We start from the raw sequence: 55,266 nt of genomic DNA, 5'->3' as shown, positions 1-55,266 counted from the left end.
CGTTGCCGGCCACGCCGAGATGCGCGGCGCCGAAGGCGACGAAGGTCGCCACGTCGAAGGAGCGGACGCGGATGATGCTGAGGTTCGGCACGTTGGTGGCGAAGCGCAGAAGCCGGCTGTTGTCGTCGTCGAAGGCCGCCTCGGGCTCGATCCCGGCATGCTTCAGCAGCGGGCGCAGCTCCTTCAGGATGCGGCCCTTGGGCAGGGCCAGCACCAGTTGGTCGTCGGCCGGGGACGGGGTGGCCGGATTCGCCGGGGCGCTGGTGTCGGCGGACAAAACTCTCTCCTCGGGTGGACCGCCGGGGCGCGGGCGGGCGCCCCGGGTGAACCGCAGACGCGATAGATAGCACATTCCACGCGCGCGTCACCCTTGTGGTGACCTTTGTGGTGACGGGGAGGGACGGAAGGCTGGGGTCCCGCTATGAACCCGTTGTTTGTGTGGAATATGTTATTTCACATCTACGGTGAAAAATGTGGATTGACACAATCCTGACTCGTGGCGTAGATAAAGCTCATCGGCGGCCCAATGGTGGGCAGCCCGCGGCAATTTGATCCTCGCAGCTTGCGCCGCGTCACCAAACGCTAAAGCGCCACGATGCCGGTCGTGGACCTCTGATGAAGGAGAGACCGGAATGACCCAGCGGACCGCCGCTCCTCCCCACTCCCGGAACAGGTTCCCGGTTGCCGTGTTCTCCGTCGCCCGAATGTGTTGCCGCTGACCCCAGCGCAGCCTTCCGCCGATTCGAGACAACACCGCCCGCGCCGCCGACCGCGACAGACCGCCGGTCGCCACGGGCCGAGGGGAGCCTTCCGTCATGACCCACGCCAACGCCTACGCCATCGAGGTCCAGGGCCGTTCCGCCGGCATCGTCGTCGCCGAGCGCGGCGGCTTCACCTTCTTCGTGTCTGACTGGGCCTTCCGCGACCTCGACCGCCGGGTCTTCCGCAACGTCGGGCAGGCCCAGCGCGCCGCCCACCAGCATCTCAGCCGCCTGCCGGACAACCGCCGCCGCTGAGCGGCCCGCCCGGATCCGCGACGACCTCCAGTCCCACGCATCATCCCCAAGAAGAACGAAGGACATCTGCCGTGAAGCGTTTCCTGACGTCGGCGGTTCTGGCCGCCGGCCTTCTCACCGCCGCCGCCACCGCCCTTGCCGCCCCGCTGAAGGTCGGCGTCTCCGCCGGTCCCTACGGCGAAATCCTCGACTTCACCGCCAAGATCGCCGCCAAGGAGGGCATCGAGGCCCAGGTGATCGAGTTCACCGACTGGAACATGCTGAACGCGGCGCTCCAGGACGGCAGCATCGACGCCAACAACTTCCAGCACCAGCCCTTCCTCGACAACCAGATCAAGCAGCGCAACTACGACATCGTCTCGGTCGCCAAGAGCGTCGTCGTGCCGATGGGCATCTACGCTAGGAAGGCGCAGAAGCTGGAGGACCTGAAGTCCGGCGCCACCGTGTCGATCCCCAACGACCCGACCAACGCCGCCCGCGCCCTGTTCCTGCTGGCCAAGGCAGGGCTGATCGGCCTGAAGCCGGACGCCGGCATCAACACCAGCATCGTCGACATCGCCAGCAACCCGAAGAACATCAAGTTCGTCGAGCTGGACGCCGCCCAGCTGCCGCGCTCGCTCGACGACGTCGACGCCTCGGTCATCACGCTGAACTACGCCGTGCTGGCCAAGCTGGACCCGAAGCAGGCGCTGCTGCTGGAGGACGACCAGTCCAAGTGGCACCTCGTCTGGGCCGTCCGCAAGGACCGCGCCGAGGATCCGGCGATCAAGCGCTTCATCGCGCTGTATCGTTCGCCCGAAGTGCGGCAGTTTATCGAGACGCGCTTCAACGGCTCCATCATCCCGACGTGGTGAGACGGCCGGGGGAGTTGCGGCTCCCCCTTTCGCCGACCAGAAAATGATTACGCTAACAAACCTTCAGAAGACCTTCCCCGCCCGTGGTTCGGGCGTGCCGGTCCAGGCGCTCGCCGACATCGACCTGACCATCGGGCGCGGCGAGATCTTCGGAATCATCGGTCGCTCCGGGGCCGGGAAATCCACCCTGCTGCGCACGATCAACCTGCTGGAAAAGCCGACGACGGGCAGCGTGCGCGTCGACGACGTCGAGATGACCGCCCTGTCGGCGGCCGAGCTGCGGCAGGCCCGCCACTCGATCGGCATGATCTTCCAGCATTTCAACCTGCTGTCCTCGCGCACCGTCTTCGACAACGTGGCGCTGCCGCTGGAGCTGGCGGGGATGCCCAAGGCGGAGATCAAGACGGCGGTGGAGCCGCTGCTCGACCTCGTCGGGCTGGCCGAGAAGCGCGACCGCTACCCGGCCGAGCTGTCGGGCGGGCAGAAGCAGCGCGTCGGCATCGCCCGCGCGCTGGCCAGCAAGCCCAAGGTGCTGCTGTCGGACGAGGCGACCTCGGCGCTCGACCCGGAGACGACGACCCAGATCCTGCATCTGCTGGCCGACATCAACCGGCGGCTCGGCCTGACCATCGTCCTGATCACCCACGAGATCGCCGTCATCAAGGAGATCTGCCACAAGGTGGCGGTGATGGAGGGCGGCCGCATCATCGAGCAGGGGCCGGTCTTCGACATCTTCGCCCACCCGTCGCACCCGACCACGCGCAGCTTCGTCGATCCGGTGATCAACCGGGGCATCCCGGACAGCCTGAAGGACCGTCTGTCGCCGACCCCGCAGCCCGGCGCCAACCCGGTCCTGCGCATCACCTTCACCGGCGAGAAGGCGACCAGCCCGGTCATCAGCGCCATCAGCCGCAAGCTGAACCTTGACCTGAACATCTGGCACGGGCAGATCGACGAAATCCAGGGCGCCCCCTTCGGCACGCTGGTGGTCGAGGCGCTGGGCGACTCCACCTCCGTCGAGGCGGCGGTCAGCCTGCTGAAAGTCAACCATCTGGGTGTCGAGGTCCTGGGCCATGCTGTCCCCGCAAATCATTGACCTGCTCATCAAGGGGCTGATCGACACGCTGCACATGGTGGCGGTGTCGGGCGCAATCGGCACGCTGATCGGGCTGCCGCTCGGCGTGCTGCTGGCGGTGACGGGACGCGGCGAGCTGTTGCAGAACCTCGTCTTCAACCGGATCATCGGCGCGGTCGTCAACATGACCCGCTCGACCCCCTTCATCATCCTGGTGGTGGCGATCATCCCCTTCACCCGGCTGGTCGCCGGCACCTCCATCGGCACCTCGGCGGCCATCGTGCCGCTGACCGTCGCGGCGGCTCCCTTCATCGCCCGCGTGGTCGAGAACGCCATCCGCGAGGTCGATCGCGGGTTGATCGAGGCGGCGCAGGCGATGGGCGCCACGCCGTTCCAGATCGTCCGCAAGGTGCTGCTGCCGGAGGCGCTGCCGGCCATCGCCATGGGCCTGACCCTGTCGGCCGTCAGCCTGATCGGCTATTCGGCCATGGTCGGCGCCGTCGGCGGCGGCGGCTTGGGCGATCTCGGCATCCGCTACGGCTACCAGCGCTTCCTGCCGGAGGTGATGCTGGCGGTGGTCGTCGTGCTGATCGTGCTGGTGCAGGTCGTGCAATCGACGGGCGACTGGATCGCCCGCCGCGTCAACAAGCGAAATCTGAAAGTCTGAGGAGTGTTCGAGATGCCGCGTATCCGTCTCCGTCCGCTGGCCGCCCTGCTGGCCGGTGCCGCCACCGTCGCCATGGCCTTCGGCGCTTCGGCGGAAGCCCTCAAGGTCGGCGTCACCCCCGGTCCGCACGCCCAGATCTTCGAGGCGGTGAAGCCGCTCGCCGCCAAGGAAGGGCTGGATCTCGAGGTCCTGGAATTCTCCGACTACGTGATCCCCAACCAGGCGCTGTCGCAGGGCGATCTGGACATCAACTCGTTCCAGCACCAGCCCTATCTGGACAACCAGATCAAGGACCGTGGCTATGATCTGGTCACCGTCGGCAAGACGGTGGTCTTCCCCATCGGTCTCTTCTCCAAGAAGATCAAGAACCTGGACGAGCTGGCCCCCGGCTCCAAGGTCGCCATCCCCAACGACCCGACCAACGGCGGCCGCGTGCTGCTGCTGCTCCAGGCCAAGGGGCTGATCAAGCTGAAGGACGGCGGCACGCTGAAGGCCTCGCCGATCGACATCGTCGAGAACCCGAAGAAGCTCCAGATCGTCGAGCTGGACGCCGCGCAGCTGCCGCGCTCGCTGGACGACGTGACGGTGGCGGCGATCAACGGCAACTACGCCATCGAGGCCGGCATGGATCCGGTGAAGGACGCCATCGCCCGCGAGGCGGCCGAGAGCCCCTACGCCAACATCCTCGTCGTCCGCAAGGCCGACAAGGACAAGCCCTGGGTCGCCAAGCTGGTGAAGATCTACCAGAGCCCCGAGGTCAAGCAGTTCGTCCTGACCAAGTTCAAGGACGCGGTGGTTCCGGCCTGGTAAGGTCCCGCAACGCACGCCCGGCGGCGCCCAGCGCGTCGTCGAGCGTGCCGCCGGGCGGCGGGCCGAACAGCCGCATCGACGGGAACCACGGGCGGCAGCCGGTGCCGAGCGCCGTCCATTCCCCGGCGTGGCCGATGCGCCAGACCGGCACGCCGAGCGCCCCGGCCATCTCCGCCACCGAGGTTCCGGCGGAGATCACGAGGTCGAGCGCGGCGGTGAGCGCGGCGGCGCCGTCGAGGTCGTTCAACAGGTCGAGGTCCGGGCGCAGGATGCGGATGCCGAAGCGCGCCTCGGCCCCGGCGAGTTCGGCCTCGCACTCGTCGTATTGAAGAGTGACGAAGCGCAGGCCGGGCAGGGTGAGGATCGCTCCCCAGCGGTCGAGCGTGGCGTAATTGGCGGACCGCGCGGCGCTCATGAAGCGGCTGCGCCAGCAGAGTCCGACGAGCAGCTTTCCATCGGCCACCGCTCGCCACCGCGCCACCGCCGCCGGATCCGCCCTCAGCCATCCGGCATTGCCCGTCGGAAAATCCGCCAGCCGGCCGCGCAGCCGCAGCGGCAGCGACCCCGCCGCGACCTGGACGTCGGCATCCACCGGATCCGCGCTTTCCGCCCGCACCAGGGCGGTCGGGAAGGAGCGGGCGAACAGCGCCACCAGCCGTGCCTCGCATTCGATGACCACCCGTCCGGCCCGCGCGATCAGGTCGGCGTAGCAGGAGCTGTGCATCAGCTCGTCGCCGATCCCCTGCTCCCGCCAGACCAGCACGGTCCGTCCCGCCAGATCGCCGCCGTCCCAACCCGGAATGCGGAAGCGCCGGTCCGGCAACGCCTGTCCCGAGGCGAAACGCGCCTCCAGCCCGGCCCAGCCCGCCGCCAGCTCGCCGCGCGCCAGCGCCGCGTAGCCCCGGTTGAAGGCCGCCAGGGTCATGGACGGATCCGTTTCCACCGCGAGGCGGTAGGCGGCGTCGGCCTCCGCCGGCCGGCCGGCGGCGTGCAGCGCGTTGCCCAGGTTGTAGCGCCAGTCCGCCCGCCCCGGCGCCGCCGTCAGCGCCCGTCCCCAGGCCTTCAGCGCCGCGTCCAGCCGGGCCTGCCGCTGCCGCAGATCCGCCAGCCCGGCCCAGCCCTCGCCGCCGCCGGGCGCGAGCAGGATCAGCCGCCACCAGACCAGCCCGGCCGCGTTGCCGTCGCCGCCGCGCTCCAGCGCCAGGGCCAGATTGGCGAGGGTGCCGCCATCCTCCGGCCGGACGCGCAGGGCGGCGCGCAGGCTCGCCACCGCCTCGTCGGCGCGGTCCAGCGCCAGAAGCGCCACGCCGAGGTTGCCCATCGCCTCGGGATAGCCGGGGCGCAGCCGCAGGGCCCGGCGCGCGGCGCGCTCCGCCGCCGTGCCGGCTTCCCCGGCGGCCAACCCGTTCCACGCCTCCGCCAGCGCCGGGTCGAGGGCGAGCGCGCGGCGCAGGGAGGCCGTGCCGCCGCCCGCCGCCGCCTGGAGCGCCAGCCCGAAATTGGCGTGCAGGCCGGCGTGATCGGGAGCGTGACGCAGCGCCGCCCGCGTCGCCTCGGCCGACCCCGCCGCGTCGCCCCGGCTCAACCGCAGGGCACCCAGGCTGCCGAGCGCCTCCACGTCGTCGGGGGCGAGGGCGGCGGCGTCGCTCCAGTCGGCTTCGGCGGCGGCGAGGTCGCCCAGGGTCTGGTGGGCGAGCGCCCGCCGCCGGTGGCGGCCGGCCGTCGGCTTGGCCGCGATGGCGCGGGTCAGCAGCGTGACGGCGATGTCCGGCCGCCCGGCCTGCCAGCCGAGCCAGCCATAGCCCTCCAGGGCGTCCGCGTTGTTCGAATCGAGGTCGAGGAGGCGCTGGTAGGCCTTCTCGGCATCGGGCCAGCGGCCGGCGTCGTGAAGGTGGCGGGCCTCGGCGAGCAGGGCGGTCGCCCGGTTTGCCGGCTCCCGCGCCATCCGCCGCAACGCGTCCGCGATCCGCCCGAGCACGTCGCCCAGCCCCTCGCCGGGCCGCGCGCTCCACAGCCGCATGGCTGGAAACCAGGGGCGCACCGCCGTGCCCAGAGCGGTCCAGTCACCAGCTTGGCCGAAGCGCCAGACCGGCACGCCGAGCGCTCCCGCCATCTCGCCGACCGAGGTCGCCACCGTCACCACGAGGTCGAGACCGGCCGTCAGCGCCGCCGCCGTCTCCAGATCCTCCGTCAGGTCGGCGTCGGCCCAGCGGTGCAGCCTCACGCCGAAGCGCGCCTCGGCCTCCACGATCTCCGCCTCGGCCCCGTCATATTGCAGGCTGACCAGCGTCAGGCCGGGCACGGCGAACAGCGGCGCCCAATCGGCGAGCGCCGTGTAGGATTTCTTGCGTTCCCCGGCCCGCAGCCGGCTTCGCCAGCAGATTCCCACCCGCAGCCCCGGCCCGAGCGCGTCCAGCCTTTCGCGCCATCGCGCGGCCAAGCCCGGATCGGCCTTCAGCCAGCCCGCCGCTCCTGAATCTGCCGTCCCCGAATCCGCCGCCGCCGGAAAATCGGCCAGCCGCCGCCGCATCAGGCCGGGCAGCGACCCCATGGCGACGTGCCGGTCGGCGTCGGCCGGTCCCGCCGTCGGCGCCCGCACCGTGGCGCCGGGAAGCGAGCGGGCCAGCAACCCGACCAGCCGCGCGTCGCATTCGACCACGAGATGCCCGGACGAGGCGGCGAGCCGCGCCGCCAGATCGGGAAGGATGGAGCCGAACAGCAGCTCGTCGCCCAGCCCCTGCTCGCGCCACGCCAGGATGCGCCGGCCGGCCGGATCGTCGCCGTCCCAGCGCGGCATGGCGAGGTCGTCGCGCCCACCCTGCACCCGGCGGGAGGCGAATCGCGCCTCGTAGAGCGCCTGCCCCTCCGCCAGCCGCCCCTGGCCGAGCAGCAGCAGGGCGAGGTTCCAGCGCGCCAGCGGAAAGTCCGGGTCGGTCGCCAGCGCCTGCCGGTGCAGCGCCTCGGCGTCGGCCGGGCGGCCCTGCGCCTCGCGCAGCAGGGCCATGTTGACCAGCGTCTCCGGGTCGCCGGGGGCGTGGCGCAGCGCCCCGGCATGGGCGGCCTCGGCTTCCGCGAGCCGGCCGGCCTCCTTCAGCAGGACGCCCAGGTTGGTCAGCGCCACCGGGTTTTCCGGATCGAGCCGCAAGGCCCGGCGCAGGGCGTCCTCCGCCTCGCCGGTCCGGTCGGCGGCGCGCAGCGCGGTGCCGAGGTTGGTCCAGGCCTCCGCGTAGTCGCCGCGCAGATCCAGCGCGCGGCGGTAATGGGCGGCCGCCTCCTCCAGCCGGCCGCGCTCCTGAAGGGCGCTGCCCAGGCTGTTGTGCGCCTCCGGATAAGCCTCCCGCCGGTCGAGCGCCCGGCGGTAGGCGGCCTCCGCCTCCGCCGTCCGGCCGAGCGCGTGCAGCGCCAGCCCGAGGTTGGCGTGATACTCGGCGATGCCGTTCCGCCGGGCCAGCGCCTCGCCGATCAGCCGGACCGCCTCCCCGTGATGGCCGCACTGGTGGGCCAGCACGCCGAGCAGATGCAGGGCGTCCGGCTGGCCGGAGTCGGCGGCGAGGATGGCGCGGTAGCCCTCTTCCGCCCCGGCGAGGTCGCCGGCACGGTGCCGGGCCAGCGCGTCGGCGAGGGAGGGGGGAGGCGGAAGGGTCATCAAGGTTGCGGCGTTGCGGTCCCGGCACCTCTTGATAGCACGCTTCGACCATGATGACGCGCCGGGAAAACCGTGGGTGGCCGTTCGTCGGGAACTTCAAGTCTTCGACGGCATTGAGAGGGGCTGGTGCCCCGATAAACAAACTGTATAATCGGGGAAAATTGCCGAACCTCTCGCCTAAGGGCATATAACGTGAGTAAGACAGCGATCATTGTCGATGACAGCAAACTGTCCCGCATGCACGTGCGGGCGATGATTTTGCGTCATAAGCCCGATTGGTCGGTGGTGGAGGCCGCGAACGGCGACGAACTCTTCCGGAAACTGGACGAGGCTGCCGTGGACGTCGCGATCATCGACTACAACATGCCCGGCGACAACGGGGTCGAGGCCGCGGCCAAGCTGCGCGCGGCCAAGCCGGACATTCACATCGCCATCATCACCGCCAACGCCCAGGACGCCGTGGTGTCGGGCATCCGCGCGGTCGGCGCCGCCTTCATGCCGAAACCGCTGGACGAGGAACAGGTGGGCCGCTTCCTGGCCTCCACCGCCCTGCCGCGCCGCCGCGCGGCGTCGGAGTGACCGCCGCGGCCGGGGAGCTCGATGGACCGCCCGGCGGGCCGGCGGGCGGCTTGGCAGGCGAGGCATGGGACCGGCGGCTGACCGATCTGGAGCGCGACGCGCTGGCCGAGCTCGGCAACATGGGGATCGGCCGGGCGTCGACCGCGCTCGGCCGCATGGTCGGCGAGCTGGTGCGGCTGTCGGTCCCCTCGGTGGAGGTCATGGACCCCGACGCCGCCATCCGGTCGCTGGGCGAGGCGCTGCCCGGCCCGCTGATCGGCGTGTCGGAGTCGCTGGGCGGGGTCTTCGACGGCACCGCGCTGTTCCTGTTTCCGGAGACCGACAGCCTTCCGCTGGTGCGCGCGGCCCTGCCGCCCGACGTGCCGCCGGAAGAGGCCGGTCCGATGGAGGAGGAGGCGCTGGCCGAACTGGGCAACATCGTGCTGAACAGCGCGCTGGCCCTGGTGGCCAACCTGTTGGGCGGCGGGATCGACACCAGCCTTCCGGCGGTGCGCCGGGGAACCGCCGCCGCGATCCTGGCGGATTGCCGCAAGGCGGGCTTCCCCGGAGGCGGCCAGGCGGGTGGGGCTGCGGGTGCGGAGGCGGACGACACGGTGGTGCTGTTCCGCATCGATCTGCGCGCCACCGCCCAGACGCTCGGCGGCCGGGTCGTGCTGATGCTCGATCCCGGCTCGATGGGGCGCTTGCGGGGGACGCTCGGCCGCTTCATCGGGCGTGTGTCGGGCGGCTGAACGCGGGAACGCGGAGACGTGGGTGACGAGGGCGCGCGGGCGCGCCGGTTTGGGGAACCGAGGGACATGGCACTCATCAAGAAGAAGCAGATCGACACGTCCCGCAGGACGCCGGGCGTCGGAACGGCCGACCAGGGCCCCGCCGCCTCCGTTCCGCCGCCCGCCCCGGCGCCGTCGCCGTCGCTGTCCGGCGGAGCGGCGGCCGTGCAGCAGCGCAAGGCCCGGGCCAACTCGCGCCGCCGTCAGGCCGCCGCCGGGATCGCCACGGCGGCGGGCGAGCTGGCCAGCGGCGTCGCCCAGGCGGCCTCGGCGTCGGAGGAACTGCGCAAGGCGATGGAGCAGATCGCCGCCGGGGCCGAGCAGGCGGCGGGGTCCACCCAGCAGTCGCAGCGCATGATCGGGCGCGCCGGCGAGCTGGTCGGCGCGTCGCGCGGCAACGCCGAGCAGGCCGTCGTCCGGATCGAGGCCCTTCAGGCCACCGTCAAGGCGGTGAGCGTCCAGATCCTCGCCTCCATCGACGCCATCGTCCGCTCGTCGGAGCGGCAGGAGGCGTCGGTCCGGCTGGTGCGCGACCTGGAGAGCCACGCGTCGGAGATCGGGACCATCGTCCAGGGCGTCGCCGCCATCGCCGAGCAGACCAACCTGCTGGCGCTCAACGCCGCCATCGAGGCGGCCCGCGCCGGGGACAGCGGGCGCGGCTTCGCCGTGGTCGCCGACGAGGTGCAGGCGCTGGCCGACCGGTCGGAGCGCAGCGCCAACGACGTCCAGGCGATGGTCGCCTCGATCCAGGAGTCCGTCACCGCCATCGCCGGCGGCATCGTCGCCTCGTCGGAGGCCGCCAAGACCGAGGTCGGGCGCGGCCGGCGGATCGTCGAGCGGCTGGAGACGATGCGCGTCGACATGGCGACCGTCGCCCAGGGCGCGCAGGAAACCATCCGCGCCGCCGCCGAGGCCGACCAGGCCGCCCGCGAGGCGCAGAAGGGGGCGGAGACCATCGCCGCCAGCGCCGAGGAGCAGTCCGCCGCCGCCGAGGAGGCGTTGAAGACGGTCGGCGAGCAGGCGCAGGCCCTGGCCCAGAGCGAACGCGCCGCCAGCCTGCTGGCGGAGGTTTCCGAGGAGCTGGAGGGGGCGGCCAACCTCGCCTCGACCGCCGACGACCTGGCCTCCTCCGCCGACGAGCTGTCGGCCGCCATCGAGGAGATCAACCGCGCCGCCGCCCAGATCATGACCGCCATCGGCCAGATCGCCGGCGGCGCCCAGACGCAGAGCGCCGCGACCCACCAGCTCGCCTCCGCGATCACCGAGATCGACGCCGCCGCCAAGCTGGGGGGCGACCGGGCGCGGGAGGCGCTCGACCGCTCCGCCGCGATGGAGGATCTGCTGGGCGAGATGCGCGGGATGCTGGGGGAACTGGCCGACGGCGTGACCGGCGCGGTCGAGTCGGCGCGCGCCGCCATCGCGCGGATGGACGGGCTGGACCGGCTGGGGCGCCGGATCGACAAGGTGGTGGACGCCATCACCATGGTGTCGATCCAGACCGGGATGCTGGCGGTCAGCGGCTCCATCGAGGCGGCGCGGGCCGGCGACTACGGGCGCGGCTTCACCGTGGTCAGCAACGACATCCGCAACCTGTCCCAGGACAGCGCGCGGAACGCCGAGCGCGTCAAGGACATCGTGCGCGACATCCAGGACCAGGTTCTCCACGTCCGCCGCGACATCGAGGAGATCGCCGCCGCCGCCGCCGCCGAGACCGTGCGCCACCGCGCCTTCGCCGCGACCCTGGCCACCGCCGCGGAGGAGTTGCGGACGGTGACGGCCGGCAGCCGGGACATCGTCGCCGCGTCCAGCGAGGTGTCGGTCGCGCTGCGGGAAACCCGCGTCGGCGTCGATCAGGTGGCGACCGCCGCCGCCGCCGCCAACATCGCGGCGTCCGAAGCCGCCAAGGCCGCGCGCGAGCAGGCCAAGGGGGCCGAGGAGCTGGCCGCCGCCATCGAGGAGATCGCCGCGATGGCCGACAGCCTGCTGGGCGCCGCGTGAGCGCCGCCGCGACCGACCGGGAAGCGGCCGGGGCAGGGACAGGTACCGGGGGCGGGGCCGCCGGGGCGCTGGCCTTCGTTACGGTCCGGGCCGCCGGGCTGGGCTTCGCCCTGCCGCTGGCCGAGGTGCTGGAGGTCGTCCGGCCGCCGGAGGTGGTCCGTGTTCCGCTGGGGCCGCCCGGCCTGGACGGGTTGGCGCAATGGCATGGCGCCGCGATGCCGGTGCTCGATCTGGGCCGCGCGCTCGGCCAGGAGTCCGGGAGCGGAGACGGGAGCGGAGACGGAGCCGGCGGAGAGGGCGGGACGGGCGGACGCGTCGTGGTGGTGCGGCACCAGGGGCAGCCGGTCGGGCTGCGGGTCGACGGCATGGCCGGCATGGTCCGCGCGGCTCCCGACCGCATCGATCCGATCGACGACGCGGAGGCTCCGGTGGTCGACGCCGCCCTGCTCGCCGGCGTGCTGCGCGACGGGGCCGTGGCCATTCTCGACAGCGGCGCGCTGATCGACCGCCAGTTCGGCGCGGGGTGGGCCGCCGCGGCGCCGCGGAGCGCGCTGGCGGGCGGGATCGGTCCCGCGTCTCCGGCCATCCACCCGGCAACGGCGGCGCCCGTGGATCGCGCGCGGCTGCTGGTGTTCGGGGGTGCCGGACAGGAGTTCGCCCTGCCGGTCGAACAGGTCCGGGAGGTCCTGCCGGCGCCGGCCGGCGTCACCCGCATGGCCAGGGCCAAGGCGCATCTGCTGGGGGTCGTGCCGCTGCGCGACCGGCTGCTGCCGCTGATCGGGCTGCGCGCCCTGTTCGGCCTCGGCGCCGCCGGCGAGGGCTCCGGGGGCCGGGTCGTGGTGGTCCAGGCCGGGGGCGGCGACGCGCTGGTCGGGGTGGTGGTGGACGAGGTGCGGGAGATCCTGGGCATCGATCGCGCGCTGATCGACCCGGTGCCGCCGCTGCTGGCCCGCGAGGCGGAATTCGAGGATCTCGACGGCATCGCCCGCGCCGGGGACGGCGGCCGTCTGGTGTCGGTGCTGTCGGCGGCGCGCATGTTCCGCCACGGCCTGTCGCTGGGCGGTGAGGGGGAGGCGGCGATGGAGCGGTCAGGGACGCGTGGGAATGCCGCCATCGGCGCCACCATCGGCGCCACCGTCGACGCCGACGAGCGTTTCGTGGTGTTCCGGCTGGCCGGAGCGGAGTACGGCCTGCCGGTCGCCGCCGTGCAGGAGGTGCTGCGCCGGCCCGACGCGCCGGTTCCGCTGCCCAACGCGCCGGACTTCGTGGCGGGGGTCCTGACGCTGCGCGGAGCCGTTCTGCCGCTGGTCGATCTGCGCCGGCTGCTGGGCCTGCCGGCGGATGGCGGCGGTCGGGGTGGCGCCCCAGGCGGGAGCGACCGGGGCCGCGTGGTGGTGATCGCCCAGGGCGAGGCGCGAGTCGGGCTGCTGGTGGACGGGACGGCCGGGCTGCTGGCGGTGCCGGCCGACCGGATCGGTCCGGCGCCGTCGGTGTCCGACGCCCAGCGCCGGCTGATCCGCCGGGTCGCCACGTTGGCGGGCGAAGCGGGGAGTGCGCGTCTGATCCTGCTGATGGAGTCCGACGGGCTGCTCGACATGGACCGCCTGTCCGCCCTGCTGCCTTCGGCCCCGCTGCTTTCGGCCTGACCGGCGGGGATGGAGCGGGAATGACCAAGGTTCTGGTGGTGGATGATTCCGCGCTGATGCGCCGCCGGATCGGCGAGCTGCTGAGCGGGGCGGGATTCGTCGTCGAGACGGCGGTGAACGGCAGCGACGCGCTGGCGCTGCTGCCGGTCTTCGACCCCGACGTGGTGACGCTGGACGTCACCATGCCCGGCATGGACGGCCTGACCTGCCTCGCCCGCATCATGGTCGAGCATCCCAAGCCGGTGGTGATGGTGTCCGCCCTGACCGCCGCCGGGGCGGAGGCGACGCTGGAGGCCCTGCGGCTCGGCGCGGTCGAGGCGGTGCGCAAGCCGTCGGCCGGCGCGCTCGGCCTCATCGCCGAGACTCTGGTCGACACCGTGGCCGCCGCCGCCCATGCCCGGCCGCGCCGGGCGCGCAATCTGCGCGAGCGGCTGCGGCTGACCCGCGCCCGCATCGCCGGAGAGGATTTCGCGGCTCCGCCGGACCCGGACAGCGCGGTGCCGGAGGCTGAGGGGATGGGGGCCGTGCTGGTCGGCGTCTCCACCGGCGGGCCGAGCACGCTGGAGGAGATCCTGTCGGCCCTGCCCGCCGGATTTCCCTGGCCGATGATCGTCGCCCAGCACATGCCGGTGGCCTTCACGGGCCCCCTGGCCCGCCGGCTCGACGAACTCTGCGCCCTGCGCGTGGTCGAGGCCGCCGCGCCGATGGCGCTGGAGCCGGGCTGCGTCTGCATCGCGCGGGGCGGGGCCGACGTCGAGCTGGTCCGGCGCGGCGGGCGCCTGATGGTGACGCCCGTGCCGCCGGGGGGCGAGAAACCCTGGCACCCCAGCGCCGACCGTCTGGTGCGCAGCGCCATGCGGCTGCTGCCGCCCGAGCGTCTGGTCGGCGTGCTGCTGACCGGCATGGGCAACGACGGCGCCGAGGCGATGACCGAGCTGCGCAAGGCGGGAGGCCGCACCGTCGCGGAGTCGGAGGAGAGCGCCGTCGTCTTCGGCATGCCGCAGGATCTGATCCGGCGCGGCGGCGCCAGCATCGTCCTTCCGTCCGAACGGATCGCCGGGCATCTGGCGCGGCTGCTGGCCCCGCCCGGCCGGCGGACGGGGTGAGGGGTGGACACACCGGGTTTCGCACGCTTGAAACCCGCAAGGGGAGGACATGGGATGGCGCTGGTCAAGGCCAAGAAGAACGCGGCCCCGGTTCCGGCGGCCGAGGCGCCCGGCGCCGATCCGCGCGCCGGGCTGTCGGATTCCGACGCCGCCGTGCGGCGGCAGGCGGCGCACCGGCTGGCGCAGGACCCCGGCGCGGTGTCCCCGCTGGCCGACCGGCTGGCGATCGAGACCGAGCCCGGTGTCCGCGAGGCGATCCTGACCGCGCTGGTCCGCATCGGCACGGGCGAGGCGGTGGAGGCGCTGCTGCCGCTGCTCGCCCGCGAGGACGCCGGACTGCGCAACGCCGTTCTGGAAAGCGTTCAGCAGATGCCGGGCGAGTCCGTTGCCCCGTCGGTCGTGCCGCTGCTCGGCCATGCCGATTCCGACCTGCGGATCTTCGCGGTCCAACTCGTCGGCAAGCTGCGCCATCCCGAGCGTCCGGCCTGGCTGGCCGGAGTCCTGGAGCAGGATCCCCACGTCAACGTCTGCCTCGCCGCCGTCGAGGCGCTGGGCGAGATCGGCGACCCGGCGGCGCTGCCCGCCCTGGAGCGGCTGCTCCTGCGCTTTCCGGAGGACCCGATGGTCGGCTTCTCGGTCGACGCGGCGCGGCGCCGCTTCCGGGGCGGATGACCGCCGGAATGAACGCTCCTCCCGACGAGTCGTCCCCCGGCCTGCCGCCGGCCGACTATGAGATGCTCTGCGATTTCCTGCGGGAGAGGACCGGCCTGTCCTTCACCGAGGCCAAGCGCTATTTCGTCGACCGCCGCGTCGCCGCCCGCATGGCGGCGGTGGGCGCCGCCACCGTGCGCGAGTACATGCGGCTTCTGCGATTCCAGGCCTCGGGCGAGGAATTGCAGCTTCTCGTGAACCTGATGACGGTGAACGAGACCTATTTCTTCCGCGAGAAGTACCAGTTCGACTGCCTCGTCAATTCGGCCCTGGACGAGGTGGTGCGCGGGCGTCCGCCGGGCGCGCGGGTGCGCATCTGGTCGGCCGGCTGCTCGACCGGCGAGGAGCCCTACTCCATCGCCATCATGCTGCTGGAGCATTGGCGGCGGGTGGACGAGTTCGAGATCGAGCTGTACGCCTCCGACATCGATTCGTCGGTCCTTGCCCGCGCCCAGGAGGGGATTTACGAGGAACGGTCGCTCCAGGGGCTGCCGGCGCATCTGCGGGCCAAATATTTCCGGCGGGTCGGTTCCGACCCCGACCGCTGGCGGATCATCGAGGAGCTGCGCGAGTCCATCGATTTCTCGCACGTCAACATCGTCGATCCCGAACAGCTGCGCGCCTTTCGCGGCATCGACGTCATCTTCTGCCGGAACCTGCTGATCTATTTCGACGACCTTGGCCGAAGGGAGGCCGCATCGATGTTCTATGACGCTCTGGCGCCCAACGGGTTCGTGTGCCTCGGCCATTCGGAGAGCATGAGCCGCATCTCCTCGCTTTTCGTTCCCCGGCGCTTCCCGGACGCCATCCTCTACCAGAAGCCGGTGCAGGGGGGGCTGCCATGAGCGCGCATCCGGCCGCGGGCCGGTCTCCCCGCGTCCTGGTGGTGGACGACGCCGCCACCGTCCGCGCCTACAGCCGGCAGGTGCTGGAGGGCGACGGCTTCACGGTGGACGAGGCGGTGAACGGCATCGAGGGGCTGGAGCGCGCCCTGGCCGAGCCGCCCGACCTGCTGGTCGTCGACGTGAACATGGTCAAGATGGACGGCTACACCATGCTGCGCGTGCTGCGCCGCGACCCGGCCCTGCGCGACGTGCCGGCGATCATGGTCAGCACCGAGGCCAAGGACAGCGACCGCGAGCAGGCCTTCCTCGCCGGGGCGAACTGGTACATCGTCAAGCCGGCGCGGCCCGACGCGCTGACCGCCGCCGCCCGCCTGCTGACCGGCCGCCCGCCAGCCGGCCGCCCCGACGCGGAGGGAACCCCATGAGCGCGCTGTTCGACCAGTTCATCCTGGAATCGCGCGACCTGCTGACCGAGGCCGGCGACAGCCTGCTGGCGCTGGAGCGCGATCCCGCCGACCGGGCCGCCGTCGACGCCCTGTTCCGCGCCTTCCACACGCTGAAGGGGGCCACCGGCCTGTTCGATCTGGCGCCCTTCACCCGTCTGGTCCATGCCGGGGAGGATGCGCTGGCCGCCGTGCGCGACGGGCGGCGCGTCCTGACGCCGGAGCTGGCCGACCGGCTGTTCCGCGCGCTGGACCAGAGCGCCCGCTGGATCGACGCGCTGGAGGCTGCCGGAACCCTGCCGGACGACGCCACCGAGGCGGCGCGGCGGCTGGGCGCCGCGCTTGGCGATGATCCGGGCGATGATCCGGGCGTCGGCCCGGGCGGCGATCCGGGGGCCGGACCGGCCCCCGGTTTCGAATGGGTGGAGACGCTGGACGGGAGCCGGCGCGAGGCGGCCGGCCTGACCGGCGGGCAAACGCTGACGGCGCTGGCCTACGATCCCGATCCCGAATGCTTCTTCAACGGGGACGATCCGCTGGCCCTGTGCCGGCGGATCCCCGACCTGCGCCTGCTGCTCGTCGAGCCGGCGGAGCCGCTGCCGCCGCTCGGCGCGCTGGACCCCTACCGTTGCCTGCTGCGCTTCCGCGCGCTCAGCGGCGCGTCGGTGGCCGAGGTGACGGCGGTGTTCCGCACGGTCCCCGATCAGGTGCGGGTCGCCCCGGTGACGCCGCCGCCGCCGGCCCCCGGCCCGGAGGGGGCGGGCAGCCTGGCCGACGCGATGCTGCGCGCGCAGGAGCGCATCCTCGACCTGCCCGGCGAGCCGGAGGAACGCGAGGCCCGCCGCGCCGCCGTGGCGCGCTCGGCCGGCAACATCCTGGCGGCGCAGGGGGTGACGGTGGACCGCGCCGCCCTGCTGGCGGCCTGCGCCGACGCCGGATCGCTGCGCCGCTTCGTCGAGACCGCGCGGGCTCCGGCCGCCGGCGGGGGAACGCCGCCCACGGTCGGGCGCCGCGCCCTGCGGGTCGATCCGGAGCGCCTGGACCGGCTGATGACCCTGGTCGGCGAGTTGACCGTTGCCAAGAGCCAGTTGCCGCCGCTGGTCCGGCAGGCCGGCGACGACGCGCTGGGGCAGGGGCTGAAGGCGGTGTCGGCGCAATTCGACGCGCTGGTCGGCGAGTTGCAGCACGCCGCCCTGCGTCTGCGCCTGCTGCCGCTGTCTCGGGTGTTCGAACCGCTGCCCCGGCTGGTCCGCGACACCGCGCGGCGGCTCGGCAAGACGGTCGCGCTGGAACTCGACGGTGGCGAGACCGAGGCCGACCGGGACATCCTCGACGCGCTGGGCGAGCCGCTCCTGCATCTGGTGCGCAACAGCCTGGACCACGGCATCGAATCGCCGGACCGCCGCGCCGCCGCCGGCAAGCCGGACAGCGGCACCATCCGCGTCCGCGCCTTCCAGGAGAAGGACGGCGTGGTCGTCGAGGTGGTGGACGACGGCGCCGGCATCGACCCGGCGGCGATGCGCGCCGCCGCCTGCCGCAAGGGGCTGCTCGACGAGGCCGCCGCCGCGGCGCTGGACGACGGGGAGGCGGTGCGTCTGGTCTTCGCCCCCGGCTTCAGCACGGCGGCCGGCGTGTCCGAGCTGTCGGGGCGCGGTGTCGGCATGGACGCCGTGCGCGCTGCCGTCGAGCGGGCCGGCGGGCGTGTCGAGATCGCCTCCACCCCCGGCGCCGGCACGCGGGTGCGGCTGGCGCTGCCGCTGACGCTCAGCATCACCCGCGTGGTGGTGGTCGAGGCGGCGGGCGAGCTGTTCGGCGTGCCCGTCGCCCTGGTCGAGGGCATGCGGCGGGTTCCCCGCGCCGACATCCGCGCGCTGAAGACGGCGGAAAGCGTCGTGCTGGGCGGCCGCGTCGTGCCGCTGCTCCGCCTGCGCCGCCTGCTTGGCTTTCCCGAGGACCCGCGCGGGCGCGCGGCGGAACGGGTGCTGGTCGCTGGGCTCGGCGGCGCCGGGGGAACCGTGGCGCTGGTGGTGGACGACGTGCGCGAACGGGCCGACGTGATGCTGCGGCCGATGCACGGCGTCTTGCGGGGGCTGCGCGGCTACAGCGGCACGGCGGTCCTGGGCGACGGGCGTTTGCTGCTGGTGCTCGACCTGCGGGAGCTTTTGTGATGCCGATCCGTTACGATCCGGAGGCCGGAGCCGGCGGAACCGCCCGCTTCGAGGGCGTGTGCGCGGTGGACGAGGCGCTGCCGCTCGCCGAATGGCTGGAGGCGGCGGCCGGGCCGCGCGTCGATCTCGGCGCCTGCACGGAACTGCACACCGCCCTGCTGCAACTGCTGCTGGCCGCAGGTCCGGCGGTGGCGGTGCCGCCGGAGGACGCGTTCCTGCGCCGCTGGGTGGCGCCCCTGCTGGTCAAGCCCGGCTTCACACCGCCTTCAGACGTTCGGTGAAATCGTCGAGATCGGTTTGCAGGGTGCGGGCGTGGACGGTCAGCCCCTGGGCGGCGTCGAGCATGCGGGCGGCGGCGTCGCCGGTGCGGCTGGCGGCCTCCGACACGCCGCCGATCGTCTGCGACACCTCGCGGGTGCCCGACGCCGCGTCGTGGACGTTGCGGGTGATCTCGCGCGTCGCCGCCCCCTGCTGCTCGACGGCGGCGGACACGCCGGCGCTGATGCCGTTGATCCGCTCGATGGTGCCGACGATGCCGCTGATGGCGGCGACGGCGCTGTGCGTCTCGCCCTGGATGGCGACGATCTGGGCGGAGATGTCCTCCGTCGCCTTCGCCGTCTGGTTGGCGAGGTTCTTCACCTCGCCGGCCACCACGGCGAATCCCTTGCCGGCCTCGCCGGCGCGGGCCGCCTCGATGGTCGCGTTCAGCGCCAGCAGGTTGGTCTGGGACGCGATGGAGTTGATCAGTCCCACCACCTCGCCGATGCGGTTGGCGGCGTCGGCCAGCCCGCGCACGGTCTCGTTGGTGCGCTGGGCCTCGCTCTCGGCCTCGCTGGCGATGCGGGCGGCCTCGTGCATGCGGGCGCTGATCTCGGTGATCGAGGCGACCATCTGCTCGGTGGCGGCGGCGACGGTGTGGACGTTGCCGGTCGCCTGTTCGGCCGCCGTGGCGACGCTGGCCGAGCGCTGCGAGGCGTCACGGGCCGAATCCGACAGCCCCTCGGCGCTGCCCCGGATCTGGTCGGCCTCGCCGTTCAGGGTGCGGCACAGCCCCTCGACCTTCTGCGCGAAGCCGCGGGTCAGCGATTCCAGCGCCTCCTGGCGCTGCTGGCGGGCGGCCAGCGCCACCCGCTCCTGCTCGGCCAGCTCCTGGTTGCGGCGCAGGGCGTCGCGGAAGACCAGCACGGCGCGGGCCATGTCGCCGATCTCGTCGGCGCCGTCGGTGTTGGGCACGGCGGCGTTGGTGTCGCCGGCGGCGATGCCGGTCATCGCCGCCGTCATCCGCTGGAGCGGCCGGGCGATCTGGCCGCGCGCCACCGCCACCGCCAGCAGCAGCGCCAGGACGATGCCGGCGACCGCCGTCGCCGCGACGATCAGGGTCCAGCGCGCCTCGGCGGCGACGAGTTCGGCGCGCAGCTGGTCGACCTCGCGGTCGATCGCGCCGACCAGCGTCTCCAGCGCGGCGTTCAGCGCCTGACGGCTCTTGCGGTTGGCGTCGTTGTCGCCGTAGACCCGCGCCGGTGCCGCCCCCTGCTCGCGCCCGATGCGCACCAGCTCGGTCCGGAAGCTCACGAACTCGGCGAGCTTGGCCGAGGAGTCCGCGACATGCCCGCGCTCCGCCGCCGGGGTCAGCGTCTTCAGCTCGGCCATGCGCTCGTCGAGGGATTTGAGCGCGGCGAGCAGCGGGGTGGCGAACTTGTCGGTTTCGGCGCGGTCGCGGGCCATGTAGACGCCCCGGCTGTCCATCACCACCGACAGCACCAGCCCGTTCAGCCGTTCGCCCAGCGCCTGCCGGTGCGAGGCGTTCTCCATCCGGGTCGAAAGCTCCGACAGATCGTTCATGGCGATCAGGGCGAGAAGACCGAGCAGCGCGGCGGCCATCGCCTGGATGCCGGCGATCGAATAAATCTTGGAACCGATTCTTAGCTTTCTAAGCGCTGACATTATCGCTTCCGCCCTTTCCCACTGCGCGCCTCGGTTTTTCTCTTCGAAACCCGCTCCGGCATCAGCATGGTCTAGGGGGACAATATTTCGAGATCCTTAAACCAGCATGCGACCGGCTGTCGCGGTTTCCCCTGAATGGTCACCCCTGGCCGGATGGCAGAGACTTGCGTGGGCCTACCCCTTCCAGCATAGTCGGGATGGCAAGGCCGGCGAACCGTTGGCAAGGTGTTTGGACCGTGGTGATTCAGCCTCTGCACAGCCTGTCCGAGGAGACGCCGGCCCAGGAGACGGCGGCCGGGGAAACGCCGGAGGACACGATCCGCCGGCTGAGGAGGCGCGTCGCCGAGCTGGAGCTGTGCCAGCGCGGGACCGATCGCATGCAGGGCATCGCCGCCGGCATCGACGAGCTGAGGAGGCGCGAGGCGAAGCTGCGCGCCAGCGAGGCGCGTTTCCGGTCCCTGGTGCAGACGGCCGCCAGCATCATTTTGGTGCTGGGCGAGGACGGGCGGGTCCACGAGGCCAACCGCGAGGCGGAGCGCGCCTTCGGGCTGGAGCCCGGCACCACCGTCGGCCGGGCCTGGACCGAGGTGGTCGGCGAGCATCCGGTCAGCGCCTTCGCCGCCCAGCTCGCCATCGCCGCCGAAGGCCACGAGATCCGCAACTTCGAGCAGGTCCAGCACGACCGCGCCGGGATCGGCGAGCGGGTGCTGCTGTGGAACATGAACCGGCTGCCCGAGGTGGAGGGGGTGGCGCCCGGCATCCTCTGCGTCGGCCAGGACATCACCCGGCGCAAGCGCGCCGAGCTGGCCCTGCGTCAGGCCCGCGACGAGCTGGAGATGCGCGTCGCCGAGCGCACCCGCGCCCTGATGCAGGAGGTGCAGGAGCGCCGCCGCGCCGAACAGGCGCTGATCCAGGCCAAGGAGCAGGCGGAACTCGCCAACCGCGCCAAGAGCGAGTTCCTGGCCAACATGAGCCACGAGCTGCGCACCCCGCTGAACGCCATCATCGGCTTCTCGGCGATGATGGAGGGGGAGATCGTCGGGCCGCTCGGCCATCCCAAATACCTCGACTACGCCAGGGTGATCGGCACGTCGGGCCAGCATCTGCTGGCGGTGATCAGCGACATCCTCGACATCGCCAAGATCGAGGCCGGCAAGCTCGACCTCCACCCGCAGCCGATGGACGTGCGCGACGCGGTGGAAAGCTCGCTGCTGCTGATCGCCGAGCGGGCGTCGGAAGGCGGGCTGACCCTGACGGACGCGGTGGCGGACGACACGCCGCTGCTGCTCGGCGACCCGGTGCGGGTCAAGCAGATCCTGCTGAACCTGCTGTCGAACGCGGTCAAGTTCACCGGCCCCGGCGGAACGGTGTCGCTCCAGGTCCGCCGCGACCGCGACCGCATCCTGATCGAGGTCGCCGACACCGGCATCGGCATGAGCGCCGAGGGCATCGCCGTCGCCCTGCAACCCTTCGGCCAGGTCGACAGCCAGCTGTCGCGGCGGTCGGGCGGCACCGGGCTCGGGCTGCCGCTGGTGCGCTCCTTCGTGGAGATGCTGAACGGCACGCTCGACATCCGCAGCCGCGAGGGGGAGGGCACGACGGTCAGCGTGCGCCTGCCGGTCGCCCGCTACTTCGACGGGGAATAGGCCCGCGCTTGCGGATCGGCCCCGCCCGAGCCATGTTCCGATTTCGACGGCACACGAAGGAAGAGGCGGGCATGGCGATCGGGCGGGACGCGCTGAAGACGCGCATCGGGCAGGCGCTCGGCGAGAGCCGGGCCGATCTGGTCATCAAGAACACGCGCTTCCTCAACGTCGTGACCGGCGAGATCGCCGAGGGCGACATCGCCGTCTGCGGCGACGTCATCGTCGGTACCTATGAATCCTACGACGGGGCCGAGGAGATCGACGGGCGCGGGCTGACCGTGGTCCCCGGCTTCATCGACACCCACGTCCATTGCGAATCCACCTGCGTCACCCCGCAGGAGTTCGACCGCTGCGTGCTGCCGCGCGGCACCACCACGGCGATCTGCGACCCGCACGAGATCTGCAACGTGCTGGGCGAGGCGGGGCTGCGCTATTTCCTCGACAGCGCCGGCGGCACGGCGATCGACCTGTTCGTGCAGCTCTCCTCCTGCGTGCCGGCGACCGAGCTGGAGACCTCCGGCGCCCGGCTGGAGGCGCCCGACCTGATCCGCCACATGGATCATCCGCGGGTGCTCGGGCTGGCCGAGTTCATGAACTTCCCCGGTGTCTTCCACAAGGTCGACGGGGTGCTCGACAAGCTGGCCGCCTTCGACGGGCGCCACATCGACGGTCACGCGCCGCTGGTGACGGGGCGGGAGCTGAACGCCTACCTGTCCTGCGGCATCCGCAACTGCCACGAGACGACCAGCGCCGACGAGGCGATGGAGAAGCTGCGCAAGGGCATGCAGGTGCTGATCCGCGACGGGTCGGTGTCGAAGGACGTCCACGCCCTGGCCGAAGTCATCACCCCGGAGACCTCGCCCTTCCTCGGATTCTGCACCGACGACCGCAACCCGCTGGACATCGCGGAGGAGGGGCACATGGACCACCTCATCCGCAGCGCCATCCGGCTCGGCGCGCCGGTGGCCCATGTCTACCGGGCGGCCACCTGGTCGGCCGCGCGCGGATTCCGCCTGTTCGACCGGGGGCTGGTGGCGCCGGGGCACCGGGCCGATCTGGTGCTGCTCGACGATCTGGAGGAATGCGCCGTCAACCGCGTGATCCGGGGTGGCCGCGTGGTGACGGCCGAGAGCTTCGCGGGCCGTCCGGCGGTGACTCCGGTCGGGCTGGATTCGGTCCGGCTCGACCCGGTGACGGTGGAGGATTTCGCGGTGCCGGCCGGCGGCTCGGTGCAATCAGTGATCGGGCTGGAACCGGGCAGGATCCTGACGGAGCACCGGCGAATCGAGGTGCCGGCGGCCGGCGGGCGGATGGTCGCCGACCCGGCGCGCGACCTGCTGAAGATCTGTGTCTTCGCCCGCCACGGCAGCAACCGCAACGTCGGACGCGGCTTCGTCCAGGGCTTCGGCTTCGCGGAGGGGGCGCTGGCCTCCTCGGTCGGCCATGACAGCCACAACATCTGCGTCGTCGGGGCGAGCGACGCCGACATGGCCGTCGCGGTCAACCGGCTGATCGAGCTTCAGGGCGGCTTCGTCGCCGTGCGCGGCGGCCGGGTCGTCGGCGAACTCGCCCTGCCGCTGGCCGGGCTGATGAGCCTGGAGCCCTTCGAGACGGTGGAGGCGCAACTGCGCGGCCTGCGCGCCGCGGTGCGGGCGATGGGCTGTCCGCTGGCCGAGCCCTTCCTGCAACTGGCCTTCCTGCCGCTGCCGGTGATCCCGCATCTGAAGATCACCGACCGTGGCATGGTGGATGTCGACCGTTTCGAGCTGATCGCCGCCTGAGCGGGCGGCGTGGCGGTTTTTTGGGCGGTTGGCTGTTGTTTGGGCAATGAGGAGCCCTCGCCCCCGCCCCGCCCTTCCTCCGCCGGGCGGGGTAGGGAGTTCCGCCGCGCCCCGGCAAGGCTCCCGTCCCCCATTCCCCGCCCAATGGAGAAAGGGGCAAGTGGGGGCAAGTGGTCGCACCCCCGGCCCAATGGGGGCGGTTGCCATGCCCTGGCACGCGCCTTGCCACAGGATCCGGCGGAATCCACACACGACGCCGTTGCCGCATGACCCACCTCGCTCCGCTGCTCGTCGAAACCTCCCCCCTGCTGCCGGTCCGGCCGCCGGAAACCGTGTCGATGCGCACGCGCGACGGGGCGCGGCTGGACGCCGATCTCTACCGGCCCGACGCCGCCGGGACCTGGCCGGTGCTGCTGCTGCGCCTGCCCTGTGGCCGGCGGACGGCGCTGACCAGCCACTACGCCCACCCGCGCTGGTACGCCGCGCGCGGCTATGTGGTGGTGGTGCAGGACATGCGGGGCTGCGGCACCTCGGACGGCCGCTTCCGCCCCTTCGAGGCCGAGCGCGAGGACGGCGCCGACGCCGTCGCCTGGGCGGCCTCGCTTCCCGGTTCGTCGGGGGCGGTGGCCCTTTATGGCTGCGGCTATGCCGGCATCGCCCAGCTTCTCACCCTGGCGGCGGCCCCGCCGGCCCTGCGCGCGGTGGCGCCGTCCTTCGCCGGCTGGGACGTCTTCTCCGACTGGGCCTACGAGGGCGGCGCCTTCCGGCTGGCCGACGCCATGGAATGGGCCCTGCGCTCCGCCGCCGAGGCCGCCCGGCGGGTCGAGGACGGCACCGCCCACCGCATCCTGTCCGACGCCGCCCGCCGCCTGCCGCTCGACGAGGAGATCCCCTCGCGGCCGCAGGCGCTGCGCGATTACGCGCGCTACACCCATTACGACGACTGGCTGAGCCTGCCGGCGCCGGACCGGAGCTGGGACGCCCTGTCGCCGCGCGCCATGCTGGCCGACATGCCGGACGACGTGGCGGTGATGCAGATCGGCGGCTGGTACGACCCCCGCCTCGCCGGCACGCTCGACGCCCACGAGGCGCTGGCCGGACGGAGGGAGGGACGGTCGCGGGCGCCGGTGCGGCTGGTCGTCGGTCCCTGGACGGCGGCCGGGCCGCAGGACGGCCCGTCGCTCGACAGCCTGCAACTGGCGTGGTTCGACCGGGTGCTGAAGGGCGAGGGCGCCGACGGCGGCCGTGGCGGAGCCGTGCGCCTGCACGACGTCGAGGCCGGGCGCTGGCACGATCTGCCGGCCGTTCCGCCGGCCGGCGCCGCCTTCCACCTGTCGAGCGACGGGTTGGCCAACCGCCAGGGCGGGCGGCTCGGGCTGGAGATGGCGGAAAGCGCGGCGCTCGACGTTGTGGTGCACGACCCGCGCGGGCCGGTGCCGGCGGTCGGCGGCCACGCGGTGCCCGACGCCGGCTGCCGCGACCGCGCCGCCGTGGACCGGCGGCCGGATGTCGCCGTCTACACCACCCCGCCGCTGGGCGAGCCGCTGACGCTGGCCGGGCGGGTGGCGCTCGACCTGTGGGTGGAGGCCGACGCGCCGTCCTTCGACGTCAGCGCGGTGCTGTCGGTGGTGCGCCCCGACGGGCGGGTGCTGCCGCTGACCCAGGGGCACGCGCGGGTCGAGCCGGGCGACCCGACCCGGCCGCTCGCGATCGCCATGCGCGGGGTCTGCGCGACTCTGGCGCCGGGCTCGGCGCTGCGGCTGAGCCTCGCCGGGGCCTGCTTCCCGGCCTACCCGGTCAACCCCGGCACCGGGGCCGAGCCGGGCGAGACGCGGCGGGTCGACGCCCAGCCGATCACCCTGCTGATCCACAGCGGGCCGGACCGCCCGTCGCGGCTGCGCCTTCCGCTGCCGGGGGCGGCGGACGCGCCGTTCGGTCAGCCGGCGCCGGGCCCGTCCTTCCCGGCCTCGGGAACGGCCAGCCCCTTCGCCGCGGCGACGAGGCAGACGTCGAGGCTCTGATCGAGGAAGCGCATCATCAGGTCGCGGAACGGCGTCTTGTCGCCGACCGCCCAGGCGCGCTCGACCAGATCGGTGTAGAGCGCGCGGTCCTCGGCCCGCACCACCACCGGCGGGTAGCCGGCGCGGTTCAGCATCAGGTTGCACATCAGCAGCGCCGTCGCCGCGTTGCCGGCGCGGAAGGGGCGGATCGCCATCAGCCGGTGGTGCGTCTCGAAGGCGGTGTCGGGCCCGGCCTCGGCGCGGCGCAGCCAGCCCGACAGGGCCGACATCGACACCCGCAGCTTGGCCGGGTCGGGGGCGGCGCCGGCCGGATCGTCCTTGGGCGGGCCGTTGCGGTACTTGCCGGCCTCCTCGTCGATGCCCTGCTCCAGCACCGTGTGGAAGGCTGTGACGGTGCGCTCGCCGATCACGCCGTTCGGCTCGTAGGACAGCCGGGCCATCAGCTCCAGCGCGCCGCGGTGGTTGAGGACGAAGCGCTGCTCGTCGACCGGGCGGTGGCGCAGCACGGTGCCGCGCTCCAGGATCGCCTTGACGTCGGCCCGCTTCAGCACGACGCCCTCGATCCCCAGCGCCGCGATGGTCAGCTCCATCTCGAACCAGTCGGCGAGGTCGTGGACGGTGTCCTGGGGCAGCGGGCGGGCGCTGTCGAGCGCCTGTTTCTTGTCGGCGATCACGTCGAGCAGGGGCATGCGCCGCAGTCTCCGGAAAACGAAGCCAGGATACCGGAGAGGGAAACTGGCGGGGGAGGGAGGGGGAAGCGCGCCCCATGCGGCGCCCTCCGCGGCACCCCCCTGCGGGGATTTGCCGCTTGAGCCGGCACCGTTGCCGGTTTTAGGATCCCTGTCAAGATTCCACAACTCGATCGGTCGGCCGGTTGCCGCCCCGGAGAATCCGGGGGGCGCGCAGGGGAGGATTGGGGCCATGACGCATGTCGCCTGGGACGAAACGATGAGCGTCGGCGTCGCCGTGCTCGACGACGAACACAAACGCCTGCTCGATCTGTTCAACGGGCTGCTCGACAGCGGCATCACCCCGGCGAACCGGGAGGAGCTGTCGGCCCTGCTGGTCAGCCTGCGCGATTATGTCGCGGTCCATTTCGCGCGGGAGGAGGCGTTGATGGAGCGACGCCATTATCCCGATCTCGACGCCCACATCGCCGCCCACCGCTACTTTGCCGGAGAGGTGGAGAAGCTCCACGACGACTTCGGCGGCGACAACACCACCATGCTGCGGATGGACCTGATCCTGCTGCTGAAGGACTGGTTCGTCGAGCACATCCAGGAAACCGACGCCCTCTACCGGCCCTATGTGGCGGGAGAACCGGCGGCGGCGACGGCGGAGTAGGCTGCCCAGGCACCCGTCATGCCCATGCCAGCCACGGGCATGACGGACGGGGCTGCCCCTACGGCTTGGCCGCCGCCGCCTGCTTGTCGGGCAGCCCCTTGTCGAGCTTGGCCTGGATGGCCTCCTTCTGGGTGTCCTCGTCGGCGTTGCGCAGCGCGCGGGTCCATTGGAAGCGCGCCTCGTTGCGGCGGCCGACGCGCCAGTAGGCGTCGCCGAGATGGTCGTTGATCGTCGGGTCGACCGGCTTCAGCTCCACCGCCCGCTCCAGCTTGGCGACGGCCCCCTCGTAGTCGCCCAGGCTGTAGAGCGCCCAGCCCAGGCTGTCGACGATGTAGCCGTCGCGCGGCTTCAGCTCCACCGCCCGCTCGACCATCGCCTTGGCCTTGTCGAGGTTGAGGCCACGGTCGATCCAGCTGTAGCCGAGATAGTTCAGCAGCGTCGCCTCGTTCGGCTTCAGGTTCAGCGCCGCCTTCAGGTCGGCCTCGGCCTCCGGCCAGCGGTTGGTCTTCTCGAAGGCCATGGCGCGGGCGTAGAGCACCGGCCAATGCTGCTCCTGCGGCGTGCCGATGCGGGCCAGGGCCGCGCTGTAGGCCTCGGCTGACTCGGCGAACTTCCGGGCGTAGCGGTAGAGGTCGCCGAGCCGGATCGTCGCGTCGGTGCGCTCCGGCCGCTCGGCCGACAAGGCCTTCAAAGCGGCGATGGCGTCGTCGTTGCGCTCCAGCCGGGCGAGCGCGTCGACCGCGCGCATCCGCGCCGTCCAGCCCAGCACCGGGTTGCCTTCGAGCTGCCTGTATTCGGCCAGCGCGTCCTCGAAATGGTCGCGCGATTCCATGACGTCGCCGATCATCAGGCGGGCGAGCGGCAGATCCCCGCGCAGATGCAGGGCGATGCGGCCGAACAACAGGGCGGTCTCCGCCGCCCCCTCGTGCTGCAACGCGCTGCCCAGGTCGAACAGGGCCTCCGCCATGCCGTGGCGGGCGTCGTTCACCATGCGGACCGGCACCGTGCCGGTGGCGAGCGCCTTCAGCGCCGGCTCGACGAGCTGGCGGTCGGGGCTGCCGGCCTGGAAGGCCTCGTAGAGCTTGCGCGCTTCCGCCGGGCGGCCGGTGCGCTCCAGGAAATTGCCGACGATCTGCACGACGCGCAGCGGGGCCTCGGTTTCCGCCACCTTGGCGTAGCGGGCCGCCGCGTCCTCGTTGCGGCCGCCGAGGTCGAGGATCAGGCCGGCGTGCAGGTTGTACAGCGCCCCGAAGCCGGCGACCCCGGCCAGCGGCTCCAGCGCCTCCAGCGCGCGGTCGGTCTGGCCGCGCCCGGCGGCGAGCCACGCCCGGGTCAGCGGGGCGACGAACTTGCCCAGCCCCTCGGCCGGCATCCGCGCGGCCATCGCCTCCGCCTCGGCCTGCCGGCCGGCGGCGAGGTGGTCGGCGGCGATCAGCGTGATCGCCATCTGCGGCTCCTTGTCCTCCTCCAGCAGCCGGTTGGCGAGGCCGAGCGCGGCGGGGATCTGCCCCTCGCCGAGCTTCAGCAGGAAGGTTCGGCGCAGCAGGGCGAGGTCGTCGGGGTCGGCGGCCAGCGCCTGGGCGGTGTAGAGCGCGGCGGCGGTCCAGTCGTCCTGATGCTGGGCGAAGCGGCCGGCGAGATAGCTGCCGGTCGCCGATCCCGGCGTGCCCGCCGCCTGCGCACCCGCGAGGGCGAGCGAGGAAAGCACCAGGGCGGCACCCAGCCGCAATCCAATCCGGAACGTCGTCATACCTTGTCCACCTTGCGGGAGCGGGTTTGAACTCGTGAGCCTAAGCAGCAAATCGCCGGCTGTCACACACTTGATGGCCTGATCGCACGATGATCATCCGCGGGGATCATCCGCAGGGATCATTCGCGGCGATCATCCGCAGGGAAATGGGGATGGCTGGCCCGCATCTCCAGCCGGCGGCCGGTCGTCGGCAACGGACGGCGGGGAAATCGCGTCGCAGGCGATCGGTTCGCAAACATATTCCCCTTCCCGCTTCATCCCGGCGTTATAAAATTGAACATGTTTCGATACCATGTCTTTTCGAGGGATTGTCATGGCGGATATGAATGTTCTGATTGAGGTCAGGGGCGGCGATCCGCTTTCCCTGTCCGCCGTCGAGGCTGTGACTTTTTCCGCCGGTCCCGCCGAACGGGTGAGAAGGGCGGAGGCGCTGCTGGCCGACCTTCCCGGTCTCGGGGTGGACGTGCTGGACGACATCGGTCCAATCCCGCTCGCGTCGGGGCCCGATGATCCGGTGTTCCTTCAGTCGCCCGGTCTGTTCGGCATGACGTTCGAGGGCACGCTTGCGGATGCCCCGGGCAGCGAGCGGACCTTCGTCGTGTCCGCCCAGGTGAAGCCGGGGGCGTTGGCGCGGCTGGAGGAGCGGGACGACATCATCGTCTGGCCGAACAGCCCCATCACGCTGCTGGGAGACGGGGGGGCGGCCGGCGACGGGTATTTCGGACTGTTCGATCTCGCCGGCAGCGGGGGCGGAACCGATTGCCGTCCCTTCCGGCCGGGGGTGTCGGTCGACGCCATCCGCCAGCTTCTCGGCGTGGAGGCGCTGTGGCGCGACGGCTATCGCGGGCAGAACGTCATCGTCGCGATCCTGGACGAAGGGGTGAACGGCGCCTACCCCGTCGTCGGGGGATTCGAAAAGGATAACCAGAAGCTGTGGGGCATCGCCCCCATTCACAGTCACGGATCGATGTGCGCGGCGGACATCCTGGTCGCCGCCCCGGCGGCGCGGCTGTACGATTTTCCATTCCTCGGCCAGCCGCGATCCGGTGGCGCCCTGGCCATGTTCCAGGCGGTCCTCGAACGCCGGCGCCGGGATGGAACGCCTCACCTGACCAACAACAGCTACGGTTATGTCGCCGTGCCCGATCGGGCGACCCAGCCGCGTCACGAAATCTGGGACATCAACCACCCCCTGCACCGGAAGATCCGGGAGGTGGTCGCCGAAGGCGTGACCTGCTTCTTCGCGGCGGGGAACTGCGGCGGCGAATGCCCCAGCTCCGTCTGCCACAGCAGCGGGACCGGTCCCGGACGGTCGATCCACGCGTCGAACAGCCTGAGTGAGGTGGTCACGGTTGCCGCGGTGAACAGCCGGCACGAGCGCATCGGCTATTCGAGCCAGGGGCCGGGGATGTTCGACCCGGCGAAACCGGACATCGCCGGCTACTCGCACTTCTTCGGAAATTTCGGGCCGGGGCGGCCGGCAGGACTGGCCCAGCCGTTCGACAACGGAACGTCGGCGGCGACGCCCGTGGTCTGCGGCGTGGCGGCGGCCCTGGCCAGCGCGTCTCCCGGCATCAGCCCGCTGGAGATGAAAGCGGTTCTTATGGAGAGCGCTATTGACATCGGAGAACCGGGACCAGACCATCTTACGGGTTCGGGAGTCGTGAACGCCGCCGCCGCCTATCAGCTGTTGAAGAGGCGGAGGGTGCCCACCGCGTAGGACGGGTCGCGTGAGGGCGGGCTGCGCAAGGCGGGAGGGGCCGGGCAGGAGGATGCAGCGGAGCGCATGAACTGCGACAGGAGAGTCCGATGAAATGGTTGATTACGACCGACACGCGGGTCGATGCCACGCTCCTTGAAAAGAAATTGGAAAGGCTTGGCGCCCACCGCGACGACACCCCGCCCGTCCCGCTCGGGGACAGGGAGGTCGTCTGGAGCGTCGACGGTCCGGCCAACCTCGATCGGACCCTTCCGGAAACCAAGGGCATTCTCGAGATATACCCCTCGTCCTCCATGACGCTCTATTGAGCGCCTCCCCGGCTCCCGCCGCGCTTCGACGTGACGGGAGCCGGTCGTGCAAGCGCCCTCCTCTACGACCAATCGCGCCGCACCTGCTCGATCCGCGCGGCGCGCAGGATGTCGGCGGCGTGCCCGTCCATATGGATGCGCAGCGATTCCGGCATGCCGGGCGACAGGGTCGCGCCCTTCACCGACCAGCGGGCCATCCAGGACAGCGTGCGCAGCCAGGTGAGGCGGCGCAGCGGCTTGATCCCCGGCCGCACCATGCCGGCCAGTTCCACGGGCACGGCGGCGGCCCAGGACTCGTGGAAGGCGGCGACCTCGGCGGCGGTCAGCGCGGCGTCGACCGCCGGATCCCACTTGGTCGAGCTGTAGAGGCTGGCGTGGGCCAGATCCATGGCCGGATGGCCGTATTGCAGCTTCTCAAGGTCGGTGAACCACGCCTTGCCGGCGGCGTCGATCAGGAAATTGCCGGGATGCACGTCGACCCCGACCAGGACGACCGGGGCCGGGCCGTCCAGGCGGGCGGCGCGGGCGGCGTCCAGCTCGGCTTCGATCAGGGCCCGCGCCTCGGCGGCCAGGCCGGCGTCGGCGAACCAGTCGGCCTGCCGCTCGACCTGGGCCAGCAGCGCCGCCACCGGGTCGGCCGGGGCCGGCAGCGGCGGGCGCTCCTCCGGCGGGGGAAGCGGCAGCCGGTGCAGGGCGGCGAGCGCCCGGGCGATCGCCGGCATGTCGTCCGGCAGGCGCGGCGTGCGCCCGGCGATCTCGCCGACCAGCAGGGCGCCCAGCGGCAGGCCGTTTTCCGGAGCCAGGGCCGGAGCCAGGGCCGGCGGCAGCACGGCGGCGAGGCGCGGGGTGTGGCCCGACGGTTCGGCGCGGCGGAAGGCGGCCGCCTGATGGTCCAGCGCCGTCAGCGGATCGAGCCCCATCTGGCTCCAGCGCGGGATGCGGGCGACGAGGCCATGCCCGCGCAGCCGGACATGATCGTGGGCCACCCCCTTGAGCGGCAGCGGTTCGAGCGCGTCCATGGGGAGCGCCGCGAAGCCGGGCAGGCGCGCCAGCGCGGCGTGGAGGGCCGGCAGGGAGAAGGGCGGCAAGGCGGCGGCCTACGCCTGATGCTCGCGCTGGGCCTGATGCTCGCGCAGGCGCGGCATCAGCTCGACGAGGTTGCAGGGGCGGTGGCGGTTGTCGAGCTGCCAGACCAGGATGTCGTCCCAGGCGTCGCGGCAGGCGCTGGGCGAGCCGGGCAGGGCGAAGAGGTAGGTGCCGTTCGCCACCCCGCCGGTCGCCCGGCTCTGGATGGTCGAGGTGCCGACCTTGGCGTAGCTGAGGTAACGGAACAGCTCGCCGAAGCCGGGGATCGCCTTGTCGTAGAGCGCCTCGACCGCCTCCGGCGTGACGTCGCGGCCGGTGACGCCGGTGCCGCCGGTGGTCAGCACCACGTCGATCTCCGGATCGGCGATGAAGCCCTGCACCTGCGCCCGGATCGCCGCCACGTCGTCCTTGACGATGACCCGCCGGGCGAGCCGGTGCCCGGCCGCCGTCAAGCGTTCCGCCAGCGCGTCGCCCGACCGGTCGTCGGCGGGCGTGCGGGTGTCGGAGACGGTGACGACGGCGATGTTCACCGGCAGGAAGGGGCGGGTCTCGTCGATCTTCGGCATGGAGGAGGCGCTTTCCGGGGAGGATGTGGCGGTCAGGGCGTGGGACCGGCCACCTCCTTCTCGGCCACGGTCTCGACCGGGGCGTCGGGCTGGATGGCGACCTGCGTCGGGCGGCTGTCCGCCGGGCTGTAGACCGGCCATTTGCCGGCCGCAACGGCGTCCAGTGTGGCGGTTTCCTGGCCCAGCCGCAGCCGGTAGATCCAGAAGTTCGCCATCACCTTCTCCACATAGTCGCGCGTCTCGGCGAAGGGAAGGCTTTCGATGAACAGAAGCGGGTCGGTCACTTCGCTGAGATCGCGACGCCAGCGCCCCAGCGTGCCCGGTCCGGCGTTGTAGGCGGCGGCGGCCAGGAACAGGTTGCCGCCGATGTCGGGCATCGCCAGCAGCTCGGCCAGATAGCGCTGGCCCAGCTCCATGTTGCGGGCGGGGTCGAACAGGGCGGCGCGGTCGGTGTCGGCGCTGCCGATGTCGGCGTTGCGCTCCTGCACATGCTGGGCGGTGCTGGGCAGGATCTGCATCAGCCCGGTGGCGCCGGCCGAGCTGACCAGCCGCGGGTCGAAGCGCGATTCCTGCCGCATCACCGCGAAGACCAGCGCGCGGTCGAGCGCGAAGCCGTCGCGCGGCTTCCAGTAGGGCAGCGGGTAGAGGGCGGCGGCGTAAGGCGCGCCGTCCGGCCCGGCCAGCGCGTTGCCGATTCGCAGCGACAGCGCCGGCAGGCCGGCGCGGTCGGCGAGCCCGACCAGCGCCTGCTCGACCAGCGGGTCGTTCTGCGGGTGGACGCGCTGAAGCTCCATCTCCGCCAGATCGCGCTGGCCGGCCTGGAGCAGGGCGATGGCGCGCTGTCCGGCCGGCTTGCGGGCCAGCGCCGACAGATGCGCCCCGGTCAGCTCGGGCGCCTGCCAGCGGAACTGGTCGACGCGGTTCAGGCTGCGCAGGGCGACCAGCCCATAGAAGGTGTGCGGGTAGCGGGCGGCGGCCGTCATGTGGGCCAGCGCCTCGCGCGAGCGGCCCTTGCGGGCGTGGGCGCGGGCGGCCCAGAAATCGGCGGCGGCGGCCAGCCAGGGGGAGCGCGGCCCCGCCGCCGCCATGCCGTCGAAATGGCGCGACGCGCGGTCGATCTGCTTCAGCCGCCACGCCGCCAGCCCGGCGATCCAGTGGGATTCCGGCAGGGCGTCGCCCGAGCGCGCCGCGCTGGCCGAGGCGAGCGCCAGCGCCTGGGAAACCTCGCCCGCGTAATAGAGCGCGGCGGCGATGCGGGTGCGGGCGGCGTCGTACTGCACCGGGTCGAGGTTGCGCGAGAAATCGTCCTGCCCCAGCAGGGACAGCGCGGCGCCGGCCTTGCCGGAGCGCAGCAGCTCCTCGACGCGGGCGACGGCGGCGCGGTCGGCGCGGGCGCGGCTGACCGTGCGGCTGCGCGGCGCCACGGTGACGCTGTCGGTCCCCTCGGCGGCGTCGGCGGTGGTGCCGGCCGGGTCGTCGGCCGTCTTGCCCTCCCCGGACTCCGGCTTGGCGCCGTCGGACTTGGCCGCGTCGGAGGATTTGACGGACACGGTGCGCAGGCCGCCCAGCCGTTCCAGTGAGCCGTTCAGCCGCACCGTCTCGTCGCCGCGCGGCGGCTTGGGCGCGCGCTGCCCGGCCGGCTGGCGGCGCTGGGCGAGGCTGTGCACGCGCTCCGCCCCGGCGAGGTCGCCGTAGCGTTGCATCCACAGCGCCAGCTCGTCGTAGCTGGCCTTGCGGTCGGGGTGCAGGTAGCGCTGGCGCAGCACGTAGCCGACCAGCCGCTTGTCCGATAACTGGCGGATCTCGCCGTCGGCCGCCTCCCAGTCGCCGCGCTCCTGCAAGGTGAAGATGCGGCGGTAGCGGTCGGCCTCGTCCTCGCTGAGCTGGACGGCGCGGGCCTCCTCGTCCATGGCGAGGAGCAGCGGTTCGGGCGCGGTTTCGGTGCCGGGCGGGACGACGGCCTGGCCGTCCGGCGCGTGGATGATGAGGGCGGCACGGGCTGGGCGCACGGCACCCGGCCCGTCGGGCAGTACGGTGGACACCACCGCGAGACCCAGGACCCCCAGAAGGTTCCGCCGCAGCGGGGCCGCGATCGCGACCCGGTATGCTGCATTGCAAAATATCCGGAGCATGGGATCCGAATAACCCACGCCAGCGCGAACCGCAAGCAATGGATTCGCACCTTTTGTGTCATCGTCGGTAATCGCCAGCGCTAACAACGGGTTAACCGCTCTGGCTAAAACGCCTTAGCCCGACTGTAAGATGCGTTTGGCCGTAGAGCGATGCCGGTTGCGGCCTTGTCGTGCCTCGCTCATCCAAACGATTTGGGAGGATTTGGAAAGCCTGTTTTTTATTTACGAAGACTTGGCGGCGACTTCATTCATCCTTTGCCGCAAACTCAGCATGTCGCGCCACGCCTCGCGCTTGGCGATCGGGTTGCGCAGCAGATAGGCGGGATGGAGCATCGGCAGCAGCGGCACCGGCCCGCCGGCGGCGTCGTAGTCGCGCCACTGCCCGCGCAGCCGGGTGATTCCCTCGGCCCGGTTCAGCAAAGTCTTGGCCGACACGCCGCCGAGCGCAACCAGAAGTTTCGGCTTGACCAGCGCGATGTGGCGTTCCAGGAAGGGCAGGCAGGCGGCGATCTCCGCCTGGGTCGGGCTGCGGTTGCCGGGCGGGCGCCAGGGCAGGATGTTGGTGATGTAGATGGCGCCGCGGTCCAGCCCGATCTGCGCCAGCATGCGGTCGAGCAACCGGCCGCTGACCCCGACGAAGGGCTTGCCCTGACGGTCCTCGTCCTCGCCGGGAGCCTCGCCGACCAGCATGACCGTGGCTTCCGGGTTGCCGTCGGCGAACACGGTGTTCATGGCGGTGGCCTTCAGCGGGCAGCCGTCGAAGGCGCGCAGCGCCGCCTCAAGCTCGGCCAGCGTCCGCGCCTCCCCCGCCCGCGCCCGCGCGCTGACCCCGGCCTCGCTGGCGCCGAGCGGCTGGCCGGGATCGGCGAAGGGCGCGCCGGCGAAGGCGGCGGCCGGTCGCGGCGCCGGCCGGGGAGCCGGCTGCCCCCGAGTCGCACCGCCTCCGGTGGCCGGGACGGAGCCGGCGGCGGACGCGGTGGACGGCGCCCGCGCGGCGGCGCGGGCGGTCAGAGTCGCCCAGTCCAGCGGGGTGTCGCCGATGGCTTCGTCGCAGCCGATGTCCGCATGCCAGCGCAGCGCGTCCAGGATGTCGCTTACGTCAATCATCGTTTGACCTTACCACAAGGCGTGTGGTCTTTCATGGTGCAGATACCCGATTTGGGTGCCCGGCATCCTATGCTAAAAGCACCCACCCGCGGGAGAGGCGGGGGGACCGAGAGAGCAAGAAGCACCAGAACAAGAAGGTGGGGGAGTTTGGTTATGGAACGCGAACCGCGCGAGGTAATGGAGTATGACGTCCTGATCGTCGGCGCCGGCCCGGCCGGTCTCAGCGCGGCGATCCGCCTGAGGCAGCGCGCGGCCGAGAGCGGGCAGGAGGTCAGCGTCTGCGTGATCGAGAAGGGGTCGGAGGTCGGCGCCCACATCCTGTCGGGCAACGTGCTCGACCCCAAGGCGCTGAACGAGCTGATCCCGGACTGGAAGGAGAAGGGCGCTCCGCTCCACACCCCGGTGACCGACGACCGTTTCTACGTCCTGTCCGAAAAGGGCGGGTTCCAGATTCCCAACGCGCTCCTGCCGCCGCTGATGCACAACGACGGCAACTACGCCATCTCGCTCGGCAACCTCTGCCGCTGGCTCGGCACCCAGGCCGAGGAGATGGGCGTCGAGATCTACCCCGGCTTCGCCGGCGCCGAGGTGCTCTACAACGAGGACGGCAGCGTCAAGGGCGTCGCCACCGGCGACATGGGCATCGGCAAGGACGGCGAGCCGACCGGCAACTACACGCCGGGCATGGAGCTGCACGCCAAATACACCTTCTTCGCCGAGGGCGTGCGCGGCAACCTTTCCAAGCAGCTGATGGATAAGTTCAACCTGCGCGCCGACTGCGACGTGCAGAAATACGGCATCGGCATCAAGGAGCTGTGGCAGGTCGACCCGGCCAAGCACAAGCCGGGCCTCGTCGTCCACACCCAGGGCTGGCCGCTCGACGCCAAGACGGCCGGCGGTTCCTGGATGTACCATTTCGAGGACGGCCTCGTCTCGATCGGCTTCGTGGTCAACCTCGACTACTGGAACCCGCATCTGAGCCCGTTCGAGGAGTTCCAGCGCTTCAAGCAGCACCCGAACGTGCGGCCCTACCTGGAGGGCGGCAAGCGCCTGTCCTACGGCGCCCGCGCCATCAACGAGGGCGGTTTGCAGTCGGTCCCGGCGGTCGCCTTCCCCGGCGGCGCGCTGATCGGCTGCTCGGCCGGCTTCGTCAACGTGCCGCGCATCAAGGGCACCCACAACGCCATGAAGACCGGCATGCTGGCCGCCGACGCCGCCTTCGACCGGCTGGCGAACGGGGGCGGCTCCGGCGACACGCTCGACAGCTACGAGAAGAGCTGGAAGGAAAGCTGGGTCCACGAGGACCTGCACAAGGTCCGCAACGTCAAGCCCGGCCTGAAATGGGGTCTGGCGCTGGGCAGCCTGCACGGCGGCTTCCAGATGTGGCTGCACCAGCTCGGGCTCGGCAAGTTCCTGCCCTACACGCTGCACCACAAGAAGGCCGACAACCAGTCGCTGGCCAAGGCCGGCGACGCGCCGAAGATCGCCTACCCCAAGCCGGACGGGGTGATCAGCTTCGACCGCCTGTCGTCGGTCTACCTGTCGAACACGAACCACGAGGAGAACCAGCCGTCGCACCTGACGCTGAAGAACCCCGAGGTTCCGATCAGCGTCAATCTGGCGCTCTACGACGCGCCGGAGCAGCGTTACTGCCCGGCCGGCGTGTACGAGATCGTCCGCAACGACAACGGCACCGATCCGCGTCTCCAGATCAACGCGCAGAACTGCGTGCACTGCAAGACCTGCGACATCAAGGACCCGACCCAGAACATCGTCTGGGTGGTGCCGGAAGGCGGCGGCGGCCCGAACTATCCGGGCGGCATGTAAGGCAAGAGAAACGCGGCGGATGGGCAACCATCCGCCGCTTTCCGTTTCACCATGTCCGGAGACCGTTACGCCTCGACGGCGCCGCGTCCGAGCAGGCGATGGATGGCCAGACCCAGACCGAGGCCGGCGGCGTGCAGACCGATGGTCGAGAGCAGGAAGCCCGCCGCGTAGCCCAGCGCCGCCGCGTCGGCCGGCATCTCGGCGCCGTGGGCGAAGCCGTGGAACAGGCCGAACCAGCCGGCGAAGACCACGCCGATCCAGGCGGTGCGCGACATCGGCATCAGGCAGAGCAGCACCAGAACCACGGTCGAGGCGTAGATCATCGGCTCGACCAGCGGCAGGCCGATCCCGGCCAGCGCCAGCGCGCCGCCCAGCAGCATCATGCCGACGAAGGCGCCGGGCACCGCCAGCAGGGCGCGCCCGCCGATGGTGGCGCCGTAGACGCCCACGGTGATCATGGCGACCAGATGGTCCAGCCCGCCGAGCGGGTGTCCGACCCCGTCGAGGAAGCCGGCCGTGTCGAGATGGCCGGGATGGGCGAGCGCCGGCAGGGCGACGGCCGACAGCGCGGCGGCGAGGGCGAGGAGGCGGGCGGAGGACGGCGTGCTCATCAAGGGCTCTCCTTCGGAGATGTTCTTTGCGGAGGTTGATGGGGGCGGATGTTGGCGGGGGCGGGTGTTGGCGGGCGGGTGCGTCTTGGGAACGGACACTCAGCAGATGCGGGGCAGCGGGTCGCCGACCAGCAGATCGACGATGCGGGTGCCGCCGAAGGGCGTGTCCATGACGACGAGGCCGGGCCGTTCGGCGGTGATCGTGCCGATGGCGGCGGCCATGCCGCCCAGCGGATGGGCGCGCAGCGCGGCCAGCGCGGCGTCCGCCTGCTCGGCCGGGACCACGGCGACCGCCACCCCCTCGTTGCCGAGATAGAGCGGGTCGAGGCCGAGCAGGTCGCACAGGCCGCGCACCTCGTCGCGGATCGGGATGGCGGACTCGTCGACGCGGACGCCGACGGCCGACGCCTCGGCCATCTCGTTCAGCACGGCGGCCAGCCCGCCGCGCGTGGCGTCGCGGATCAGCCGGGTGCAGGGGGCGGCGTCGAGCAGCGCGCCGATCAGCCCGTTCAGCGGCGCGCAGTCGCTCGCCACGCTGGTCTCGACCGCCAGCTCGCCGCGCGCCGCCAGGATCGCCGCGCCATGGTCGCCGAGCGGGCCGTTGACGATCACCACGTCGCCCGGCCTCGCGTGGGCGATGCCCAGCTCGACCCCGGTGCGGATGACGCCGACGCCGCTGGTGGTGATGAACAGCTTGTCGCAGGCGCCGCGCGCCACGACCTTGGTGTCGCCGGTGACGACCCGCACCCCGGCCTCGCGCGCGGTGGCGGCGATGGAGGCGGCGATGCGGCGCAGCGTGGCGACGGCCATCCCCTCCTCGATCACCACGGCGCAGGACAGCGCGACCGGCACGGCGCCGCCGACCGCGAGATCGTTGACCGTGCCGCAGACCGCCAGCCGGCCGATGTCGCCGCCGGCGAACTCCAGCGGATGGACGACGAAGCTGTCGGTGGTGAAGGCCAGCCGGTCGCCGCGCGCCATCAGATCGGCCAGCGGCAGGCGGGCCTGGTCCTCCAGCGGGGCGGCGGCCTGGGCGCCGTCCTGATGCTCGGCGAAGGCGGAGACGAAGACGTCCTCGACCAGATCGCGCATGGCGCTGCCGCCGCCGCCATGGGCCAGCGTCACCGTCTCGTGCCGCACCCGCCGCCGCGAGGGACGGAGGGGAACCGGGGTGGGAGCGGGAGCCTTCGCGGTCATGCCGCACCTTTCCGCAGGCCGCCATACTGGTGGTAGGCGGCGCAGGCCCCCTCGGAGGAGACCATCAGGGCGCCGATCGGGGTTTCCGGCGTGCAGGCGCCGCCGAACAGCGCGCATTGCCAGGGCTTGAGGCCGCCCTTCAGCACGTCGCCGCACTGGCAGCCGGCCGGGTCGGCGACGGCCGGGCTCTCGACCGCGAAGCGGCGCTCGGCGTCGAAGCGGGCGTAGCGCTCGCGGACGGCGACGCCGGACTCGTCGATGCTGCCGAGCCCGCGCCACTCGAAGAAGGCGCGCGTCTCGAACACCGCCTCGATGGCGGCCTGGGCCTGCGGGTTGCCGTCCTCCGGGACGATGCGGGAATACTGGTTCTCGATCGCCGCCGTGCCGCGCCCGATCTGCTCCAGCAGCATCCACACCGATTGCAGCACGTCGAGCGGCTCGAAGCCGGCGACCACCAGCGGACGGTTGTAGTGGCTGGCGATGAAGCGGTAGGGCTTCAGCCCGATCACCATGCTGACATGGCCCGGCCCGATGAAGCCGTCGATCCGCATGCCCGGCGAATCCAGCACCGCCCTGATCGTCGGGATGATGGTGATGTGGTTGCAGAACAGCGAGAAGTTGGCGATCCCCTCGCGCTCGGCCCGCAGGACGGTCAGCGCGGTCGAGGGCATCGTCGTCTCGAAGCCGAGCCCGAAGAACACCACCTCGCGGTCCGGGTTGCGCCGCGCCAGCGCCAGCGCGTCGAGCGGCGAATAGACCATGCGGATGTCGGCGCCGTCGGCCTTGGCCTGCATCAGCGACTTCCTGGACCCCGGCACCCGCATGGCGTCGCCGAAGGTGGCGAGGATGACGCGCGGATCCTCGGCGATGGCGACGCAGTCGTCGATGCGGCCCATCGGCAGCACGCAGACCGGGCAGCCGGGGCCGTGCAGGAACTCGACCCCCGGCGGCAGCACGCCGGCCAGCCCATGCCGGAAGATGGCGTGGGTGTGGCCGCCGCAGATCTCCATCAGGCGGATCGGGTCGCGCTCGGTGGCGCCGAGCGCGCGCAGCTTGTCGCCGATGCGCTCGATCAGGCGGCGGCCGGTGTCGCGGTCGTGGAAGGGGGCGGTGACGGGGCCGCCGGGGGTGAATCGGGTGGTCATGGCGCCGCTCCCGCGTGGTCCTGTTCCTGTCCTTGTCCGGCGAAGGCGGCGATCTCCGCCTCGGCCTCGCCGATCTCGGCGAGGATCGCCAGGGTCGCCTGGGCCTCCGCCTCGTCGATCAGGCTCATGGCGAAGCCGACATGGACCAGCGTCCAGCGGCCCAGCAGATCCTCAAGCGGTTCGCCCGGCGTCGCGACGCAGGTGATGTCGACGTCGCGGCGCACGCCCGACACGTCCACCGTCGCCAGCAGGGCGTCGGCGTCGGAAATGGCGACGATGCGGCCCGGAATGCCCAGACACATCGGTTGGCTCCTTCCTCTCAAAATGCGGCGTCAGTGACGCTGCGCCGTGGCGGCGCGTTCGATGCCGTAGCGTTCCAGTTTGGCGCGCAGGCCCATGCGCGACAGGCCCAGCTCGTCGGCGGCGCGGCTCTTGTTCCAGCGGCAGCGCACCAGCGTCTCCAGCAGGATGCCGGCCTCGACCCGCTCGATGCGCGTCTTCAGCGGGCCGCCCTGCGCCAGCGCCTCCAGCGCCGCGGCGTCGCCGCCAGCGCCGGCGGGCGGCGCGTGCGCGCTCATCGCGGCGCCGCGCAGCACCGTGTCGGACAGCAGCTCGGCGCCCAGCCGGTCGCCCTCGCACAGCACCAGCATCCGCATGATCTCGTTCTGCAACTCGCGCACGTTGCCGGGCCAGCCATAGCCCTCCAGGCAGGCCAGCGTCTCGTCGGTGAAGCCGGCCACCGGCTTGCCGTGGGCGGCCGAGAGCCGTTCCAGAAGGTTGCGGGCGAGCACCGGGATGTCGGCCGGGCGGTCGCGCAGCGGCGGCATGGTCAGCGTCATGGTGGCGAGCCGGTAATAGAGATCCTCGCGGAACCGCCCGGCCCGCACCTCGGCCGGCAGGTCGCGGTGGGTGGCGGCGAGCACGCGGACGTCCACTGTGCGCGTCTCGTTGGAGCCGACCGGGCGGATCTCCCCCTCCTGGAGGAAGCGCAGCAGCTTGACCTGGAAGGCGGGGGAGATGTCGCCGATCTCGTCGAGGAAAATGGTGCCGCCGTCCGCCTGCTCCAGCAGGCCGATACGGGTCGAATGCGCGCCGGTGAAGGCGCCCTTCTTGTGGCCGAACAGCTCGCTTTCCAGCAGCTCGTCGGGGATGGCGCCGCAATTCTCGGCGTAGAAGGGCCGGTCGCTGCGCGGGCTGCCGTAATGGATGGCGCGGGCCAGCAGCTCCTTGCCGGTCCCCGTCTCGCCCAGCACCAGCACCGGCACGTTGAAGCCGGCGACCTGCGCCGCCTTGCGGCAGACCGCGTCCACCGGGCTGCCGGGCGCGCGGACCAGGCTGTCGAAGCGGTAATGCTGGGCGACCCGCTCGCGCCGGGTGACGACGCGGCTCTCGGCGACCGGGGTCAGCAGCTTCAGTTCGCCCGACAGCCGGTCGTGCTCGCGCTGAAGCTGATACAGCCGGGCGGCGTTGCGGGCGGTCAGCAGCAGATGGTCGGGGTGCCAGGGCTTGGTGATGAACTGGTGGATGCCGGCGGTGTTGATGGCGCCGATGATGTCCTCGGGGTCGATGTAGCCGGTGATGACGATGCGCACCACCTCCGGCCAGCGCTCGCGCACCTCGGTCAGGAACTCCACCCCGCTGACCTCGGGCATCCGCTGGTCGGAGAAGACGATCTGGATCCATTCCGTTTCCAGCAGCCGCAGGGCCTCCTCGGCCGACAGCGCGGTGTGGACGTCGAAATCCTCGTCGAGCACGCGGGCGATGACCTCGACCGAGCGCGGCTCGTCGTCGACCACCAGGATGCCGGGGCGGGGGGAGGCGGTCATGGATGCGGCTTCGGGCCGGCGGCGGCGCGCAGGCTGGCGGCGCGGGCCTCCGCCTCGGTGGCGAGCGCGCCCAGGAAGGCGCCGCGCTCGGCCTCCAGCCAGCCGAGCCATCCGTCCATGCCCTGGCCGTCGCGCGACGACACGCGCAGGATCGCGGCCCCCGGATTGACGCGGGCGAGCGCCCGGTCGATGGCCTCGTCGTCGATGTCGAGATGCGGCGCCAGATCGGCCTTGGTCACCAGAACGAGATCGGCGCCGGCGAAGATGTCGGGGTATTTCAGGGGCTTGTCCTCCCCCTCGGTCAGCGACAGCAGGACGACCCGCTTGGCCTCGCCCAGGTCGAAGGCGGCGGGGCAGACGAGGTTGCCGACATTCTCGACGAACAGCAGGCCGCCGTCCAGGCCCGGAAGCTGCTCCAGCGCGTGCCCGACCATGTGGGCGTCGAGGTGGCAGCCCTTGCCGGTGTTGATCTGCACGGCCGGCGCCCCGGTGGCGCGGATGCGCTCGGCGTCGTTGGAGGTCTGCTGGTCGCCCTCGACGACCGCGACCGGCCAGCGGCCGGCCAGGGCCTTCAGCGTGGCGACCAGCAGGGTCGTCTTTCCGGCGCCGGGGCTGGACAGCAGGTTGACCGCGAAGGTGCCGGCGCGGGCCAGCCGCGCCCGGTTGGCGGCGGCGTAGCCGTCGTTCTTCGACAGGATGCCGCGCTCGATCTCCACCATGCGGGTCTGCGACAGGCCGGGCGCGTGGGCGCGGGCCGGCCCGGCGCCGTAGTCGAGCAGCCCGGCAGCCCCGTGATGGTGATGCCCGTCGTCGCCATGATCGTGGGAATGGCCATGATCGTGATCGTGATCGTGATCGTGGGAATGGTCATGGGAATGGCCGTGCGCGTGGTCATGCCCATGGTCATGATGATGGTGATCGTGATCGCCGTGATGATGATGGTGGTCGGCCCCGCCGACCGTGGCGCCCGAACAACCGCAAACCGTGCACATCACTCGACCTCCAGATCCTTGATCGTCATCTCGGTGCCGCCGTTGGGCTGGAGCCGGTCGCCGCCGCAGCGCGGGCAGGAGGCCAGCCGATGCTCCAGCGGCACCGTCTCGCTGCAATCGAAACACCAGCCCTGGCCCGGCACGTCGAGGATGACCAGTTCGGCCCCCTCGGCCAGCGTGCCGCGCGTCACCACGTCGAAGCCGAAGCGCAAGGCCTCGGGCTCCACCCCGGCGAAGCGGCCGATCGCCAGCCGCACCCGGCGCACGCGGGTGAAGCCGTTGCTCCGCCCGGCCTCCTCCATCGCCTGGAGCAGGCTTTCGCACAGCGCCATCTCATGCATGGCGGCAAGCCCCGCTCATGGCGCCGGCTCCGCGCCCGGTCCCATCAGAAGGACGCGGCGCGACGGGCGGCGCGGCGGGGGGGGCGGCTCGTCCACCGGGGCTGCCTCGGCCTCCGCCGGTTCCATGGCCCCGGCGGGCGGGGCGAGTTCGGCTTCGCGCAAGCGGCGGATCTCGGCGGTGCGGGCGCCGTCCTCGCGGATCTCCGGATCGAACAGGGCGACCAGCGCGGCGGCGGCGGTTTCGCTGGCGTGCAGCATGCTGGTGAATTCGAACATCGGCGAGAACAGCGAGCAGGCCTTGTAGGGGCCGACGTCCTTGCGCAGGGCGTGGACGAACTCGTAGCGGCCCGACGGGAACTCCACCAGCTCCTTGGCGCCGGGGACGAGGCCCGACCAGTCGTCGGCCCCGCCGGGCAGCAACACCAGATTCATGAACCAGGGCGTGATCAGGGCGCCGAGCCAGCGCCCGTCCCAGGGGCGGAAGCCGACCGCCTTCACCGCCAGCGCGTCGTTGACGATGGGAATGCCGCGCATCTGCGCGGTGTGGATCTCGCGGAAGGCGCGCTCCAGCCCCTGGATGACGGCGGCCGGCGGCTCCGGCGCGGCGACCATCGGACGCGGCGGAGCGGCGATGGCTGCGGGCGGCGGGGCGGCCGTGTCGGTGCCGGCGTCGAGCGTCATGAACTGGTCGCGGTCGCCGTCGCACACCGGGCAGCGCCATTCGCCGGGCAGCGCCGCGAAGGGGGTTCCGGCGGGAACCTGCCAGACGTCGCAGCCCTCGGCCGGGTCGTAGACGTGCCAGCAGATCTTGCATTCCATCCGCGCCGTCGCGGACAGGCGCGAGGCGTCGCCGAGGTAGGAGCCCTCGAACCGCCCCGGCACGGCGAAGGCGGTCATGCCGAGGCTCCGTTCGCGCCGGACCCGCCGAGGGCGTCGAGGATTTCCGCCAGCCGCTCGGCGCTGTCGGCGATGTCCTCCGCCGCCGCGCAGACGACGGCGGGCACCTGGGTGACCTCGACCGTGTTGAGGATCAGCGTGTCCATGGAGTTGTAATAGCGCACCCACCAGACATTGGGGGTGGCCGTTGCGGTGACCCGGCAATTGCCGTAGCCGCGCGACAGGATGGTGGTGGCGCCGACCCCGAGCCGCCGCTCGACGAAGGCGAGATCCTCCGGGCTGTGGGGCAGCAGGCTGAAATTCACCGCGTGGGCGGCGTCGCCGCGCTGCCAGCGGGCGCTGTGGTCAAGCAGCTCGGTCAGGATGGGCAGGCCGTTCATCAGCCCGGCGGGCGCTTCGGCTTGCGGTTCGGCCGGGGGCGCCGCCGGAAAGGCGCGGGTCAGGGCGACGCGCGGGAAGGCGCCGACCAGCACCGTCTCGCGTGGGGCGGCGGTTCCGGTCTCGTAGGAGCGAACACGCCAGACGCCGGCCAGCGCCGCCTCCTGGATCTCCAGCCGGTCGCCCGGCCGCTCGACCAGGACGGAGACCTCGCCCTCGCCCAGCGCCTCGTCGATCAAGGACAGGACCGGGGCGTCGAGCCGCTCCACCGGGATGCGGATTTCCTCGCCCTCGCTCCAGCCGGCCAGCGCGGCGTGCAGCCGTTCCAGCAGGGTGCGGGCGGCGGCGGCGCGGGCGGGGTCCGTGACGTCCGGCAGATGGGGGTGGTAGACGCGCATGCCCGACGGCATGGGCAGATACTCCAGCCCCTCCGCGTCCGCCTCGGGCTGGCTGCCGGGGCCGAAGCCGATCGGCGGGTGGGTCAGGCCGTACAGGGAGGTCATCGCGGAATCCTTCACTGCAAGCGGGCGGAGGGGGCGTGGGGGCCGAGCAGGATGGCGGCGATCCGCTCCAGGTAGTCGTCCCAGTCGCGGACGCGGGGGATGCTGCCCAGCAGATCGTCGCCGCGCAGGAAGACCAGCGCCGGCAGGCTCATCATCCCGGCGCGCGCCAGCAGGGCCTGTTCGGCGGCCGGCCCGGCGACGGCGGGTTTCAGATGGGGCGACAGGACGCGCACCAGCTCGGGCAGGATCACCGCGACATCGGCCGTCTCGGCGTTGCCCTTGCCGTGGCCGGGGAGGAAGACGACCCAGCTCTCGGTCCCGCCGCGCCAGGGCTGGTCGTCGGCGCTCTCCAGCCGGGGGTAGCCGAGCGCGTCGGTCAGCCGGTCGACCAGCGGCGGCAGCGGCAGCAGGGGTTTCGCCGGCTTCGGGGCGGGTGTCGTGGCCGGCTCGGCAACGGGCGTGTCGGTCATGCGGGGTCAGCCCTCGGAACGGCCGGCGGCGCGGGCCGCCTCCAGATGGGGGGGAAGGGTGGGGGTGCGGTCGGTCAGGTCGGCGAAGCCGTCATGCTCCTCGCCGCGCATCGCGGCGGCGACCGCCGCCAGCGCGTCGCGGATCAGCGCCGCCTCGTCGGCGTCGATGCGGCGGCGGGCGGCGCCGAGGAAGTCGAGCACCCAGTCGCCGGGCCGCGTGTCGGGCAGCAGCGACAGATCGACGGCGACGGGCGTGCCCGAGCCGTCGTCGCCGGTGGCGGCGATGCCGTCCACCGTCAGGATCCGCACGGGCGTGCCGATGCACATGGGCGGATCCTCAGAGCGCGCCGGCGGCGGCGAGCACGCGGGGATCGCCGATGCGGCAGGCCTCCTCCGCGCTGGGACGCCCGGTCTCGTAGGCCTGGCGGGACACGGCGGCGGATGCGGTGGAGGTCGCCGCCCGCGCCGGGCGGGGCTCGCCGCCCGCGCCGAACTCGTCGCGCAGGATCTCCCGCACGCGGTCGAGAACCGGCTCCAGCTGAGCGGCGACGGTGTCGGTCAGGCCGCCGCCGTAATCCTCCAGGCATTCCGGCTGGACGCCGACCAGGATCATCCGTTCCGGGCAGCGGCCCAGCAGGGTGGCGCTGCCCAGAACCTCCTGGAAGCCGGTCTGGTGCAGGCTCATCTTCTTGGCGCCGAGGAAGGCGGGGACATCGCCGTCGCGGAACTCGCGCCGGGTGCCGGGGGGCAGGCCGTAGTCGATGGCGTCGATCAGGATCAGCGTGTCGGCGCTCTCCAGATGCGGCAGCAGGTACAGGCCCTGGGTGCCGCCATCCATCAGCGTGACGTTGGGGGGGAAGCTCCAGCCCTCGGCCAGACGTTCCACGGCGCGGACGCCGAACCCTTCGTCGGCCCACAGGATGTTGCCGATTCCCAGCACCAGGATGCGGTTGCCCCGGTTCATGCCCTCTGTCCCTCCCCGTCGCGGCCGCCTTGCCGGGCGGTCCGTCCTGCCGATGCGGCGCTCCCGCCGCAGCCCGCCTCGATACTCAAGTTCCATGCCAAAGGTAGTAATTGCTCCAAGCAACTGAAATTGCGGGCGTTTTCCGGCTATTTGATTTGGTCCTGAAGCTGTTGTGGACATGAACGTTACAGAGTGGCGCCAAACTGGCAAGTTGGTTGCCGGTTTGGCTGGAGACTTGCCGTTCGGCGCGGGGGCGTTTCCGCGAGGTCCAGTCGGCAGCGGGCGTGCCCGTGCGTCCCTTGGATAGGACGGAGTGGCGCTGATCGAGCCGCTGATCGAGCCGCTGGCCGGGCGCGGGTTGCGTCCATGTCTTCGGGCTGCGCTCCACCTCCCCGCCACGCCCGCCCACCGATCCCTTCGGCGTTCACGGGTCGCTGGCGTCGCCGGGCCGGTGGAGGCCTGCTTCCGTTGCGTTGTCGCGGGTTTCCGCCGCCGCTTCATCCGGAGACGGTTCCGTCGGACTCCGATACCGTGCGATCCATTCGCGGTTGGCCACGTCCGCGAGTTTGGCAACGCCAGGAACGCTGACGTCGGGCTTCGCCGCGGATGAGCGGGGCAAGCGGTGATGATCGCGGTCGGGGATGGAGCGCTTGGTCTTGGGGAAACCCTCAGGACACCGCTGTCGCCGTCTGTTCGGCCGCCGGCCTCAGCGTCGGCGGGCCGCCGGCCGCCGTCACCAGACGGTCGCTGGCGGCCTCCAGCCGCTCCTCCAGGTCGCGCATCGCCTCGGCGCGCGGGAGGCCCGGCGGAATCGGCGGCAGGAACTCGACCACCACCGTGCCGGGGCGCTTCAGGAAGCTCTGGCGCGGCCAGTAGACCCCGGCGTTCAGCGCCATCGGCACGATGGGAATCTTCAGGCTCTCGTAGAGTACCCCGACGCCGATCCGGTAAGGCTTGTAGGCGCCGGGCGCCACCCGCGTGCCCTGCGGGAAGATCACGATCGGCCGCCCCTGGTCCCGCACCGGGCGGGAGTTGCGGATCAGCGACTTGATCGCCGCCCCGCCGGCGCCGCGATCCACCGGGATCATCCTCGCCTTGGACGCGTACCAGCCCCAGATCGGGATCCACATCAGCTCGCGCTTCAGGATGATGGCCGGGTCGTCCACCAGCAGGTGGAGCTTCATGGTCTCCCACGCCGACTGGTGCTTGGCGGCCAGCAGGAAGGAGCCCTCGGGCAGATTCTCCCGCCCGCGCACCTCGTAGCGGATGCCGACCAGCACCCGTTCCAGCCAGCCGACGCTGCGCAGGTACCACATGACGACCGCGACCATCCGGCGGCGCGGCAGCAGCAGCATCCACAGAAGGGCGAAACACATCAGCGCGGTCCAGGCGTGGAACGCGATGTTGAAGGCGAGGGAACGGAGCCAGATCATGGCCGGCAACTTGTCAGGAATCGCACGCCTTCTCAAGTGCGGTCGCGGGGGGCCGCCTCCGGCGGACCACGCCCGGCGGACAGCGTCCACGGACTCCATCTGTGGACTCGGGGCCACGCGCCGGTGCATTGTCCGTTGCCGTTGTGTCGGCGAGGCTGTGGTGGGACCGTGATCCGTTTCGAGAATGTCGGACTGCGCTACGGCACCGAATCGGAGGTGCTGCGCGACATCAGCTTCACCCTGCCGCCCGGCTCCTTCCATTTCATGACCGGGGCGAGCGGGGCGGGGAAGTCGTCGCTGCTGAAGCTGATGTATCTGGCGCACCGGCCGTCGCGCGGGCTGATCACCCTGTTCGGCCGCGACATGGCCCGCGTCACCCGCGCCGAGCTGCCGGAGATGCGCCGCCAGATCGGCGTCGTCTTCCAGGACTTCGCGCTGCTCGACCATCTGTCGGCGCTCGACAACGTGGCGCTGCCGCTGCGCATGGGCGGCGCGCCGGAAGCCGACACTGTCGCCCACTGCACCGAGATCCTGCGCTGGGTAGGGCTGGGCAACCATCTGCACGCCAAGCCCTCCACCCTGTCGGGCGGCCAGCAGCAGCGCGTCGCCATCGCCCGTTCGGTCATCAACCGGCCGCGCCTGCTGCTGGCCGACGAGCCGACCGGCAACGTCGACGACGGCATCGGCATGCGGCTGCTCTATCTGTTCGAGGAGCTTCACAAGCTGGGAACCACCGTGGTCATCGCCACCCACAACGAGGCGCTGATCCGCCGCTTCGACCACCCGCACCTGCATCTCGACAACGGCCGCCTCCAGGTCGTGCCGGCCCGCAACCCGCGCTGGGGCTGAGGGCCATGGCGCTGTTCCTCCTGGGCCGTCCGTCCGACCTGCCGCTGGCGAAGGACCCGTCCTCGCGCTTCCTGGCCTGGATCACCGCGCTGATGGTGTTCCTGGCGGCGCTGGCGCTGGCCGGGGCGATGGTGGTGTCGGACATGGCGCGGCGCTGGGACAACGGGCTGGCCGGCGGGCTGACCGTCCAGATCGCCCCGTTGCCCGGCGCCCCGGTGGCGCCGCTCGACGAACGGGTGGAGGCGGCGCTGACCGTGCTGCGCGCCGCCCCCGGCGTCAGGACGGCGACCGCGCTCGACGCCGCCGCCACCGCCCGCCTGCTGGAGCCCTGGCTCGGGCCGGAGGCGGGGGACCCGCTGCTTCCCATGCCGCGCCTCATCGACGTCGCCACCGACGGGCCGGTCGACGTGCCCGGCCTGACGCTGCGCCTGAAATCGGCGGCGCCCGGCGCCACGCTGGACGATCACGCCGTCTGGCTGGCCGACCTGCGGGCCTTCGCCGGCGCCGTGCATCTGGCGGCGCTGGGGGTGGTCGGGCTGATCGGCGGGGCCGGGGTGATGACGGTGGTCTTCTCCGTCCGCGCCGGGCTGGCCATCCACCGGCATGTGGTGGAGCTGCTGCATCTGATGGGCGCCACCGACCGCTATGTCTCCCGCCAGTTCGAGACCCATGTGGTCGGGTTGACGCTGCGCGGCGGGCTGATCGGGCTGCTGCTGGCGGTCGCGGCGCTGGCCGGGACCCTGCGCGCCTCCCAGGAACTGCGCGCCAGCCTGCTGCCCGATCTGGCGCTGGCGCCCTGGCAATGGGCGGCGCTGGCGCTGGTGCCGCTGGCCGCGGCGCTGCTGGCGCGGATGACGGCGCGCTGGACCGTGCTGCGCACCCTGGAGTCGCTGCCGTGACCGGTTCGCGGCGCGGCACGCTGGCGCGGCTGGCCGGGCGGACGCTGGCAGGGCTTCTGCTGCTGGCGGCGGTCTGGGGGCTGGGGCTGTTCTGGTTCGCCGCCGGGGTGCCGCGCCATGCCCCGAATTTGGACGACCCGGTTGCCGGGCGGGCGACCGACGCCATCGTCGTGCTGACCGGCGGCAGCAACCGGCTCGCCACCGGGCTGGAGCTGCTGGCCGCCGGGCGGGCGCGCAAGCTGTTCGTGTCGGGCGTCTATGACGGGGTCGACGTCCAGGAGCTGCTGAAGCTGTCGCGCCGCGCGCCGACCGAGATGGAATGCTGCATCGCGCTCGGCTATTCCGCCGACAGCACCATCGGCAACGCCTATGAGACGGCGGACTGGATGCGCGACCAGGGCTTCCGCTCGCTGCGGGTGGTGACCGCCAACTACCACATGCGCCGCAGCCTGCTGGAGCTGGCCATGGCGATGCCGGACATCGAGCTGGTGCCCCACCCGGTGGTCGCCCCCACGGTGCATCTGGCCGACTGGTGGCTGTGGCCGGGCACCGCCAACCTGCTGGTCAACGAGTACAACAAGCTGTTGATGACCTACGGCCGCTACGGACTCTATCGGGCCGTGGAACGCTGACGCCGCGGAACGTCCGTGCGCATGGCGGCCATGCGGCGTGTCGATTGTCCTCATTTGATTGGCATTGTCCCCATTTTAACGTCCGGTTTCGATTGGGTGCGTGTCGAGTGCGCCGAGGGTGGCATGCTTTCCCACTGAAAACATTGACTATTGAGGGCAAACCGGGTGGCGCGAAGCCCCGCTGTGACCGAAAAGATACATCCGATATCGGAAATGTAATGGTGACAATATTCGATTTGACCCTGTCGTTCGCTTGTCCATAATCCTCATTGTCTCGATTGTTCGAGCCAATGAGCGCCAGATGATGGAGGATCCGATGCGCCCTACCGACATGACCCGCAGCCCCGGCTCGTTCGCGACCGCCGCCAACGGCGACGCCCCTGCCACCCGCGGCACCAGCGTCGGCGGGCGTGCGTTCTGGACGGTGGTGGATCTGCTGTTCACCGTGTTGGAGCGGCGCAAACAGCGGCGCGCGCTGATGGCGCTCGACGAGCATCTGCTGAAGGACATCGGCGTCAGCCGCAGCGAGGTCGAGCAGGAAGTCACCAAGCCGTTCTGGCGGGGATGAGACGATGGCCGACCAACCCCTTCCCACCATCCAATACGCCCCCATCCAGTACGCCGTCGAACCGGATCTGACCGCCGACGCCTTCATCGACCTTCTGCACCGCTCCGGGCTGGCCGAACGCCGGCCCGTGGCGGAGGTTGAGCGGGTCGAGGCGATGCTGCGCAACGCCGGCCTGATCATCACCGCCCGGCTGGACGGTGCCCTGGTCGGCGTCGCCCGCTCCGTCACCGACTTCGTCTATTGCTGCTACCTGTCCGACCTCGCGGTCGACCGCGCCATCCAGGGGCGGGGCATCGGCAAGGAGCTGATGCGCCGCACCCGCGACGCGGTGGGGCCGGGCACGACCTGCCTGCTGCTTTCGGCGCCGAAGGCGGTCGGCTTCTACGAGCAGGCCGGGCTGGCCCGGCACGGGCAGGCCTTCCTGTTCACCGACCTGCCGTAAGGCGGTCGGGCGCGAACGACCCGTTCAAGACGACCGGTTCAAGACGATCCGAGGGGAGGTGTCACGCCATGACGGATCTTGCGATCTCCTTCGCGGACGTGGCGGGGGCGGCCGGGCGCATCGCCGGGGTCGCCCACCGCACGCCCGTGCTGACCTCCGCCACCGCCGACGCGCGGACCGGCGGGCGGCTCTTCTTCAAGTGCGAGAATTTCCAGCGCACCGGCGCCTTCAAGATCCGGGGCGCCTACAACGCCATCGCCCAGCTCGACGAGGCCCAGCGGGCGGCCGGCGTCGTCGCCTACTCGTCCGGCAACCACTCCCAGGCGATCGCGCTGGCCGCAAGGCTGCTCGGCGTGGCGGCGACCATCGTCATGCCGCAGGACGCCCCGGCCGCCAAGCTCGACGCGACGCGCGGCTATGGCGGCGAGGTGGTGCTGTACGACCGCTACGCCGAGCCGCCGGACGCCGTCGTCGCCCGGCTGATGGCGCGGCGCGGCGGCACCTTCATCCCGCCCTTCGACCACCCGCACGTGATGGCCGGGCAGGGCACCGTCGCCAAGGAACTGATCGAGGAGGCCGGCGACCTCGACCTGCTGCTGGTGCCGACCGGCGGCGGCGGGCTGCTGTCCGGCTGCGCCGTCGCGGCGCGGGCGCTCGTCCCCGACTGCCGGATTCTCGGTGTCGAGCCGGAAGCCGGCAACGACGCCCAGCAGAGCCTGCGTCTCGGCTCCATCGTCCGCATCGAACCGCCCAAGACCATCGCCGACGGCGCCCAGAGCCGCAGCCTCGGCCAGCTCACCTTCCCGGTGCTGCGCGCGCTGGTCGACGGCATCGAGACCGTCGCCGACGACGAGCTGGTCGAGGCCATGCGCTTCCTCGCCGCCCGCCTGAAGCTGGTGGTCGAGCCGACCGGCGGACTCGCCGTGGCGGCGGCGCTGTCCGGCCGCATCGACCTGCGCGGCAAGCGCGTCGGCATCGTCGTCACCGGCGGCAACGTCGATCTCGACCGTTTCGCGGCGCTGGTGCGGGCCGCCTGAGCTTGCGTTTCTTCCGTCCCCATCCCGTGTCCCGCCCCTTGCGAGGAAGCCGCCCCATGCGCTTGCCCATCTATCAGGTCGACGCCTTCACCGACCGCGTGTTCGCCGGCAACCCGGCGGCGGTCGTGCCTCTGGAGAGCTGGCTGCCCGACGAACAGCTCCAAGCCATCGCGGCCGAGAACAATCTGGCCGAAACCGCCTATTTCCTGCGCAGCGGCGACGTGTTCGAACTGCGCTGGTTCACCCCGGCGGTCGAGGTCGATCTGTGCGGCCACGCCACGCTGGCGACCGCCTTCGTCATTTCCACCCTGCTGGAACCGGGGCGCGACCGGCTGGACTTCGTCACCCGGCAGGCCGGCACCCTGACCGTGACCCGCTCCGGCGACCTCTTCACGCTGGATTTTCCCAGCCGCCCGGCCGAACCGGTGGCGGCCCCCGATCCGGGGCTGGCCGCCGCCCTCGGCGGGCCGGCCCCGGTCGCGGTTCTTGCCGCCCGCGACTATCTGGTCGTCTATGAGGACGAGGCGGCGGTGCGCGCCCTGTCCCCCGACATGGCGGCGCTGGCGAAGCTCGACCGTTACGCGGTGTGCGCGACGGCGCCGGGAGCGGACGGGGTGGATTTCGTCTCGCGCTTCTTCGCCCCCGCCCAGGGCATCCCGGAGGATCCGGTCACCGGCTCCGCCCATTGCACGCTGATTCCCTACTGGGCGGAGCGGCTCGGCAAGACGGCGCTGTCGGCCCGGCAGGTGTCCGCGCGCGGCGGCGAGCTGGCCTGCGCGCTGGCCGGCGACCGCGTGAGGATCGGCGGCAAGGCCGTCCTGTATCTGGAAGGCGCCATCACGGTCTGATGAGGGCGGCGTCTTGCGGGAGGGCGCGCGGGGCGTGATTTTTGCCCCCGCGCGGAGAGGGATTGTCTGGTAATCATCGGCCGGCAGCGTCCCTTTTTCCCGGTTCCGGACCTTTCCCGCGCATGACCAACGGCTTGCTTCTCGTCCCGGCGCTGTACGGCGTCGCCATCGGCCTGTCCGCCCTGCTGCTGCGCGTGCTGCCCGCCGGCGCGCTGCCGCCGGCCGCCGGGGAGGAGGCGCGGGGGCGCTTCACCACCATCGACGGGCTGCGCGGCCTGCTGGCCTACGGCGTGTTCATCCACCACGGCGTCATCACCTGGAATTACCTCCACACCGGCCAATGGGCGCTGCCGGATCAGCGGTTGTTCATCCATCTCGGGCAGTCCGGCGTCGCCCTGTTCTTCATGGTCACGGCCTTCCTGTTCTGGACCAGGATTCTGGACGCACGGACGCCGACCGACTGGCTGGGCTTCGTGGTGTCGCGCTTCTACCGGCTCTACCCGGTCTATCTGCTGGCCGCGTCCTGTGTCGTGCTGATCGCCCTGGCCTCCACCGGCTTCTCGCCGGCGGTCGGCGCCGTGACGCTGCTCCGCTCGCTGGCCGGCTGGGCCAGCTTCAAGGCGCCGCCGGTCAACGGCATGGAGAATGCCGGGCAGATCGTCGCCTACGCGACCTGGTCGCTGCCCTACGAGCTGCTGTTCTACGCGGCGCTTCCCGGCCTGGCCTTCCTGTTCGCGGGCGCCCGGCGGAGCGGGCCGGCGCTGGCCTCGCTGGCGGCGACGCTGGCGGTCCTCCTCTATTTCCGGAGCTTCAACCCGGCTGTCCTCGCGGGATTCGGCGGCGGCTTCGCCGCGGCCTGCTGGATCCGCCGACCGGGGCTCGCCGCCTTCGCCCGCTCCCCGGCCGGCGCGCTCCTCGCCCTGGCCGGGTTGGCGTGCACCGTCGCCTTCTGCGACACGGCCTACGCGCCGCTGCCGATGCTTGGGCTGACCGTCGTCTTCCTCGCCGTCGCCTCCGGGCAGGGTTTCGGGGCGCTGCTGACGCGACGCCCCATCCTCTGGCTGGGGGAAATCAGCTACGGGGTCTATCTGCTGCACGGGATCGTGCTGTGGGTCGCCATCACCGGCAACGGCGCGCTGCCGGCCGCCGTGCGGAGCGACGGAACGCTTTACGCCGCCGTGCTCGCCCTGGTCGGTGGGCTGGTTGTGCTGGCGGCGAGCCTCGTGCATCTGACGGTGGAGCGTCCGGGGATCGCGCTCGGCCGGAAACAGCTCGCGCGGCTCAGGGCCAAAGCCGCCCAACGCGCCGGCCGCCGCGCGCTGGGGGCGGCCGACGCCTGAACGGCCGGCTCAGTTCCGTCCGGCCAGCGTGCCGGTCAGGCGGGTGCGGATGGCGGCGACGGCGCAATCCATCGGGCGGTCGGCGTCCGGCTTGACCGGGGTGTTGGCGACGTCCGGGCACATGTCCTCCATCGTCCAGACGCGCGGCGGCGGCGGCGGCGGGGCGTTGGCGTCGCAGGTCGCCGGGTCGGGGTGGGTTTCGTCGGCGTTGCCGTTGGCCGGCTTGACCTCCAGGTTGGGCGACACGCCGAAGCAGTCGACCAGCGCCCCCGACGGGCGGAAGTAGCGGGCCGTGGTCAGGCGGATGCCGGTGTCGGCGCTGAGCGAC

Annotated in this window: 53 protein-coding genes (2 of these 53 cut by a window edge); 30 read left to right on the top strand and 23 right to left on the bottom strand. The window is 71.9% G+C overall.

Features of this window, described 5'->3' with window-relative positions; genetic code table 11:
• Positions 1 to 277, bottom strand: partial view of an ATP phosphoribosyltransferase gene (gene hisG / locus J2847_RS09165; RefSeq protein WP_085552590.1) — the 5' portion only. It extends 434 nt beyond the left edge of the window; 277 of the gene's 711 nt are visible here — the first part of the coding sequence; it begins with the start codon at positions 275 to 277; its stop codon lies off the left edge, out of view.
• Positions 278 to 815: 538 nt separating this feature from the next.
• On the opposite strand from hisG, the gene J2847_RS09160 reads away from it, so the two are divergent.
• From J2847_RS09160 to J2847_RS09140, 5 genes are all read left to right on the top strand, one after another.
• Positions 816 to 1,016, top strand: coding sequence for a hypothetical protein (locus J2847_RS09160; RefSeq protein WP_085552591.1), 201 nt, complete (start codon positions 816 to 818; stop codon positions 1,014 to 1,016).
• A gap of 71 nt (positions 1,017 to 1,087) precedes the next feature.
• Positions 1,088 to 1,870, top strand: coding sequence for a MetQ/NlpA family ABC transporter substrate-binding protein (locus J2847_RS09155; RefSeq protein WP_209778698.1), 783 nt, complete (start codon positions 1,088 to 1,090; stop codon positions 1,868 to 1,870).
• Positions 1,871 to 1,913: 43 nt separating this feature from the next.
• Positions 1,914 to 2,966, top strand: a complete 1,053-nt coding sequence (locus J2847_RS09150; RefSeq protein WP_209778697.1) for a methionine ABC transporter ATP-binding protein — start codon at positions 1,914 to 1,916, stop codon at positions 2,964 to 2,966.
• Positions 2,944 to 3,612 (top strand): methionine ABC transporter permease, encoded by a 669-nt coding sequence (locus J2847_RS09145; RefSeq protein WP_143268135.1) that lies wholly within the window; start codon positions 2,944 to 2,946, stop codon positions 3,610 to 3,612. The genes J2847_RS09150 and J2847_RS09145 overlap by 23 nt, the downstream gene beginning before the upstream one ends.
• Before the next feature lie 12 nt (positions 3,613 to 3,624).
• Positions 3,625 to 4,422, top strand: a complete 798-nt coding sequence (locus J2847_RS09140) for a MetQ/NlpA family ABC transporter substrate-binding protein (RefSeq protein ID WP_209778696.1) — start codon at positions 3,625 to 3,627, stop codon at positions 4,420 to 4,422.
• Here J2847_RS09140 and J2847_RS09135 read toward each other — a convergent pair.
• A complete protein-coding gene (locus J2847_RS09135) occupies positions 4,394 to 8,068 on the bottom strand; it encodes a tetratricopeptide repeat protein (RefSeq protein WP_209778695.1) in 3,675 nt (1,224 codons plus the stop codon). The genes J2847_RS09140 and J2847_RS09135 overlap by 29 nt on opposite strands.
• 192 nt (positions 8,069 to 8,260) lie before the next feature.
• Between J2847_RS09135 and J2847_RS09130 the strand changes: the two genes are divergently transcribed.
• The 10 genes from J2847_RS09130 to J2847_RS09085 all read left to right on the top strand — a co-directional run bounded on the left by J2847_RS09130 (position 8,261) and on the right by J2847_RS09085 (position 18,615).
• Entirely contained in the window at positions 8,261 to 8,647 is a 387-nt protein-coding gene (locus tag J2847_RS09130; protein ID WP_209778694.1) for a response regulator transcription factor, read from the top strand.
• Positions 8,648 to 8,697: 50 nt separating this feature from the next.
• Positions 8,698 to 9,378 (top strand): chemotaxis protein CheC, encoded by a 681-nt coding sequence (locus J2847_RS09125; RefSeq protein WP_233474390.1) that lies wholly within the window; start codon positions 8,698 to 8,700, stop codon positions 9,376 to 9,378.
• A gap of 66 nt (positions 9,379 to 9,444) precedes the next feature.
• Complete coding sequence (locus tag J2847_RS09120) at positions 9,445 to 11,415, top strand: methyl-accepting chemotaxis protein (RefSeq protein ID WP_209778693.1); 1,971 nt, start codon at positions 9,445 to 9,447, stop codon at positions 11,413 to 11,415.
• Entirely contained in the window at positions 11,412 to 13,061 is a 1,650-nt protein-coding gene (locus tag J2847_RS09115) for a chemotaxis protein CheW (protein ID WP_209778692.1), read from the top strand. The genes J2847_RS09120 and J2847_RS09115 overlap by 4 nt, the downstream gene beginning before the upstream one ends.
• Positions 13,062 to 13,081: 20 nt before the next feature.
• Entirely contained in the window at positions 13,082 to 14,167 is a 1,086-nt protein-coding gene (cheB, locus tag J2847_RS09110) for a chemotaxis-specific protein-glutamate methyltransferase CheB (protein ID WP_209778691.1), read from the top strand.
• Positions 14,168 to 14,221: 54 nt separating this feature from the next.
• The gene (locus J2847_RS09105) at positions 14,222 to 14,839 is read left to right on the top strand and encodes a HEAT repeat domain-containing protein (RefSeq protein WP_209778690.1); all 618 of its coding nucleotides are present in this window, start codon (positions 14,222 to 14,224) and stop codon (positions 14,837 to 14,839) included.
• Between the two features lie 8 nt (positions 14,840 to 14,847).
• Positions 14,848 to 15,723, top strand: a complete 876-nt coding sequence (locus J2847_RS09100) for a CheR family methyltransferase (protein ID WP_233474389.1) — start codon at positions 14,848 to 14,850, stop codon at positions 15,721 to 15,723.
• Complete coding sequence (locus tag J2847_RS09095; RefSeq protein WP_209778689.1) at positions 15,720 to 16,148, top strand: response regulator; 429 nt, start codon at positions 15,720 to 15,722, stop codon at positions 16,146 to 16,148. The genes J2847_RS09100 and J2847_RS09095 overlap by 4 nt, the downstream gene beginning before the upstream one ends.
• Positions 16,145 to 18,334, top strand: a complete 2,190-nt coding sequence (locus tag J2847_RS09090; RefSeq protein WP_209778688.1) for a chemotaxis protein CheA — start codon at positions 16,145 to 16,147, stop codon at positions 18,332 to 18,334. The genes J2847_RS09095 and J2847_RS09090 overlap by 4 nt, the downstream gene beginning before the upstream one ends.
• A complete protein-coding gene (locus J2847_RS09085; RefSeq protein ID WP_209778687.1) occupies positions 18,334 to 18,615 on the top strand; it encodes a hypothetical protein in 282 nt (93 codons plus the stop codon). The genes J2847_RS09090 and J2847_RS09085 overlap by 1 nt, the downstream gene beginning before the upstream one ends.
• Here the strand turns inward: J2847_RS09085 and J2847_RS09080 are convergent.
• On the bottom strand, positions 18,590 to 20,278 hold the full coding sequence (locus J2847_RS09080; RefSeq protein ID WP_211114673.1) for a methyl-accepting chemotaxis protein: 1,689 nt from the start codon (positions 20,276 to 20,278) through the stop codon (positions 18,590 to 18,592). The genes J2847_RS09085 and J2847_RS09080 overlap by 26 nt on opposite strands.
• A 236-nt stretch (positions 20,279 to 20,514) precedes the next feature.
• Between J2847_RS09080 and J2847_RS09075 the strand changes: the two genes are divergently transcribed.
• The 3 genes from J2847_RS09075 to J2847_RS09065 all read left to right on the top strand — a co-directional run bounded on the left by J2847_RS09075 (position 20,515) and on the right by J2847_RS09065 (position 25,726).
• Positions 20,515 to 21,924, top strand: coding sequence for a PAS domain-containing sensor histidine kinase (locus J2847_RS09075; RefSeq protein ID WP_325169353.1), 1,410 nt, complete (start codon positions 20,515 to 20,517; stop codon positions 21,922 to 21,924).
• Between the two features lie 71 nt (positions 21,925 to 21,995).
• Entirely contained in the window at positions 21,996 to 23,705 is a 1,710-nt protein-coding gene (gene ade / locus J2847_RS09070; RefSeq protein WP_209778685.1) for an adenine deaminase, read from the top strand.
• 266 nt (positions 23,706 to 23,971) lie between these two features.
• Complete coding sequence (locus tag J2847_RS09065) at positions 23,972 to 25,726, top strand: CocE/NonD family hydrolase (RefSeq protein WP_209778684.1); 1,755 nt, start codon at positions 23,972 to 23,974, stop codon at positions 25,724 to 25,726.
• Here J2847_RS09065 and J2847_RS09060 read toward each other — a convergent pair.
• The gene (locus J2847_RS09060; protein WP_209778683.1) at positions 25,642 to 26,415 is read right to left on the bottom strand and encodes a Fic family protein; all 774 of its coding nucleotides are present in this window, start codon (positions 26,413 to 26,415) and stop codon (positions 25,642 to 25,644) included. The two genes, J2847_RS09065 and J2847_RS09060, sit on opposite strands and share 85 nt — an antisense overlap.
• Before the next feature lie 232 nt (positions 26,416 to 26,647).
• On the opposite strand from J2847_RS09060, the gene J2847_RS09055 reads away from it, so the two are divergent.
• Positions 26,648 to 27,070, top strand: a complete 423-nt coding sequence (locus J2847_RS09055; RefSeq protein ID WP_209778682.1) for a bacteriohemerythrin — start codon at positions 26,648 to 26,650, stop codon at positions 27,068 to 27,070.
• Between the two features lie 58 nt (positions 27,071 to 27,128).
• On the opposite strand, the gene J2847_RS09050 is transcribed toward J2847_RS09055, so the two are convergent.
• The gene (locus J2847_RS09050) at positions 27,129 to 28,820 is read right to left on the bottom strand and encodes a tetratricopeptide repeat protein (protein WP_209778681.1); all 1,692 of its coding nucleotides are present in this window, start codon (positions 28,818 to 28,820) and stop codon (positions 27,129 to 27,131) included.
• Between the two features lie 313 nt (positions 28,821 to 29,133).
• On the opposite strand from J2847_RS09050, the gene J2847_RS09045 reads away from it, so the two are divergent.
• Positions 29,134 to 30,540, top strand: coding sequence for a S8 family peptidase (locus J2847_RS09045; RefSeq protein WP_209778680.1), 1,407 nt, complete (start codon positions 29,134 to 29,136; stop codon positions 30,538 to 30,540).
• 89 nt (positions 30,541 to 30,629) lie between these two features.
• Positions 30,630 to 30,848: a hypothetical protein gene (locus tag J2847_RS09040; RefSeq protein ID WP_085552612.1), complete on the top strand. Its 219-nt coding sequence runs from the start codon at positions 30,630 to 30,632 to the stop codon at positions 30,846 to 30,848.
• 62 nt (positions 30,849 to 30,910) lie between these two features.
• On the opposite strand, the gene J2847_RS09035 is transcribed toward J2847_RS09040, so the two are convergent.
• The 4 genes from J2847_RS09035 to J2847_RS09020 form a co-directional block, all read right to left on the bottom strand.
• Entirely contained in the window at positions 30,911 to 31,936 is a 1,026-nt protein-coding gene (locus J2847_RS09035; RefSeq protein ID WP_233474388.1) for a phosphotransferase, read from the bottom strand.
• 9 nt (positions 31,937 to 31,945) lie between these two features.
• A complete protein-coding gene (gene moaB / locus J2847_RS09030; protein ID WP_209778679.1) occupies positions 31,946 to 32,500 on the bottom strand; it encodes a molybdenum cofactor biosynthesis protein B in 555 nt (184 codons plus the stop codon).
• Positions 32,501 to 32,532: 32 nt separating this feature from the next.
• Positions 32,533 to 34,542: a lytic transglycosylase domain-containing protein gene (locus J2847_RS09025; protein ID WP_325169352.1), complete on the bottom strand. Its 2,010-nt coding sequence runs from the start codon at positions 34,540 to 34,542 to the stop codon at positions 32,533 to 32,535.
• Between the two features lie 312 nt (positions 34,543 to 34,854).
• Positions 34,855 to 35,739: a uracil-DNA glycosylase gene (locus J2847_RS09020; RefSeq protein ID WP_209778678.1), complete on the bottom strand. Its 885-nt coding sequence runs from the start codon at positions 35,737 to 35,739 to the stop codon at positions 34,855 to 34,857.
• Between the two features lie 153 nt (positions 35,740 to 35,892).
• Here J2847_RS09020 and J2847_RS09015 point away from each other — a divergent pair, with 153 nt between their 5' ends.
• A complete protein-coding gene (locus tag J2847_RS09015) occupies positions 35,893 to 37,566 on the top strand; it encodes an electron transfer flavoprotein-ubiquinone oxidoreductase (RefSeq protein ID WP_085552615.1) in 1,674 nt (557 codons plus the stop codon).
• Positions 37,567 to 37,631: 65 nt separating this feature from the next.
• On the opposite strand, the gene J2847_RS09010 is transcribed toward J2847_RS09015, so the two are convergent.
• The 13 genes from J2847_RS09010 to J2847_RS08950 all read right to left on the bottom strand — a co-directional run bounded on the left by J2847_RS09010 (position 37,632) and on the right by J2847_RS08950 (position 48,323).
• Positions 37,632 to 38,177 carry a HupE/UreJ family protein gene (locus J2847_RS09010; RefSeq protein ID WP_209778677.1) on the bottom strand — a complete coding sequence of 182 codons (546 nt, stop codon included), beginning with the start codon at positions 38,175 to 38,177 and terminating at the stop codon, positions 37,632 to 37,634.
• Between the two features lie 99 nt (positions 38,178 to 38,276).
• On the bottom strand, positions 38,277 to 39,374 hold the full coding sequence (hypE, locus tag J2847_RS09005; protein WP_209778676.1) for a hydrogenase expression/formation protein HypE: 1,098 nt from the start codon (positions 39,372 to 39,374) through the stop codon (positions 38,277 to 38,279).
• Positions 39,371 to 40,519 carry a hydrogenase formation protein HypD gene (gene hypD / locus J2847_RS09000; protein ID WP_209778675.1) on the bottom strand — a complete coding sequence of 383 codons (1,149 nt, stop codon included), beginning with the start codon at positions 40,517 to 40,519 and terminating at the stop codon, positions 39,371 to 39,373. The genes hypE and hypD overlap by 4 nt, the downstream gene beginning before the upstream one ends.
• Positions 40,516 to 40,821 carry a HypC/HybG/HupF family hydrogenase formation chaperone gene (gene hypC / locus J2847_RS08995; RefSeq protein ID WP_209778674.1) on the bottom strand — a complete coding sequence of 102 codons (306 nt, stop codon included), beginning with the start codon at positions 40,819 to 40,821 and terminating at the stop codon, positions 40,516 to 40,518. The genes hypD and hypC overlap by 4 nt, the downstream gene beginning before the upstream one ends.
• Positions 40,822 to 40,851: 30 nt before the next feature.
• Positions 40,852 to 42,345 carry a sigma-54-dependent transcriptional regulator gene (locus J2847_RS08990; RefSeq protein ID WP_209778673.1) on the bottom strand — a complete coding sequence of 498 codons (1,494 nt, stop codon included), beginning with the start codon at positions 42,343 to 42,345 and terminating at the stop codon, positions 40,852 to 40,854.
• Entirely contained in the window at positions 42,342 to 43,337 is a 996-nt protein-coding gene (gene hypB, locus J2847_RS08985; protein ID WP_209778672.1) for a hydrogenase nickel incorporation protein HypB, read from the bottom strand. The genes J2847_RS08990 and hypB overlap by 4 nt, the downstream gene beginning before the upstream one ends.
• Entirely contained in the window at positions 43,337 to 43,678 is a 342-nt protein-coding gene (gene hypA / locus J2847_RS08980; RefSeq protein ID WP_085552622.1) for a hydrogenase maturation nickel metallochaperone HypA, read from the bottom strand. The genes hypB and hypA overlap by 1 nt, the downstream gene beginning before the upstream one ends.
• Before the next feature lie 15 nt (positions 43,679 to 43,693).
• On the bottom strand, positions 43,694 to 44,575 hold the full coding sequence (locus J2847_RS08975) for a [NiFe]-hydrogenase assembly chaperone HybE (RefSeq protein WP_209778671.1): 882 nt from the start codon (positions 44,573 to 44,575) through the stop codon (positions 43,694 to 43,696).
• Positions 44,572 to 45,456, bottom strand: coding sequence for a hydrogenase expression/formation protein (locus J2847_RS08970; protein ID WP_209778670.1), 885 nt, complete (start codon positions 45,454 to 45,456; stop codon positions 44,572 to 44,574). The genes J2847_RS08975 and J2847_RS08970 overlap by 4 nt, the downstream gene beginning before the upstream one ends.
• A gap of 11 nt (positions 45,457 to 45,467) precedes the next feature.
• Positions 45,468 to 45,926, bottom strand: coding sequence for a thioredoxin domain-containing protein (locus J2847_RS08965; RefSeq protein ID WP_209778669.1), 459 nt, complete (start codon positions 45,924 to 45,926; stop codon positions 45,468 to 45,470).
• 6 nt (positions 45,927 to 45,932) lie between these two features.
• Positions 45,933 to 46,253, bottom strand: coding sequence for a HypC/HybG/HupF family hydrogenase formation chaperone (locus tag J2847_RS08960; RefSeq protein ID WP_085552626.1), 321 nt, complete (start codon positions 46,251 to 46,253; stop codon positions 45,933 to 45,935).
• 10 nt (positions 46,254 to 46,263) lie between these two features.
• Complete coding sequence (locus J2847_RS08955; RefSeq protein WP_209778668.1) at positions 46,264 to 46,890, bottom strand: HyaD/HybD family hydrogenase maturation endopeptidase; 627 nt, start codon at positions 46,888 to 46,890, stop codon at positions 46,264 to 46,266.
• A 668-nt stretch (positions 46,891 to 47,558) separates the two neighbouring features.
• Positions 47,559 to 48,323, bottom strand: a complete 765-nt coding sequence (locus J2847_RS08950) for a lysophospholipid acyltransferase family protein (protein WP_209778667.1) — start codon at positions 48,321 to 48,323, stop codon at positions 47,559 to 47,561.
• A gap of 168 nt (positions 48,324 to 48,491) precedes the next feature.
• On the opposite strand from J2847_RS08950, the gene ftsE reads away from it, so the two are divergent.
• From ftsE to J2847_RS08910, 8 genes are all read left to right on the top strand, one after another.
• A complete protein-coding gene (gene ftsE / locus J2847_RS08945; RefSeq protein WP_209778666.1) occupies positions 48,492 to 49,172 on the top strand; it encodes a cell division ATP-binding protein FtsE in 681 nt (226 codons plus the stop codon).
• Positions 49,173 to 49,177: 5 nt separating this feature from the next.
• Entirely contained in the window at positions 49,178 to 50,071 is an 894-nt protein-coding gene (locus J2847_RS08940; protein WP_085552631.1) for a cell division protein FtsX, read from the top strand.
• Positions 50,068 to 50,703 (top strand): YdcF family protein, encoded by a 636-nt coding sequence (locus J2847_RS08935; RefSeq protein ID WP_325169351.1) that lies wholly within the window; start codon positions 50,068 to 50,070, stop codon positions 50,701 to 50,703. The genes J2847_RS08940 and J2847_RS08935 overlap by 4 nt, the downstream gene beginning before the upstream one ends.
• 316 nt (positions 50,704 to 51,019) lie before the next feature.
• A complete protein-coding gene (locus J2847_RS08930; RefSeq protein WP_233474387.1) occupies positions 51,020 to 51,271 on the top strand; it encodes a DUF1127 domain-containing protein in 252 nt (83 codons plus the stop codon).
• A 4-nt stretch (positions 51,272 to 51,275) separates the two neighbouring features.
• The gene (locus tag J2847_RS08925) at positions 51,276 to 51,713 is read left to right on the top strand and encodes a GNAT family N-acetyltransferase (RefSeq protein WP_209778664.1); all 438 of its coding nucleotides are present in this window, start codon (positions 51,276 to 51,278) and stop codon (positions 51,711 to 51,713) included.
• A 68-nt stretch (positions 51,714 to 51,781) separates the two neighbouring features.
• The gene (locus J2847_RS08920; protein WP_209778663.1) at positions 51,782 to 52,750 is read left to right on the top strand and encodes a threo-3-hydroxy-L-aspartate ammonia-lyase; all 969 of its coding nucleotides are present in this window, start codon (positions 51,782 to 51,784) and stop codon (positions 52,748 to 52,750) included.
• A 56-nt stretch (positions 52,751 to 52,806) separates the two neighbouring features.
• Positions 52,807 to 53,598, top strand: coding sequence for a PhzF family phenazine biosynthesis protein (locus J2847_RS08915; protein WP_209778662.1), 792 nt, complete (start codon positions 52,807 to 52,809; stop codon positions 53,596 to 53,598).
• 122 nt (positions 53,599 to 53,720) lie between these two features.
• Entirely contained in the window at positions 53,721 to 54,938 is a 1,218-nt protein-coding gene (locus J2847_RS08910; RefSeq protein ID WP_209778661.1) for an acyltransferase family protein, read from the top strand.
• A 9-nt stretch (positions 54,939 to 54,947) separates the two neighbouring features.
• Here J2847_RS08910 and J2847_RS08905 read toward each other — a convergent pair whose 3' ends face one another.
• A protein-coding gene (locus J2847_RS08905) for a S41 family peptidase (protein WP_209778660.1) crosses the window boundary here: on the bottom strand, positions 54,948 to 55,266 show its final stretch. It continues 1,109 nt past the right edge of the window; the window shows 319 of its 1,428 coding nt (coding positions 1,110-1,428); its start codon lies beyond the right edge, outside the window; the stop codon is at positions 54,948 to 54,950.

It is taken from the genome of Azospirillum agricola (genome assembly GCF_017876095.1).
Classification (GTDB): domain Bacteria; phylum Pseudomonadota; class Alphaproteobacteria; order Azospirillales; family Azospirillaceae; genus Azospirillum; species Azospirillum agricola.
This window is presented reverse-complemented; position numbering and strand designations above follow the sequence as displayed.

What these genes read in the sequence shown, in the direction of transcription:
- J2847_RS09095 (WP_209778689.1), top strand. Translation starts at nt 15,720, where the DNA reads ATGAGCGCGCATCCGGCCGCGGGCCGGTCTCCCCGCGTCCTGGTGGTG.
- J2847_RS09135 (WP_209778695.1), bottom strand. Translation starts at nt 8,068, where the DNA reads ATGACCCTTCCGCCTCCCCCCTCCCTCGCCGACGCGCTGGCCCGGCAC.
- J2847_RS09100 (WP_233474389.1), top strand. Translation starts at nt 14,848, where the DNA reads ATGAACGCTCCTCCCGACGAGTCGTCCCCCGGCCTGCCGCCGGCCGAC.
- J2847_RS09140 (WP_209778696.1), top strand. Translation starts at nt 3,625, where the DNA reads ATGCCGCGTATCCGTCTCCGTCCGCTGGCCGCCCTGCTGGCCGGTGCC.
- J2847_RS09105 (WP_209778690.1), top strand. Translation starts at nt 14,222, where the DNA reads ATGGCGCTGGTCAAGGCCAAGAAGAACGCGGCCCCGGTTCCGGCGGCC.
- hypD (WP_209778675.1), bottom strand. Translation starts at nt 40,519, where the DNA reads ATGACCACCCGATTCACCCCCGGCGGCCCCGTCACCGCCCCCTTCCAC.
- J2847_RS09040 (WP_085552612.1), top strand. Translation starts at nt 30,630, where the DNA reads ATGAAATGGTTGATTACGACCGACACGCGGGTCGATGCCACGCTCCTT.
- hypC (WP_209778674.1), bottom strand. Translation starts at nt 40,821, where the DNA reads ATGTGTCTGGGCATTCCGGGCCGCATCGTCGCCATTTCCGACGCCGAC.
- J2847_RS08990 (WP_209778673.1), bottom strand. Translation starts at nt 42,345, where the DNA reads ATGACCGCCTCCCCCCGCCCCGGCATCCTGGTGGTCGACGACGAGCCG.
- J2847_RS09120 (WP_209778693.1), top strand. Translation starts at nt 9,445, where the DNA reads ATGGCACTCATCAAGAAGAAGCAGATCGACACGTCCCGCAGGACGCCG.
- J2847_RS08975 (WP_209778671.1), bottom strand. Translation starts at nt 44,575, where the DNA reads ATGACCGCCTTCGCCGTGCCGGGGCGGTTCGAGGGCTCCTACCTCGGC.
- J2847_RS09150 (WP_209778697.1), top strand. Translation starts at nt 1,914, where the DNA reads ATGATTACGCTAACAAACCTTCAGAAGACCTTCCCCGCCCGTGGTTCG.
- J2847_RS08915 (WP_209778662.1), top strand. Translation starts at nt 52,807, where the DNA reads ATGCGCTTGCCCATCTATCAGGTCGACGCCTTCACCGACCGCGTGTTC.
- J2847_RS09010 (WP_209778677.1), bottom strand. Translation starts at nt 38,177, where the DNA reads ATGAGCACGCCGTCCTCCGCCCGCCTCCTCGCCCTCGCCGCCGCGCTG.
- J2847_RS08965 (WP_209778669.1), bottom strand. Translation starts at nt 45,926, where the DNA reads ATGACCGACACGCCCGTTGCCGAGCCGGCCACGACACCCGCCCCGAAG.
- J2847_RS08910 (WP_209778661.1), top strand. Translation starts at nt 53,721, where the DNA reads ATGACCAACGGCTTGCTTCTCGTCCCGGCGCTGTACGGCGTCGCCATC.
- J2847_RS09080 (WP_211114673.1), bottom strand. Translation starts at nt 20,278, where the DNA reads ATGTCAGCGCTTAGAAAGCTAAGAATCGGTTCCAAGATTTATTCGATC.
- J2847_RS09090 (WP_209778688.1), top strand. Translation starts at nt 16,145, where the DNA reads ATGAGCGCGCTGTTCGACCAGTTCATCCTGGAATCGCGCGACCTGCTG.
- J2847_RS08970 (WP_209778670.1), bottom strand. Translation starts at nt 45,456, where the DNA reads ATGACCTCCCTGTACGGCCTGACCCACCCGCCGATCGGCTTCGGCCCC.
- hypB (WP_209778672.1), bottom strand. Translation starts at nt 43,337, where the DNA reads ATGTGCACGGTTTGCGGTTGTTCGGGCGCCACGGTCGGCGGGGCCGAC.
- J2847_RS08925 (WP_209778664.1), top strand. Translation starts at nt 51,276, where the DNA reads ATGGCCGACCAACCCCTTCCCACCATCCAATACGCCCCCATCCAGTAC.
- J2847_RS08930 (WP_233474387.1), top strand. Translation starts at nt 51,020, where the DNA reads ATGCGCCCTACCGACATGACCCGCAGCCCCGGCTCGTTCGCGACCGCC.
- J2847_RS09160 (WP_085552591.1), top strand. Translation starts at nt 816, where the DNA reads ATGACCCACGCCAACGCCTACGCCATCGAGGTCCAGGGCCGTTCCGCC.
- J2847_RS09145 (WP_143268135.1), top strand. Translation starts at nt 2,944, where the DNA reads ATGCTGTCCCCGCAAATCATTGACCTGCTCATCAAGGGGCTGATCGAC.
- J2847_RS08960 (WP_085552626.1), bottom strand. Translation starts at nt 46,253, where the DNA reads ATGTGCATCGGCACGCCCGTGCGGATCCTGACGGTGGACGGCATCGCC.
- J2847_RS08940 (WP_085552631.1), top strand. Translation starts at nt 49,178, where the DNA reads ATGGCGCTGTTCCTCCTGGGCCGTCCGTCCGACCTGCCGCTGGCGAAG.
- J2847_RS08920 (WP_209778663.1), top strand. Translation starts at nt 51,782, where the DNA reads ATGACGGATCTTGCGATCTCCTTCGCGGACGTGGCGGGGGCGGCCGGG.
- J2847_RS09055 (WP_209778682.1), top strand. Translation starts at nt 26,648, where the DNA reads ATGACGCATGTCGCCTGGGACGAAACGATGAGCGTCGGCGTCGCCGTG.
- ade (WP_209778685.1), top strand. Translation starts at nt 21,996, where the DNA reads ATGGCGATCGGGCGGGACGCGCTGAAGACGCGCATCGGGCAGGCGCTC.
- cheB (WP_209778691.1), top strand. Translation starts at nt 13,082, where the DNA reads ATGACCAAGGTTCTGGTGGTGGATGATTCCGCGCTGATGCGCCGCCGG.
- moaB (WP_209778679.1), bottom strand. Translation starts at nt 32,500, where the DNA reads ATGCCGAAGATCGACGAGACCCGCCCCTTCCTGCCGGTGAACATCGCC.
- J2847_RS09065 (WP_209778684.1), top strand. Translation starts at nt 23,972, where the DNA reads ATGACCCACCTCGCTCCGCTGCTCGTCGAAACCTCCCCCCTGCTGCCG.
- J2847_RS08955 (WP_209778668.1), bottom strand. Translation starts at nt 46,890, where the DNA reads ATGAACCGGGGCAACCGCATCCTGGTGCTGGGAATCGGCAACATCCTG.
- J2847_RS08950 (WP_209778667.1), bottom strand. Translation starts at nt 48,323, where the DNA reads ATGATCTGGCTCCGTTCCCTCGCCTTCAACATCGCGTTCCACGCCTGG.
- J2847_RS09045 (WP_209778680.1), top strand. Translation starts at nt 29,134, where the DNA reads ATGGCGGATATGAATGTTCTGATTGAGGTCAGGGGCGGCGATCCGCTT.
- hypA (WP_085552622.1), bottom strand. Translation starts at nt 43,678, where the DNA reads ATGCATGAGATGGCGCTGTGCGAAAGCCTGCTCCAGGCGATGGAGGAG.
- J2847_RS09085 (WP_209778687.1), top strand. Translation starts at nt 18,334, where the DNA reads ATGCCGATCCGTTACGATCCGGAGGCCGGAGCCGGCGGAACCGCCCGC.
- J2847_RS09060 (WP_209778683.1), bottom strand. Translation starts at nt 26,415, where the DNA reads ATGCCCCTGCTCGACGTGATCGCCGACAAGAAACAGGCGCTCGACAGC.
- J2847_RS09015 (WP_085552615.1), top strand. Translation starts at nt 35,893, where the DNA reads ATGGAACGCGAACCGCGCGAGGTAATGGAGTATGACGTCCTGATCGTC.
- J2847_RS09050 (WP_209778681.1), bottom strand. Translation starts at nt 28,820, where the DNA reads ATGACGACGTTCCGGATTGGATTGCGGCTGGGTGCCGCCCTGGTGCTT.
- J2847_RS09020 (WP_209778678.1), bottom strand. Translation starts at nt 35,739, where the DNA reads ATGATTGACGTAAGCGACATCCTGGACGCGCTGCGCTGGCATGCGGAC.
- hypE (WP_209778676.1), bottom strand. Translation starts at nt 39,374, where the DNA reads ATGACCGCGAAGGCTCCCGCTCCCACCCCGGTTCCCCTCCGTCCCTCG.